Raw genomic sequence first — 56,456 nt, 5'->3', positions numbered from 1 at the left:
GTCTTCATCGTCACCGAGGAAGACCGCATGGCGCGTCAGATCGCGGAGAAGCGCGAAGCCGTCGAGCGCAACGCCCAGCTGGCCAAGGCCCGCAAGCGCATCTCGCTCGAGGACTTCACCCGTGCTCTCGAAGAGGGCAAGGTCGAGTCGCTCAACCTCATCATCAAGGGTGACGTCTCCGGTGCCGTCGAGGCGCTGGAGGAGTCCCTCCTCAAGATCGAGGTCGACGATTCGGTGCAGCTGCGCATCATCCACCGCGGTGTCGGTGCGATCACCGAGTCCGACGTGAACCTGGCGACGATCGACAACGCGATCATCGTGGGCTTCAACGTCCGCCCCGACACGAAGGCGCGCGAGCGTGCTCAGCGTGAGGGCGTGGACATCCGCTTCTACTCCGTCATCTACAACGCGATCGACGAGATCGAGAGCTCGCTCAAGGGCATGCTCAAGCCGGAGTACGAAGAGGTCCAGTCGGGTGTCGCCGAGATCCGCGAGGTGTTCCGCTCCTCGAAGTTCGGCAACATCGCCGGTGTCATCGTGCGGTCCGGGACGATCACGCGCAACGCGAAGGCCCGTGTCATCCGAGACGGCGTCGTCATCGCCGATGGCCTCGCCATCGAGTCGCTGCGCCGGTTCAAGGACGACGTCACCGAGGTGCGGACGGACTACGAGGCCGGTATCGGCCTCGGCAAGTACAACGACATTCAGATCGGCGACGAGATCGAGACGACCGAGATGGTGGAGAAGCCGCGCGGCTGATCCGCACGGCTCCGGCGGCTGCCTCCTCCTCCCGTGACGGGGGAGGGGGCAGCCGCCTCCGCGGCTCGCTGGGAACCGCGATGCACAGAGGTGGGAGAAGGAACAATGGCTGGTGAACGACAGGCCCGACTCGCGGATCGCATCCGCGTGATCCTCGCCGAGCGCTTGGAGAAGGGGCTGCGCGACCCGCGTCTCGGCTTCGTGACCATCACCGACGTCCGCGTGAGCGGCGACCTGCAGCACGCTTCCGTGTTCTACACGGTGCTCGGTACGGAAGAGGAGCGCCTCGCCAGCGGCGCCGCGCTCACGTCCGCGACCGGAATGCTGCGCAGCGAGGTCGGTCGACAGCTCAGCACGCGACTCGTCCCCACGCTCGAGTTCATCCCGGACGCCCTCCCGGAGAACGCGGATCACATCACCGCCCTGCTCCGTGAGGCGCAGGAGCGGGACGCGGAGGTCGCCAAGCTGGCCTCTTCCGCGACCCACGCCGGTGAGGCCGATCCCTACCGTGCGGACGACGACGAGGACTGATCCCGTCTGATACCCTCAGGTCCGCGGCGGGACAACCGGTGGATCTGGGGGGATCGACATCGAGTCTCGGAACGCGCCTGCGGGGTCGTCCGTCGCGCCCGGCGACGTCGAGGCGCTGCTGGACGAGCTTCGGGCTCGGGAGCTCGCGTGCGCCCCGCACGTGGCCGCGCGGCTCGTCGCCGCGCTTCCGGAGGATCAGGCTGCCGTCATGGCGGTGGCGGCCCGCCTCACACCGGAGCAGCGGCGAGGTCTCGGCCGGCTGCCGTGGCCGCTGCCGTCCGCCGCCGATGCCGTCCCTCTCGGCATGCTGTCGACCCCGGACCGGCTGCTGCTGCTCACCGTGGCGTTGGCGTTCGAGGATGACCTCTATCCGGTTCTCGCGGTGGACGGGCGCGGCGTGGAGGAGGTGCGGGCGAGCGGCGCCGCACCGCACCTGGTGATCCACGCGGGACGCGTCCGGTTCGCCGACCCCCGGATGGAGACGGGAGTGCACGCGGCCGCCTCTGCGGCTGAGGTCGCGCACACGCACGCGCGCCTGGCCGCGGTCGCCGTCGGGCGGCGAGATCGGGTGGCTGCGGCCTGGCATCGCGCGCGTGGGGGCGCCGTCCGCGATCAACGGTCCGCAGCGGTGCTGACGGCAGGTGCCCGCGCCGCTGCCGCAGAGAGACGCCAGGAACGCGTACTGCTGCTCGCCGCCGAGGCCGCGAAGCACGCGGCCGGCGACATCGGCGAGGAAGCGCGAGTGCTCGCCGGGTGCGCGGCGCTCGCATGCGGTCATGCGGCGGATGCCGAGGAATGGTTGGGAAGCCTCGTCTGCGGCGCCGCCGAGCACCGTCGGGGGCGAGCGCTCGGACCGTTCCTCGTCGCCCGCACGTTCCGGTACGGAGCGGTGCCGGCCGTCGATCCGCAGCGGCTCGCTCCGCTGCGTACGGCGGACGGCGACTCCTGGGCGCGGTCCGCGGCGCTCCTGGCGTTCCTGTGCGCGGAGCGCGGCGACCGCAGGGCGGGGCGCCGCTGGCTCGCCGAGGTCCGTGACGGGGCCTCGCGCGTCGGCGGGGACGGCCTCCTGCGGGACGCGGTCGAGACGCTGTGCGGCCTCCTCGCCGGGGAGGTCGTCACGGGTGACGTGCCAGGAACCGGCGGGCTGCTGGGCGCCGTGTCGGGGGCTCTGCATGCCGCGTGCGGCGGCGACATCGACGAGGGCCTGCGGCTGCTGCAGACCGCGGATCTCCCCGGGGTGGGGGAGCGCGATCCGATGATCCCCGGTTTCGAGCACAGCCCACTGGGCCGGGCCTACCGGGCCGTCACCGAGGTGCTGCTTCTGGTCTGGCGGGGAGACATCGGTCGCGCCCGGCTGCTGCTGCGGCGGGCAGCGGTCGAGCTCCCCGTCGCGATCCCGTTCGCGGGACTCGGCGTGGTGCTGGCGCGGCGGCTCGATCTCGCGGTCCTCGGCGCTTTCAGCCCGATCGCCAGGGCTCTCACCGCCGTGCTCCCTCCGGCCGCAGACATGGACGTACTGGTGGACCGCGCTGTCGAGGCGTTCCTGAACGGCTCCTTCGAGGCGGCCGCCGGTGCGATCGGGCTGTGGCGGGATCGCGGGGAGCCGCAGGCGCGCTTCGCGGTGCCGGGGGTGGAGGAGGTCGTGCTCGTCCCCGAGGCCGGACGGGCGTCACCGGCGGTGCGCCCACCGGAGACGGAGTTCGCCGACGCCCTGCGTCACGCCGTCGCGCCGTCCGGCGACGGTGCCTGGCGCACGGAGCAGGAGGCCCTGCGAGAGGCGGCACGACGGCTTCGGTCGCCCTTCGCCCGCGGCCGTGTCGAGACGCTGCTCGGGGTCAGGTCCGGGCTGCACGGGGATCCGATCGCGGCCCGCAGTCACCTTGCGCAGGCCGAGAGACTGTTCGAGGCCGCCGGGGCGAGCGCGTGGGGGCGTGCCGTCCGCCGGCGTCTGCAGCGGCTGGAGAGCGACCCGCACGTCACGGGCGGCGCGCATCTCCCCGTGTGCCGGAGCGCCTGGGCGCAGCGGCTGACGTCGCGGGAGTTGGAGGTCGCGATGCTCGCCGTCGAAGGCACGGGGAACCGCGCGATCGCGGAGCGCCTGTCGGTGCGATCCGGACGGTCGAGGTGCATCTCGGACGCGTGTTCGCGAAGCTGCACGTGCGCAATCGTGTCGAGCTGACCGTGTTGGCGCACCGGACCGAGCAGTACTTCTGAGCAGCGCTCACCGCGGCAGCGAGAGGCCCTCCCCGTCCGCTTCCGCGAGTCCGTCGGCGATCAGGGAATCGATCGCCCGATCCCGCTGACGCAGGTCGGGCCATGCCGGAAGGACCGCCGCGAGGGGAACCGGCTCGGGGGCCGCGTCGCGCAGGAGCCGGAGCACGGCGCCGCGGGCCTGCCGGTCCGACCCCTCGAACGTGGCCTGTCGCCGTCGCTCGTCTCCGGTATCGGGTCGGCCGGCTGCGAGCCACGCGCAGGTGTCAGCCAGCGGGCAGCGCTCACACCGGGGCGCGCGCGACGTGCAGATCGTCGCGCCGAGTTCCATCGCCGCGGCGTTGAGGACGCTCGCCTCAGTCACCCCCTCGGGAAGCAGGGAGGACATGAGAGCGAGGTCGCGGCGGGATGGTGGCCCCGGTTGTGCCCGTCCATCGACGGCTCGTGCCAGGACGCGCCGTGTATTGGTGTCGACGACGGGATGACGGTCGCCGTACGCGAAGACCGCCACGGCACGGGCGGTGTAGTCGCCGATGCCGGAGAGGGCGAGGAGGGCGTCGACGTCGCGCGGCACGACGCCTCCGTGCCGCTCGACCACCTCGATGGCGGCGCGGTGCAGCCACAGGGCCCGCCGCGGATAGCCGAGGTTCGCCCACTGGTGCACGACCTCCGCCGTGGACGCTGTCGCCATCGCGCGGGGCGTGGGCCACCGTGTCAGCCACGCGTCGAGATGCGGGATCACCCGGGTCACGGGTGTCTGCTGCAGCATGAACTCACTCACCAGGACGCCCCAGGCGCCGAACGTGGCATGGAAGTCCGGCCGGCGCCATGGGAGGTCGCGCGCCGCCTCGGCGTACCAGCCGAGCAGGGGCGTCAACGTCGCAGGGGACGGTGCGGGCGCGGCCATCCCTCCAGCCTAGGCGAGCGGTCGCCGCTCTCGGCCTCGGTAGGCTGGAGGGATGGCGACCCCCGGTATCCTCCTCGTCGACAAGCCCGGCGGGCTGACCAGTCACGACGTGGTCGCCCGCACCCGACGGGCCTTCGGGACCCGCAAGGTCGGCCACGCCGGGACTCTCGACCCGATGGCCACGGGGCTGCTCGTCATCGGCATCGAGGGTGCGACCCGCCTCCTCACGTACATCGTGGGCGCCGACAAGACCTACGAGGCGACCATCCGGCTCGGTGCCGCCACATCCACGGACGACGCGGAGGGCGGGATCCTCCACACTGCGGACCCCGCCGCCCTCGTCGCGGTCGAGGACGCGGCGATCGATGCCGGGGTGGCCGCGCTGACGGGCGCGATCTCCCAGGTCCCTAGCGCGGTGTCGGCGATCAAGGTCGACGGTCGTCGCGCGTACGACCGGGTCCGTGCGGGGGAGAAGGTCGTCCTCGAGCCGCGGGAGGTCGTCGTCTCCCGGTTCGATGTCCTCGCCCGTCGCCGCGACGACCACGCCCTCGACCTCGATGTCGTGGTGGACTGCTCGTCCGGCACCTACATCCGCTCGCTCGCCCGCGATCTGGGCGCTGCCCTCGGCGTCGGCGGTCACCTGACGGCGCTCCGCCGCACCCGCGTCGGCCCGTTCGACGTGCGCGACGCGGTGTCGATCGACGCGCTCGACACCGCTCCCGTGCTCACCCCCGGCGAGGCCGCCGCTCGCGTCCTCCCCGTCCTCCCCGTCACGGCGGACGAGGCTCGCGATCTGCGCCACGGCAAGCGTCTGGCGGGGCAGGCGGTGCGTCTGGACGGTCCGCTCGCCGCGGCCATCGAGGACGACGGCGCGCTGGTGGGGATCGTCGAGAAGCGCGGCGCCGATGTGAAGAGCGCCATGAACATGCCGGAGGTCTCCCGATGATCCTGTGGTTCACGATCGTGGAGATCGTCGTCGCCGTCGCCGCCGGGCTCTTCTGCCTCGGTGCCGGGTTCGCCGGTCGGCGCCCCAGCGACTTCTCGGTGGGCGCACTCGCGCTCGTCGAGGTGCTGCTGCTCGTGCAGGTCGTGGTCGCCATCGTCGCGCCCCTCGCGGGGAATCCGCCGACCGGGGACCTGCTGGAGTTCTGGGTGTATCTCGTCTCGGCAGCTCTGCTCCCGATCGGTGCGGTGCTCTGGGCCCTCATGGAGCGCAGCCGGTGGAGCACTGTCGTTCTCGGCGTGGCCGCCCTCGCGATCGCGATCATGCTGTGGCGCATGCAGGTCATCTGGACGATCCAGGTCGCCTGAGCGCGGGCCGGGAGCGGACGCCGGGCGGCTCACCCGGCTCTAGGATGGAATGCGCTATGAGCTCCACCGCCCCCTCCACCCGGATGACCGGTATCGGTCGTGTCCTGGTGATCGTCTACGCCGTGATGGCGCTGGCGGCCACCGGGCGCAGCTTCGTGCAGATCGTCCGTCGATTCGACGAGGCCCCGCTGGCCTACACGCTGTCTGCCCTGGCCGCGGTCGTGTACGTCCTGGCGACGCTCGCGCTCGTCTTCGCGCGGCGTCGGGGCTGGTACACCGTCGCCTGGGTCGCGATCGTCTTCGAGCTCACCGGTGTCCTGGTCGTCGGCGTGCTCAGCCTCGTCCTCCCCGAGCTCTTCCAGCACGAGACCGTGTGGTCGCTGTTCGGGCGCGGCTACCTCTTCATCCCTCTCGTCCTCCCGGTCTTCGGGATCTGGTGGCTCCGCACGCACCGGCCCGTCGAGGCCACGCGTCCGGTCGAGGTCGCCGCGTGATCGTGTTCCGGAATCCGGACGAGGTCCCGGACGGCTACGGCCCCAGCGCCGTCGCCATCGGGAAGTTCGACGGCGTGCACGAGGGGCACCGGGCGGTCATCCGCCGTCTGGAGGAGGCCGCCGCAGCCTCGGGGAGCCGTGCCGTCGCGGTGACGTTCGACCGCAACCCGCTCGCCGTGATCCGTCCGGACCGGTGCCCCGAGAACGTCGTGACCGTCGACCGCAAGCTGGAACTCCTCAGCGAGCTCGGACTCGACGCGACGCTCGTGCTCACGTTCGACGAGACGCTCGCCGCCCGCAGCGCCGAGGACTTCGTCGTCGACATCCTCGTCGGCGCGCTGCACGTGTCCACCGTGCTCGTCGGTGCCGACTTCCGCTTCGGGCACCGGGGTGCAGGAACGCCCGAGCTGCTGCGCGCACTCGGCCCCCGCTACGGCTTCACGGTCGAGGTCGTGGACGACGTCTACCTTCCGGGTTCCAGCCGACGGGTCTCGTCGAGCTGGATCCGCGAGCTGTTGATGGCGGGGGATGTCGCCGAGGCCACTCGCGCGCTCGGACGGTATCCCGACGTGCGCGGCGTCGTGGTCCACGGTCTGAAGCGCGGACGCGAGCTCGGCTTCCCGACCGCGAACCTCTCCACGATCGTCGACGCGTTCGTGCCCGCCGACGGCGTCTACGCCGGATGGCTCGTCGACCACGACACGGGGATCCGGCATCCGTCGGCGATCTCGGTGGGAACGAACCCCACCTTCGACGACGTGCTCGTGCGTCAGGTCGAGGCCCATGTGCTGGGGGAGACCGGTCTCGACCTCTACGGTCATGACGTGACGGTCGAGTTCGTCGAGCGGCTGCGCGGCATGGTCGCGTTCGAGGGCATCGAGAAGCTGATGACGCAGATGGCCGCCGACGTCGCGCAGGCCGCGGCCATCCTCGACGAACCCGTGTAACACGGCGGCACCCTGCTTCCGCGGCCGGGGGCCGGGATGGCATAGAATGGCATCAGGCTCCCACCGGTCCCGCACGTATCGCGTGCTCCGGCGGGAACACCGATCCACAGTCCGCACGGTCCTGGCTCACGCCACACGCGGACGACGAGAACGGCTCACGGCTCCCTGAGGGAGCCGGAGCCCTTCAGGCTCAGGAGGAGCATGCCGACCACGGCAACCGCCGCCCCGCGGCGCAAGAAGACGTCCCGTCGCGATGACGAGGCACCCCTCATCCCGATCCTCGCGCGCAAGGTGCGCGAGATCGAGGCGAAGTCCCAGCGCGGCAAGCTGGGCCCCACGAACCGCACGAAGTTCCAGGTGATCGCGTTCCTGGTGCGCGAGGAGCGCGCCAGGGTCAAGGCCGACACCGAGATCACCGATGCGGCCCGCGCCGAGCTGCTCAAGCGGCTCGACGGCGTCGCGACGATCCTCGCGAAGACGGCCGCTCGGGACACCTCGCTCATCCAGCTGCTCGAGGCCGACCAGGCCACCTCGCCGGTCGCCAAGCGGATGCGTCGCGACTGGCTGCTCGAGTCCGGTGCCGAGCTTCCCCCTGAGGAGCTCATCATCGCCGACCCCGCGCCCGTACAGGTGTCGGTGGTGCCCGCGGCCATCGCGGAGCGTCAGGTCACCCCGCCGTCGGTCGAGGCCCGCCAGCTCGCCAACCCGTTCCTGGCGCCCGACCTGACGCCGCGTCCGGCCAGCACGCCGCGCCGCCGTCTCGACGGCTGGGAGCTCATGGGGCCGCTGTACAAGGCATTCGAGACGGGTGCGGGCGGTGCCGCGGCGTCGATGGAGCTTCCCCCGGCCCCCGAGTTCGATCACCTCTCGCCCAAGGGCCGCGAGATCATGGTGCACCAGTCGCGCTTCCTCGAGGCCGTCCGCGCCGGGCACCGCAGCTTCCTGCTCGCCGACGAGCCGGGCCTCGGCAAGACGGCGCAGTCGGTGCTTGCGGCCTCCGTCGCCGGCGCCTATCCGCTGCTCGTCGTCGTGCCCAACGTCGTGAAGATGAACTGGGCGCGCGAGGTCGAGCGGTGGACGCCGCAGCGTCGTGCCACGGTCATCCAGGGCGACGGCGATGACATCGACGCCTTCGCCGACGTGTTCATCGTGAACTACGAGATCCTCGACCGTCACATGTCGTGGCTGGCGTCGATCGGCCTGCGCGGCATGGTCGTCGACGAGGCGCACTTCATCAAGAACCTCTCGTCGCAGCGCTCGCAGAACGTGCTCTCGCTCGCCGCGCAGGTGCGCGAGCGCACGCCGGGGCACGATCCGCTCATGCTCGCGCTCACCGGTACCCCGCTCATCAACGACGTCGAGGACTTCGACGCCATCTGGCGTTTCCTCGGCTGGACGAACGGCGAGAAGCCCGGACCGGAGCTCATGGAGAAGCTCGACGCGACGGGACTGACGCCTGCCGACAAGGCCTTCTACCCGGAAGCCCGCGACGCGGTGATCTCGATGGGCATCGTGCGACGGAAGAAGAAGGACGTCGCCGCCGATCTGCCCGACAAGCTGATCGCCGATCTGCCCGTGCAGCTCGACGACGAGTTCGGCCGCAGTATCCGCCAGGCCGAGCGCGAGCTGGGGGAGCGGCTGGCCGCCCGTTACCGTCGCATCATCGAGGCACGCGGCGACCGCGGCCTCGCCCCGGGCGAGATCGACGACGACATCGTCCGTCTCGTCGCGCAGAACGAGCTCGAGGAGTCGAAGGCTGCCGGCACCGGGGGAGACAACGTCTTCACGATGGTGCGCCGCATCGGTCAGGCGAAGGCGCTTCTGGCGGCGGACTACGCCGCGCAGCTGCAGCGTTCGGTCGGCAAGGTCGTGTTCTTCGCGAAGCACATCGACGTCATGGACCAGGCGGAGGCGCACTTCGCTTCGGCCGGCATCCGCGCGGTGTCCATCCGCGGTGACCAGACGAACACAGCCCGGCAGCAGGCCATCGACGACTTCAACGGCGACCCCGAGGTCGGTATCGCGGTGTGCTCGCTCACGGCGGCCGGCGTCGGCCTCAACCTGCAGGCGGCGTCGAACGTCGTGCTCGCGGAGCTGTCGTGGACCGCGGCCGAGCAGACGCAGGCCATCGACCGCGTGCACCGCATCGGACAGGACGAGCCCGTCACGGCGTGGCGGATCATCGCCGCCCACACGATCGACACGAAGATCGCGGAGCTCATCGACCAGAAGCAGGGGCTCGCGGCCCGCGCGCTGGACGGCGAGGCGACGGAGGAGACCGCCAGCGAGTCGGTGCAGCTGGCCGCGCTGATGCATCTTCTGCGCGAGGCTCTCGGCGGCCGCTGAGCGAGCGTCAAGAACAAGAGTTCTTAACGCTGCTGCAGGCGGAAGTTCCTGTCGCGGCGCGAACTTCGTCGACATCGGTCGCTGTGGCCGTGAAGATCGCGGGTTTTCGACGCGCTCGAATGGCCACGCGAGGGGGCGGCGCGCTAGTGTCGATCGCAGGCACTGTCGCCTCACCCCCATCCCTCGACCTCCGAAGGCAGCAGCATGAAAATCGGCATCCTGACGAGCGGCGGCGACTGCCCCGGACTCAACGCGGTCATCCGCGGCATCGTGCTCAAGGGCACCACGACCTACGACCTCGAGTTCGTCGGCATCCGCGACGGATGGCGCGGCGTCGTCGAGGGTGACTTCATGCCCCTGACCCGCCACGAGGTGAAGGGCCTGTCCAAGGTGGGTGGCACGATCCTCGGCACCAGCCGCACCAACCCGTACGAGGGGGAGCGCGGCGGTGCGGAGAACATCGCGAAGACGCTCTACGGCCACAAGATCGACGGCATCGTCGCGATCGGCGGCGAAGGCACCCTCGCGGCGGCGGACCGTCTCGCCAAGGACGGCATCAAGGTGCTCGGCGTTCCGAAGACGATCGACAACGACCTCCGGGCCACGGATTACTCCTTCGGCTTCGACACCGCCGTGAACATCGCCACGGACGCCATGGACCGGCTCCGCACCACGGGTGACTCCCACCAGCGCTGCATGGTCGCCGAGGTCATGGGTCGTCACGTCGGCTGGATCGCGCTGCATGCCGGGATGGCCGCCGGGGCCCACGTCATCTGCATCCCCGAGGTGCCGATGTCGCTGGACGAGATCACCGCTCTCGTCACGAGCGCCCACGATCGCGGTCGTGCACCGCTCGTCGTCGTCTCCGAGGGCTTCAAGCTCGCCGGCATGGACGAGGCCTACAGCGACAAGGGTCTGGACGCGTTCAACCGACCGCGGCTCGGCGGCATCGGCGACCTGCTCGCCCCTGAGATCGAGCGGATCACGGGCATCGAGACCCGCGCCACGATCCTCGGCCACATCCAGCGCGGCGGCTCGCCGTCGGCCTTCGACCGCGTCCTCGCGACCCGCCTCGGCCTGCACGCCGCAGACGCCATCGTTGACGGCGCCTGGGGGCAGATGGTCGCGATGCAGGGCACCGACATCGTCCGCGTCCCGTTCGCCGATGCTCTCGGCGAGCTGAACACGGTGCCGCGGTACCGCTACGACGAGGCCGCCGCCCTCTTCGGCTGACCACCGCCCGGCTTCAGGCTCTCGCGCCGCTCCAGGCGTCTTGCTGTCTTTCTCGCCTGAACTCCCGTGAGGGCCTGTGCTTGTGTTCGGTCCGCTATCCGCGACCCGTCGCTCGATGGTCTGCGCGATGGAGCCCCTGCGCGAGCGCGGCCAGGACGGTGTCCTCGACATGACGGTCATCGACCATGACCTGGTGATAGTCGAAGCGGAGGACCGTGTAGCCGCGGAGTGCGAGCCTTGCGTCAGCAGCGAGGTCGCGTCGCCGGTCGCCCGCGGCGCTGTGGTGGCGGAAGCCGTCGATCTGGATGGCGAGACGTTCGCCGATGACACCGTCGAGCGGATGGCCGTCGACCCACACCTGCTGTCGCACGTCGATGCCGACCGCGCGCATCCGTTCGACGAAGACCGTCTCGGGACCGGAGTCCGACCGGCCGCGGACGGTTCGAGCGAGGCGGTTCGCGGCATCGCACCGCCACCGGACTCGCACGAGGGTGTCCAGGTCCACGGCCCCGTGGCGGAGCGCGGATTCCCAGATCGCGCGGGCCTCGATCAACGGCCGGCATCGCGCGACCTGGAACAGGACGCCTAGGACAGGATCGACCGCCGCCCGCGGATGCACCGGAACGGGCCCCTGTGCGCAGTGCACCTGGACGCCGACGCGATCGAATCGAGAGGCGGTGCGGGGGAGGGCGACGTGCACCTCCGCGGCCCCGACATCCCACCATCCGGCGAGGGCCGCCGCGCTCACGCAGGTGACCCTCCCGCCCACGGATCTCCACCCGTGTGCGTGTCACCCCTCCACCCTGCGGGCTTCCGCTGCCGCGCTTCACCACGCCACCGCCGATGGGGAGGTGCTTCCCGGAACTCTCCGCCTGTGCAGGAGCAGTGCTCGGTCGTGAGCACAGGCCATCACGCGAGCTCAGGCCAGGACAGGCATGGGCGCCTGATGCCCCGCGCGTGCCTGACTCCGCGCCGATGCCTGTGCCGGCGTCGCGCCCCGTGAGCACAGGCGTGCGCGCGAGTTCGGGCCAGGTCAGCGCGCAGGCGCCTGATGCCGCGCGAGCGCCTGATGCCGCGGGTCAGGCGAGGTGGAGGGTGTCGAGGAGCCAGGCGAGCTCGAACGCCCGCTCGCGCCAGGAGTTGTACCGTCCGCTCACCCCGCCGTGCCCCGCGACCATCTCGCACTTCAGCAGCACGTCCTTCGCGCCGGCCTCCCGCAGCCGGGCGACCCACTTGGCCGGCTCCACGTAGAGCACGCGGGTGTCGTTCAGCGAGGTCACCGCGAGGATCCGTGGATACTCCACGCCGTCGCGCACGTTCTCGTACGGCGTGTACGACTTCATGTACGCGTAGACCTCGGGGTCGTGCAGCGGGTCGCCCCATTCGTCCCACTCGATCACGGTGAGGGGAAGCGACGGGTCGAGGATCGTCGTCAGCGCGTCGACGAACGGCACACCCGCGAGGATGCCGGCGAAGAGCTCCGGGGCGAGGTTGGCGACCGCGCCCATCAGCAGGCCCCCGGCACTGCCGCCCTCGGCGACGAGCTGGGCCGGGGTGGTCGTCCCCTCGTCGACGAGGTGCCGGGCGCAGGCGACGAAGTCCGTGAAGGTGTTCCGCTTGTGCAGGAGCTTGCCCTCTTCGTACCACTGCCGACCCATCTCGCCGCCTCCGCGCACATGCGCCACGGCGAACACGACTCCGCGGTCCAGCTCCGAGAGCCGTGCGACCGAGAAGCCCGGGTCGATGGAGTGCTCGTACGAGCCGTAGCCGTAGAGGTGGACGGGACGCGTGGTCGCACCGGGCTCGCCGAAGGAGCGCTTCCACACGAGGGAGATCGGCACGCGGGTGCCGTCCTCCGCGGTGGCCCACTCCCGACGCTGTCCGTAGTCGGCGGGGTCGTAGCCGCCGAGCACCGTCACCTGCTTGCGCAACACGAGTTCCCGCGTCGCGAGGTCGAGCTCGTACACCGTGCCCGGCGTGACGAACGACGTGTACCCGAGTCGCAGGAAGGGGGAGTGCCACTCGGGGTTGCCGCTGACCCCCGCGGAGTAGAGGGGCTCGTCGAACCGCAGCTCCTCCACCGTGTCGGTCGCGTAGTCCAGGAGGCCCACGCGCTCGAGGCCCTCGCTGCGATACTCCACCGTGGCGAAGTCGCGGAAGGCTTCCACTCCGAGCAGTCGCCGTCCTGGCTGATGGGCGACGACGACGCGGCGCTCGCCCTGCGGGTCGTCCGCCGCTACGGAGACGAGTTCGAAGTCCAGGGCGTCGTCGTTGTGCAGGATGAGGAGCCGGTCCTCACCGTCCACCACCGCGTGCTCGAGCGAGTACTCCACGCCTTCGCGCCGCGGCCACACCGTGCGCGGCTCCGCCGTGATGTCGCCGGCGAGGTCGACGAGGTACTCCTCGCTCGTGATGCTGGAGCCCACACCGATCACGAGGTAGCGCCGGCTCCGCGTGATCCCGGCGCCGAGCCAGAACTTCTCGTCGGGCTCGTGGAAGAGCGTGATGTCGTCCGACACCGGGGTCCCGAGCCGGTGCAGCCACAGGGTGTCGGGGCGCCACGCATCGTCGCGGGTCGTGTAGAGGATGCCGGTGCCGTCCGGGGTGAAGAACGCGCCGCCGGTGTTCGGGATCTCGTCGTCCAGCGTGACGCCCGTCTGCAGGTCCCGCACGCGGACCGTGTAGAGCTCGTCGCCCTCGAAGTCCGTCGACCACAGCAGCTTCGTCGCATCATCGGAGGTGTCGAACGCGCCGAGCGAGAAGAACTCGTGCCCTTCGGCCTCGACGTTGCCGTCCAGCAGCACCACCTCGCCGGGCACGGGCACCCCCGGCTCGAGACGCGGCGGCGTCCAATCGCCTTCGACGGCGGCGGCGCGACAGTGGATGCCGTACTGCGCGCCTTCCTCGGTGCGGCTGTAGTACCACCAGTCTCCACGCCGTGTCGGCACCGAGAGGTCGGTCTCCTGAACCCGTCCCTTGATCTCCTGGAACAGCGTCTCGCGGAGCGCGGCGAGGTGCGCGGTCTCGGCCTCGGTGTGCGCGTTCTCCGCCTCCAGGTGTGCGATGACCTCGGGGGAGTCCTTGGCGCGCAGCCACTCGTACGGGTCGTCGACCGTGTCGCCGTGATGCGTGCGGAGGGTGGAACGGCGGGCGGCGATCGGGGCGTCAGTCACCGTCCCACGCTATCCCAGGTCGAGTTGACCGGCACGGGGGACGGTGGCAGGATTTACCGGGGCCGGTAAACGGAAGTCAAACCCACGGTGAACTCTTCGTTCGTCACGTCGATCCCGTCGACATCTCCCTCTTCCTCAAGACCGAAAGCGAACGGTGGAAACCGCAGCCCTCATCGTCGTGCTCGTCATCGCGCTGGCACTCTTCTTCGATTTCACGAACGGGTTTCACGACACCGCGAACGCGATGGCCACGCCCATCGCGACCGGAGCGCTCAAGCCCAAGACCGCGGTCCTCCTGGCCGCTCTCCTCAACCTCGTCGGCGCCTTCCTGTCGACCGAGGTGTCCAAGACCATCTCCGGCGGCATCATCCAGGAGGATGCGATCATCGCCGCGGGAGCGGAGCTGTTCCTCTCGTTGATCTTCGCCGGACTCATCGGCGCCATCACCTGGAACATGCTGACGTGGCTGCTCGGCCTGCCGTCGAGCTCGTCCCACGCGCTCTTCGGCGGGCTGATCGGCGCGACGCTCGTCGGCGCCGGTCTCGGCGGCATCGACTTCGGCGCCGTGCTGTCGAAGATCGTCCTCCCCGCCCTCATCGCCCCCATCACGGCCGGCATCATCGCGTACGTCGCGACGAAGATCGCCTACTCGGTCACGCGTCGCTACGACGGCAAGCCGGACGGACGGGACGGATTCCGCTGGGGTCAGATCTTCACGTCCTCCCTCGTCGCCCTCGCACACGGCACCAACGACGCACAGAAGACGATGGGCGTCATCACGCTCGCCATGATCACCGTCGGCTGGCAGTCCGGTGCGCACCACGAGCCCGAGCTCTGGGTCATCATCGCCTGTGCGTTCACGATCGCCCTCGGCACGTACCTCGGCGGCTGGCGCATCATCCGCACGCTGGGCAAGGGCCTGACCGACGTCAAGCCGGCTCAGGGCTTCGCGGCGGAGAGCTCGACGGCCGCGACGATCCTCGCCTCCAGCGCCCTCGGATTCGCGCTCTCCACCACCCAGGTGGCCTCGGGCTCGGTCATCGGATCCGGCCTCGGTCGTCGCGGTTCGACGGTCCGCTGGCGGACGGCAGGACGCATCGGCGTCGGCTGGCTGCTGACGCTGCCCGCGGCCGGAGGCGTCGGCGCCCTGGCGGCACTGCTCGTCGTGTGGCTCGGCCCGTGGGGCGTGGCCATCGACGCCGTCCTCGCGGTGGCGATCATCCTCGGGCTGTACATGCGCTCTCGGCGCAACGCCGTCACGCCGGCCAACGCCATGAGCGACGTCGCCGAGTCCCACCTTGCCGTCGAGGTTCCCGACACCCCGCCGCCCACGCGTCGCCAGCAGCGCATCGCCCAGGCGAAGGCGGAGGCGAAGGCCCGTGCCGAGGCCAAGGAGAAGGCGAAGGCCGAGGCGAAGGACAAGGCGAAGAAGAAGGCCAAGGCCAAGGCGGACGCGAAGGCCGCGAAGACCGGCAGCGCCTCGTCGTCCGACGCGTCGCAGAACGGGGACTCGGCATGAACGTCACGATCGACTGGATCGCCTTCCTGCAGGTGTTCGCCGCCGCGCTCATCGGCGCCGCCGCCATCGTCACCTTCTACGCCCTGGGCCTGCGTCTGCTCGTGCGCAGCGGGCGGGCGCCCGTCGTGAGCCCCGCGGAGTTCACCGACGCCATCACGGTGATCTCGGAGAAGGAGCTCAAGCGGGCCGCCAAGCAGGCGGCGAAGGCAGCGAAGAAGAGTCCGCTCACCGAAGGGCAGAAGACCCTCGCGCTCGTGGGCGCCTACGGCTGCTTCGTGCTCTGCGCCGCCGCGGTCATCGCCGGCATCCTCCTGATCGTCATCGGCCACTGAGTCCGCGGTGCGTCGGGCGCGTCGGTGACCGGCCGTAGGCTGAGGACATGTCCGCAGCGAAGGGAACACCACCGGTCTTCGGTCGGTACGCCCCCGCCTCCCACGTCCTGATCCATGTGAGCGATCCGCACTTCCTCGCCGGAGGTGCGGCGCTGGGGGGACGGTACGACGTCGAGCGCACGTTCGCGCGGACGCTCGAGGCGATCCGCGCCGTGCATCCCGCTCCCGCCGCGATCGTCGTCACCGGGGACCTCGCAGACCTCGGCGAGCCGGATGCGTACCGCCGGCTGCGTGCGGCGATCGAGCCGGTCGCCGCCGAACTCGGCGCTCCCGTGGTCTGGGTCGCGGGCAACCATGACGAGCGCCCGGTGCTGCGCGAGGTCCTCCTCGATGCCGAGCCCACGGAAGAGCCGGTCACCGGGGTGTGGGATCTTGACGGGCTGCGTCTGGTGGCCCTCGACACGAGCGTTCCCGGGTGGCATCACGGCGACCTCGACCCGGCGCAGCTCGCGTGGCTCGCCGAGGTCCTCGCCGAGCCGGCGCCGCACGGCACGCTCCTGGCGATGCACCACCCGCCGCTGCCCAGCCATCTGCCGCTGTTCGACATCCTCGAGCTGCGGCATCAGGACGAGCTGGCCGCCGTCATCCGGGGCACCGACGTCCGCGGCATCCTCGCCGGTCACCTGCACTACTCCTCGCACGGGCTGTTCGCCGGCGTCCCGGTGAGCGTGGCGTCCGCCACCTGCTACACGATGAACGTCGCGCGCCCCGCGTCTGAGGTAAACGGCATGGACGCCGCCCAGGCGTTCCAGCTCGTGCACGTGCGGCCGGAGACCATCACGCACACCGTCGTCCCGGTGGTCGATGCGCCGACCGGCGACTACTTCTCCGAGGAGTGGGTCGCCCGCATGGCGGCGCTGACGCCGGACGGACGCCTGGAGGCGTTCTCCAGAAAACCCCCGCAGGGACCGGCGTAGACTGAACGCATCCCCCAACCTTTCCGTTCGCCACGACCCACGAGGATGTGACATGGCTTCTGCCGCGCCCGCCAATACCCGTACCGAGACCGATTCGCTGGGGAGCATGGAGATTCCCGCCGAGACGTACTGGGGGATCCACACCGCCCGCGCCGACGCGAACTTCCCGATCACGAAGCGCCCCATCTCGGTGTACCCCGAACTGGTGATCGCGCTCGCGATGGTGAAGCAGGCCAGCGCGAGGGCCAACAAGGAGATCGGGGTCCTCGACGCCGAGCGCGCCGACCTCATCGACCGCGCGGCGCAGCGCGTCATCGACGGCGAGTTCCACGATCAGTTCACCGTCGGCGTCATCCAGGGCGGTGCCGGCACCTCGACGAACATGAACGCGAACGAGGTCATCACCAACATCGCGCTCGAGATGGCCGGACGCGAGAAGGGCGACTACGCCTTCCTCTCTCCGATCGACCACACGAACCGCAGCCAGTCGACCAACGACGTCTACCCGACGGCGGTCAAGATCGGCCTGTCGCTGACGCTGCGCTCGCTTCTCGACGAACTGGACGCCCTGCGCGTGGCGTTCCTCGGCAAGGCGGGGGAGTTCCACGACATCCTCAAGGTCGGCCGGACCCAGCTCCAGGACGCGGTGCCCATGACGCTCGGCCAGGAGTTCCATGGCTTCGCCACGACCCTGGGCGAAGATCACAGCCGCCTCACCGAGAACGCCTCGCTCATGTTCGAGATCAACATGGGCGCGACCGCCATCGGCACCGGCATCACCACCCACCCCGACTACGCGCCGGCCGTGCTGAAGCACCTGCGCGAGATCACGGGGCTCGATCTCGAGACGGCCACCGACCTCGTCGAGTCCACGAGCGACACGGGCGCCTTCATGTCGTTCTCGTCGTCGCTCAAGCGCAACGCCATCAAGCTCTCGAAGATCTGCAACGACCTGCGGCTGCTGTCGTCCGGTCCGCAGGCGGGCCTCGGCGAGATCAACCTGCCCGCACGGCAGGCCGGTTCCAGCATCATGCCCGGCAAGGTCAACCCGGTGATCCCGGAGGTCGTGAACCAGGTGGCCTTCGCGGTCGTCGGCTCCGACATGACGGTGACCATGGCCGTCGAGGGCGGGCAGCTCCAGCTCAACGCCTTCGAGCCCGTCATCGCGCATTCGATCTTCCAGTCGATCACCTGGATGCGTCAGGCGATGTGGACGCTGCGCGTGAACTGCGTCGAGGGCATCACCGCCAACCGCGACCGGCTGGGCGCGATGGTCGGCGCGTCGGTCGGCGTCATCACGGCGCTCACGCCCTTCATCGGCTACGCGGCGGCCGCGGCTCTGGCCAAGACGGCTCTGCTGACCAACCGCAACGTCGCCGACCTGGTGGTCGAGGCCGGGCTCATGTCCCGCGACGAGGTGACCAAGCAGCTCTCTCCTGCCCGCCTGTCGGGCCTGGAGGCGGTCACCGCGGCCATCCCGATCGTCACCCCGGACGACCTCATCCAGATCTGAGCGTCGACCGGATACGGGAAGGGGACGGGAGCTCGCAGCTCCCGTCCCCTTCGTCGCGTCCGAGTCAGTCGAGGATGCGGCAGTGCGTCGTGAGCTCGCCGATCCCGTCGATGCCGACCGTGACGGTCGAGCGGTCGCGGAGGAAGATCTGCGGGTCGCGGGAGTAGCCGGCGCCACCCGGGCTGCCCGTCGAGATCAGGGTGCCGGGCAGCAGCGTGAGCGACTGGGAGAGGTGCGCGATGAGCTTCGCCACCGAACGCACCATCTGGTCGGTGCTGGCGTCCTGCACGGTGTGCCCGTCGACGACGGTCCAGATGTGGAGGTCCTGCGGGTCGGCGATCTCGTCGGCGGTCACCGCGAACGGGCCGGTGGGGGTGAAGCCGTCGAACGACTTGCAACGGGACCACTGCGCCTCGGAGAACTGGATGTTCCGGGCGGTGATGTCGTTGACCACGGTGTAACCCCAGACGTGCGCGAGGGCGTCCGCCTCCGGGACGTCCTTCGCGGGGGTGCCGATGAGCACGCCCAGCTCGGCCTCGTAGTCGACGGCCTCGCTGAGGCTCCGCGGCCAGGAGGTGGTCTGATCGTGACCGGTGAGCGAGTTGGGCCACAGGGTGAACACGGTCGGCGCGGCGTCGGTCTTGAGGCCGAGCTCGCTGGAGTGGGCGGCATAGTTGAGCCCGACGGCAAGCACCGCCGGCGGCGCGATGACCGCGGAGGCGAAACCCCAGCCGGTCAGCGGGTGGCGCGGGGTCGTGCCGTCGCGGAGGGCGGCGCGGAGCTCGTCGAGTCCGGCGTCCCCTCGCTCGATCAGCTGCTGCAGGGTGGCAGGCGCGTCGGACAGGAGATCGGAGACGAGGATGGCGTCCGAGCCCTCCACCGCGGCGAGAACCGCACGGGAGGAGTCTGGACGGCGCAGGTGAGCGAACCGCATGGTTCTACGCTACCGGGTGCCTGCGGCCGGCCGGGTGGAGGAAGCCCCCAGAGCCCGGCGCGGATGCTTGTGCCCCATAAGCTTTGACCATGACCTTCGGAGGACCGTCCGACCCCCAGCAACCCGCGCGATACACGCCCCCGGCGGGGACACCGCCACAGCCCTCGGCGTACTCCGCCGCGCAGTACGCGCAATCGCCCTACCTGCCGCCGTCCTACGGACAGCAGCCGGGCTATGCGTCGGCTCTCGCGCAACCCACGCCCTACACACCGCCGGCGCCGGTCGCGCCGTCGCCCGCGGAGTCGCTGCCGGCTCTCCCGGTGCCGAACAAGAAGGGCCGCACGATCTCGCTGTGGCTCTTCGGCTTCCTCGGCTTCCTCCTGCTCGCACTCATCGGCTACTTCGGCTGGGCCCTGGGCCCGACCGCCTCGGTGATCGGGCTCGTCCTGGCTCTGATCCCGCTCACGATCGTCTTCCTCGGGGTGCGCATGATCGACCGTTGGGAGCCCGAGCCCAAGCGCCTCGTCGCGTTCGCCATCGCCTGGGGTGCGGTCGCCGCCGTCGGCCTCACGCTCCTCGTCGACATCGGGCTCACGATGCTGCTGGGCATCCGGTCCGAGGAGTTCTCGGCGGTGGTCCAGGCCCCCATCGTCGAGGAGTTCTGGAAGGGCCTCGGGGTCTTCCTCATCTTCCTGCTCGCGCGGCGGTCCTTCGACGGGCCGGTCGACGGCGTCGTCTACGGGGCGCTCGTCGGTGCGGGCTTCGCGTTCACCGAGAACATCCAGTACTTCGCCATCAGCCTCATCGAGGGCGGCGGAGAGCAGCTCGGCGTCACGTTCATCGTGCGGGCGGTGCTGTCGCCGTTCGCGCACGCGATGTTCACCTCGCTGACCGGATTCGCGATCGGCCTCGTGGCCCGCCGGCACGCCTCCGCCGGAGCGGCCGCCGGGGCCGGCCTGCTCGGCATGGTCGGGGCGATCCTCCTGCACGCGCTGTGGAACGGATCGGCCACATTCGCGGACTTCTTCGGCCTCTACTTCACCCTGCAGGTGCCGCTGTTCATCGGCTTCATCCTCGGGATCATCGCCTTGCGCAGGGAGGAGGCGCGGCTCACCCGGGCCCGCCTTGCCGAGTATGCGGCCGCCGGCTGGTTCACGCCGGAGGAGGTCACGATGCTGGCCACGCCGGCCGGGCGCAAGGTGGGGCTCGCCTGGGCCGCGCAGCTGCGCGGCGACCGCCGGCCTCTGATGCGCGAGTTCATCAAGGATGCGACGGCTCTGGCCGCGGTCCGCCAGCGGGCGATCACCGGACGAGACCCGCTCGCCGTCGAGGACGAGCGCGCCCTGTTGATCCGGACCAGGGCAGCACGCGCCGCGCTGCTGGCCTACTGAGCGGCGCCCCCGCAGACAGACTCAGCGCCCGGTGCTGCGGCGATGCCTGCATGTCTCCCGGGCGCTGAGTTGATCTGCCACCAGGGTGCACCCGCGTCCCGCGAACTGTCAAGAGCCCCGAGGGACTTCGGAGCGGAGTCCCTCGGCGAGGTGTTCGCTGTGAGCAGGTGCCGTCGCGTTGACCGGCCGCGCGACGGTCGGGTTGGATGGAGCCATGACTGATCGCACAAAGCCCGAGTTCGACGCCCCGACCGGCCCTGCCCCCGCAGAACTGGTCATCCGCGACATCATCGAGGGTGACGGCGCCGAGGCCAAGCCCGGCGACACCGTGACCGTCCACTACGCCGGTGTGGAGTTCGAGTCCGGCGAGGAGTTCGACTCGTCGTGGGGTCGCGGGGAGACCATCCAGTTCCCGCTCCGCGGCCTGATCCAGGGCTGGCAGGACGGCATCCCCGGAATGAAGGTCGGTGGCCGCCGCGAGCTGATCATCCCGCCGCACCTCGCGTACGGCCCGGCCGGGGGAGGACACTTCCTCTCCGGCAAGACACTGATCTTCATCATCGATCTCGTCGCCGTCGGCTGATTCCGACCGACAGAAGCGCCCCGCATCCTCGCGATACGGGGCGCTTCTCGCGTGTCGGGACATTTCTGCGCTCCGGGCGGGAATACATGCGAGTGAATGTATGTTGTCGGAAGGGTGCCGCGGACGATCGCGGTGCCATCCCTTCGCCGCCGCCGCGGCCGACGTCTCCTGAGGAGCAATCATGAGCAGCATCGACATCCCCGGTTACCGCCCCGGCACCTGGGTCCTCGACCCGTCCCACAGCGAGGTGACGTTCAGCGTCCGCCACATGATGATCTCGAAGGTGCGCGGCACCTTCGGTGTGAAAAGCGCGACGCTCGTGGCTCCGGAGAACCCCCTCGAAGCCAAGGTCGAGGCCTCCGTCGACGTGACCTCCGTCGACACCAAGGACGAGGGTCGCGACCAGCACCTCCGCTCCGCCGACTTCTTCGACACCGAGAACTTCCCGACCATGGAGTTCGTCTCGACCGGCGCCCGCGTCGAGGGCGGCGACTTCCTCGTCGACGGCGACCTCACCATCCGCGGCATCACGAAGCCGGTCACCTTCGAGCTCGACTTCGGCGGCTTCGGCAGCGACCCGTGGGGCAACTACAAGGCCGGCGCCTCCGCCAAGACCATCATCAACCGCGAGGACTTCGGCCTCACCTGGAACGCCGCGCTGGAGACCGGCGGCGTGCTCGTCGGCAAGGACGTCACGATCACTCTCGACCTCCAGGGTGCGCTGCAGCAGGACTGACGCGCAGACCCTGTGAACCCCGGGCCCGTCAGGGCTCGGGGTTCTCTGCGTCGTAGTCGCGGAAACGAGGATGCCGCCGGGCGAGGACCGCGACGAGGGCGATCACGATGATCCCGCCGAGCAGCGGCGGGAACCACAGTGACGTCAGCGTCGCGAGCGTCCCGGCGTAGAGGGCGCCGACACGGGGACCGCCGGTCACCACCACGACGAACAGGCCCTGCAGGCGTCCGCGCATGGCGTCCGGCACCGCCGCCTGCATCATGGTGTTGCGGTAGATCGAGCTGACGTTGTCCGACGCGCCGGAGAGGGCCAGCGCCACGCAGGCGGCGACGATCAGTGCGACGTGCGGCCGGTCCTCTCCGGCAGGCGTCGCGGAGAACGCGCCGATCAGGAGGACGACGCCGAACAGGGCGATCGCGGCGCCGTAGGCCTCGATCGCACGGGCGATCCCACGACCGTGCCACCGGTACTGCACCACGCGGCCGGAGAACAGGCTCGAGGAGAAGGTGCCGACCGCGACCGCGGCCGTGAGGATGCCGGTGGTGAAGGCCCCGCCGCCGAGGATGACCGTGCCGAGTGCCGGGAAGAGCACGAGCGGCTGTCCGAACGTCATCGCGATGATGTCCATCACGTACTGCATGCGGATGTTGCCCGCCCGGCGGAGGAAGCGCCAGCCGTCGACGAGCGAGGCGAGGCCGGGGCGCACGATATCGCCTTCGGGTCGCAGGGCAGGGAGCGTCCACAGGCCGAGGAACATCGACAGCATGAGCACGACGTCGATCGTGTACGTCCAGCCGTATCCGGTGAGCGCCACGAGGAGCCCGGCGAGGGCCGGACCCGCCATGACCGTGAGCCCGAACGCGACGCCGTTGAGCGCGGACGCGGCCGCGAGCATGCTGCGGGGGATGAGCCGGGGGACGATCGCGGTCCGCGTGGCCATGCCGACGGAGTTCGCCGCCGAGTTCACGATGCTCAGCGCGTACAGCCACCAGATCGTCTCCGTGCCGGTCCAGGTGAGCGCCGCGAGCAGCCCCGTGGAGGCGAAGGTCACGGTGGCGGCGATGAGCGCGACCCGCCGCCGGTCGAACGCATCGGCGAGCATCCCGCCGTAGAGGCCGGCGAGGATCATCGGGAGGAGGCCCGCGACGGCGATCATCGAGACGGCGAACGTGCTCGCGGTCAGCTCGAACACATGCAGCATCACGGTCACGATGGTGAGCTGACCGCCGATGCCGGCGAGGGTCGAGCCGATCCACATCCGGGCGAAGGCCGGGCTCGCCTTCAGCGGGGTCAGGTCGATCAGATGGCCGCGTCGGGAGCTCACAGGGCGGTCTTCTTCTGCACATCCCGAGCCTAGTTGACCCCACGCGCCTCGTCCTGGGCGCCGTGTCCCGCCGTGGTCGTCCGGGCTGGTAGACTCGTCAGGTTGCCGTTCGATCGGCCGCGGATAAAGAGAGCTCACGCATCAGGCGTCGGGCGCCGCGCAACAAGCAGAGAGGGGATCGAATCTATGGCACTGGAAGCAGACGTCAAGAAGGCGATCATCGAAGAGTACGCGACGCACCCCGGTGACACCGGATCCCCCGAGGTGCAGGCCGCGATGCTGACGCAGCGCATCAAGGACCTCACCGAGCACCTGAAGGAGCACAAGCACGACCACCACTCGCGTCGTGGTCTGTTCCTGCTCGTGGGTCAGCGCCGTCGTCTGCTCGGCTACCTCCAGAGCGTCGACATCGAGCGTTACCGCTCGCTGATCGCACGCCTTGGTCTTCGCCGATAAGGCACCACGGACCCAGCGTTCAATCGCGCAGAACATTCTTGAGAAGGCCGCCCCACGGTGTGGGGCGGCCTTCGTCATGTCCTGACGTCGCGGATCCCGTCAAGCGGTGGCACCCACGAGATCAGGGTGGTGGATGGCCGCCACGTCGGGGTGTGCGCGCAGTCGGGACTTCATGGCGTTCTCGCCGTAGGTCGCGTGGATCGGATTGCTCGGGTCCTCGGTGACTCCGGTCGCCTCGGCGGCGAGGTCGGCAGGGAGCTCGAGCAACGGGAGCTGCTGATCGAGCGCCGGGTTGAAGAAGAACGGGATCGAGATGCGCTCCTCCGGCGCCCGCGGCGAGATCACCCGGTGGTTCGTCGCCTTGAGGTAGCCGCCGGTGGCGTACTCGAGCAGCTCGCCGATGTTGACGACGAAGGCGCCCGGCACCGGGGGAGCCGACACCCACTCGCCGTCACGCTCGACCTGGAGTCCGCCCTTGCCCGGCTCCACCCAGAGCAGCGTCAGCACGCCGGAATCCTTGTGCGCACCGACGCCCTGCTGCGGTTCCGGCTCGTTCGTTCCCGGGTATCGCACGATCTTGATCAGGGTGGACGGATCGCGGAACGGCTCGTCGAAGTAGTTCTCCTCCGCACCGAGGGTGAGGGCCCAGGCCCGCAGGAGCTTGCGGGCGATCTCCGTGAGAGTGTCGTGCCACTCCGTGACGACCTCCTTGAGCTCCGGCTGCGCGGCGGGCCAGAGGTTCGGTCCGGTGAGGCGGTTGAAGGCGGGGCCCCCTTCGACCGGCTCGCGTTCGGGGCCGATGTCGATCTGCTCGCGCCAGTCGACCTTGCCCTGCGTCCGCTCCCCGCCGACCCGGGTGTAGCCGCGGAAGTGCGGGCTGTTGACGTTCTCGATCGCGAGCTTGTCCTCCTCCGGCAGAGCGAAGAAGTCGAGGGCGGCCTGATGCAGCCGCGCTTCCAGTTCGGGTGAGATACCGGTGCCGGTCAGGTAGAAGAAGCCGACATCGTGCGTGGCCGCGCGGAGGTCGTCGCGGAAACGCGCCGCGGCCTCGGGGCCGTCGTCGAGCTGGGACAGGTCGAGGATGGGGAGCGAGAGTTCAGCCATGGACCGAGGCTATGTCGCGGATGAGGCCCGAGGATGCTCTGTTGCATTCCATTACTTCGGTGGCCGGTGTCGGGCGGGCGCCGATCACGGTGCTAGAGTCTCGTCGGTAAGGGATGCCTTACCTCAGTCGCCTGCCAGAGAGTGTCTCCCGTGCTCGCCACCTTCCTCATCGGACTCCGCGAGGGTCTCGAAGCCGCGCTCGTCGTCGGCATCCTCGTCGCTTACCTCCGCCGTCTCGGTCGCCGTGACGCGCTGCCGAAGATGTGGGCCGGGGTCGGCCTTGCGGTCGCCCTCGCTCTGGGCATCGGCGCGATCCTCACCTTCGGGGCCTACGAACTCACGTTCCAGGCGCAGGAGCTGATCGGCGGCGGGCTGTCCCTCGTCGCGGTGGCGATGGTGACGTGGATGATCTTCTGGATGCAGCGTGCCGGCCGCACCATGAAGGCGACCCTCGAGGGCGGCATCGACCGCGCGCTGACGGTGGGCGGTCTCTGGGCGCTCATCGCGATCGGCTTCGTCTCCGTCGCCCGGGAGGGGATCGAGACCACACTGCTGCTGTGGTCGATGGTGCAGTCCTTCGGTGATGCCCCCTCGGCCCTCCTCGGCGCGCTCCTGGGACTCTCCGTGGCCGTCCTGCTCGGCTGGCTCATCTCCCGCGGGGCGCTGCGCCTGGACCTGCGGCGGTTCTTCGCCTGGACGGGTGGCTTCCTCGTGATCGTCGCGGCCGGTGTCCTCGCCTACGCTCTGATGGATCTGCAGGAGGCGGGAGCACTTCCCGGCCCCTTCACCGCCGCCGCTCCGCTCGACCCGGCCACCGGCGCCGTCGCCGTGGGCGCGGCCGGCTTCCCGTTCGGCTGGGCGTTCGACGTGTCGGCGGCGATCACTCCCGGCGGCGCGCTGGCCTCCGTCCTGCAGGCCACGGTCGGCTTCATGCCCGCCATGACCTGGCTGCAGGTGCTCGCCTGGGGTCTCTACATCCTCGTCGTGGGCGGGCTCTACCTCCGCGGCCTCCGCTCGGCACGCCCCTCGACGCGCGGCGCCTCCGCCGCCACCCCGACGTCGTCCCTCACACAGCAAGGAGCAGCATGATCACCTCGCACCGAGTCCTCGCCGCGGCAGCCGCCGCGGGCACCGCCGTCCTCCTCCTCAGCGGCTGCGTCGCGAAGAGCGATGCCCAGGCGACGGCGGCGTTCGACGTCTCATCCACCGCCACGGACTGCGCCGTCTCCGCGTCCACCGCGAAGAGCGGGACGCTGACGTTCGATGTGAAGAACGACACCGACGAGGTCTCCGAGTTCTACCTGCTGGCCGAGGACGGTCTGCGGATTGTCGGCGAGGTCGAGAACATCGCCCCGGCTGCGTCCCGCACCCTCACGGTGGTCGCCCAGCCGGGCGAGTACTTCACGCTCTGCAAGCCGGGCATGGTCGGCGACGGTGTCGGCCGGGCCTCGTTCACGGTGACCGGAGACCGCGTGGCGGTGGACGGCCCCGACGCCGAGCAGAAGCAGAAGGCCGTCGATCTCTACGGGGCGTTCGTGAAGGATCAGGTCGGGCAGCTCGTGCCGGCCGTGGAAGACCTCGTGGCCGCCTACGAGTCCGGCGACGACGAGACCGCCCGCACGCTCTTCCCGCAGACGAGGGCGTTCTACGAGCGCATCGAGCCCGTCGCCGAGGCGCTCGGGGACCTCGACCCGCGGATCGACTATCGAGAGGTCGATGCGGTGGCCGAGGGCCTGGACTGGACCGGCTTCCACCGCATCGAGAAGGACCTCTGGGTGCCGGCGAAGGACGCGCTGAACGCCGACGGAGAGACCCCGGCATGGCAGGACTGGGCGCCGTCCACGCCCGCGGAGCGCGCCGATTACGGCGACCTGCTCCTGGCCGACGTGCAGGAGCTGTACGACTACGTGCACTCGGACGACTTCACCACCGCACTGGACGACCAGGGGATCGGCGGCATCTCCAACGGCGCGATCGCCCTGCTCGACGAGGTGGCCACCGGCAAGATCTCCGGCGAGGAGGACTGGTGGTCCGGCACGGATCTCTTCGACTTCGCCGCGAACGTCGAGGGCTCCAAGATGGCCTTCTCGCTGGTGCAGGACTTCGCCGCGGCGCAGGGAGACGACGGCGAGGCCCTCGTCTCCGAGATCGAGACCGGATACACCGCCCTCGAGGAGTCCCTCGCCGCGCACGGCTCGCTCGCAGAGGGCTTCGTGGGGTACGGCGAGCTGACCGAAGCGGACAAGCGGGAGTTCACCGATCTCATCAACGCCCTGGCGGAGCCGCTCTCGCAGCTCACCGGCACGGTGCTCGACTGACGACGGTGCACGGGTAGGCATGGACGTGAACGAGTCGGAACCGGAGGCCCACGCGGCATCGGCGGGGGTGCCTACTGCGCCCTCCGGCGGCGGTCTCAGCCGCCGCGGGCTGCTCGGGCTGGCCGTCGGCGGCGGGGTCGCGGGCCTGGCCGTCGGCCTCGGGGCCGGGACGGCCGGCGGCGTGGCGCTCGGACGCGCACGAGCCGCGGAAGACGCCGAGTCGCGGTACGAGTTCTTCGGCGCGCACCAGGCGGGCATCACGACGCCCGTGCAGGACCACCTGCACTTCGCGAGCTTCGACATGATGCCCCGCACCGACCGGGACGACCTCCTCTCCCTGTTGCAGGACTGGTCGTACGCCGCGGCGCGGATGACGCAGGGCCTGGAGGTGAGTGCGAGCGGCGCGGTGAACGGTCCCGCCGAAGCGCCCCCGGATGACACGGGGGAGGCGCTGGGGCTCCCCGCCGCGGGTCTGACCCTCACGTTCGGGTTCGGTCCTGGACTGTTCGAGAACGAGGACGGCGATCGCTACGGTCTCGCCGCCCAGCGGTCACCCGGTCTCGAGCGGCTTCCGGCCTTCCTCGGGGACGACCTCGATCCCGAGGCGTCGCACGGCGACCTGTGCATCCAGGCCTGTGCCGACGACCCCCAGGTCGCGGTCCACGCGATCCGCAACCTCAGCCGCATCGCGTTCGGGCGGGCGCGCCTGCGCTGGTCGCAGCTCGGATTCGGCAAGACCTCTCGTACCACGGCCGGCCAGGCGACGCCGCGCAACCTCTTCGGCTTCAAGGACGGCACGGCCAACATCCTCGCCGACGACGCCACGGCGCTCGCGGACCACGTCTGGGTCTCGACCGACGACGAGCCGTCCTGGATGGCCGGCGGTTCGTACCTCGTCGCGCGGAAGATCGCCATGCTCATCGAGACCTGGGACCGGGTGCGGCTGGCCGAGCAGGACACGATCATCGGACGGGACAAAGGTGTGGGGGCGCCGCTCTCCGGCGGTGACGAGTTCACGGCCCCGGACTTCCGCGGCACGAAGATCGATGCGAACAGTCACGTCCGGCTCGCCCACCCGGAGCAGAACGACGGCATCCGCATCCTGCGCCGCGGGTACAACTACGTCGACGGCAACAACGCCCTCGGGCGACTCGACGCCGGGCTGTTCTTCCTGTCCTACCAGCGTGATCCCGCCCAGTTCATCAGCCTGCAGCGCCGACTGTCGACCGACCGTCTCAACGAGTACATCCGTCACGTGGGCTCAGGCATCTGGGCGATCCCGCCGGGCGCGCGACCGGGTTCGTACGTGGGGGCGGAGCTGTTCGCCTGAGCAGGACTCAGCCGGCGGCGACGTCTTCGAGGGCGGCGACGGCGTCCGCAGCGAACGCATCCGCTCCGGCGTGATCGTGAGCGGTCGCCGTCACCACCGCGTCGCCGAGGAACAGCAGCAGCTGGCCGTGGGCCCCGTGCAGCCGCCACGCCCGCCCCGGACCCTGCCAGCCCGCGAGCGCATAGCGGTCGTAGCCCGGGTTGACGCCCGCGACGACGCCGTCCTCGTGCATGGCGTCGATCCACTCCGGGGCGACCAGTCGACGACCCTGCCAGGAGCCGCGATCGCGGATGAGCAGCCCCAGGCGCGCGACCTCCTCGGTGCGGAGCGGCAGGCCGCCACCCGCCTCGATGCGTCCGTTCGGGCATCGCGACCAGACCACGTCCTCGATGCCGAGCGGGGCGAAGAGGCGCGTCGAGAGGTAGTCGCCGATGTCGCCCACGCGGGTCGCGAGGGCGGTCATCGCGGTATAGGTGCTCGCGTTGGAGTACTGGAACACACGCCCGCGCGAGGGCCGTCGCAGGAACTCGCGGGCCAGATCCGGCCAGTCCGTCATCAGTGTCTCGGACCACGGAAGGTCGATGCCGCTCGACATCGACAGCAGGTGACGCAGGGTGACCTGAGCGACACCGTCGCCGAGCTCGTGGTCCGGGAGGAGGGTGGCGACGGTGTCGTCCAGGCGGATCAGTCCGTCGTCGGCGGCGAGGGCCGTGGCCAGCACGCAGACGCCCTTCGCGATCGAGTGCACGTCCTCCCGGACGTCGGGTGCCCAGCGGTGACCTGCGGTGTCCTCGCCGATGCGCACGTGGAGCCCGTGCGCGGCGAAACCCTGGGACTCGGCGATGGCGACGAGCCGATCCCTGACCTCGGACGCGGGGTGGGCGGCTGTCATCGCGGACGCCGGGATCCGGTCGGATCGTTGCGGCGGCCTTCGCGCGACGCGAGCTCGGGATCGGCGAACAGCCACCGCGGCCGCGGCTCCACGAGCGGACGGAACACCCGCCGCACGGGCGTGGTCGCGAGCAGCAGTGCGAGGACCACCGAGAGTGCCGTGACCGCAGGGAGCCAGAACCAGGTCGGCTCGAGGTCGCGCAGCACGCCGCTCTCCCGGAACGGGTAGAGCACGAACGAGTGCAGCAGATAGACGTACATCGTGTACTGGCCGAAGGTGGTCCACCAGTAGGACCCGCGGGGGATGAGGACGAAGAATGCGGCGCAGAGGACGACGGCGAGGAGCAGGAGCGCGAAACGGATGCCGCCCGCCCACCACTGGTCCCCGACGAGGTCGGAGTAGGAGGCCTCGTAGAACAGCCAATGCCGCAGATCGGTGGCCTGCCAGACGGGGAGCCAGTTCCACGCCGCCCACCCGGCGGTGCCGAGGACGGCGACGGCGGTGATCCGGACCCACCACGGTCGGAAGTCGAGGAGGCGCAGGCGGTCGACGATGTTCCGCTCCCTGAGCCACCAGCCGAGGGCGAAGAAGGGCAGCAGGCCGAGGGTGCGCGAGAGCGAGAAGGTGCTGTCGACGTTCGGGAGATAGCCCGCGCCGACGGAGATGACCACCGTCCACAGCAACGGCCAGCGCAGCAGGGCGAGGTAGGGGAGGACGAGGCGGAAGATCCCGAGCGCGAGCAGGAACCAGAGCGTCCAGCTGGGCTGAGTGGGGTTCGGGGTGGTCTCTCCCTCCACGAGCCACTTGGTGAGCGTCCAGAGGGCCTCGAAGATGACGTAGGGGAGGATGATGTCGGTGATGACGCGGGCCATCTGCGTCCGGGTGGGGGAGCCCGATTTGGAGAAGTAGCCCGAGATGATCGCGAACGCCGGCATGTGGAAGGCGTACAGCGCCAGGTAGAGGGCGAAGGCGATGTCCGAGTCGTAGATGAGGCGCTGGATCGCGTGCCCCAGGACCACGAGGACGATGCAGGCGTAACGCGCGTTGTCCCAGAAGGGCACGCGTCGGCGTTTGCGGTCGACCGGCCCTGTGCTGGACCCCGTCGTCCCGACTCCGGTGGTGCTCATTCTCCGAGGCTACCGGCCGGGAATAAAGTTGCCCTGCACGCGTTGACCCAATTACATTCAAATGAATAGAACCGGATGTCGAGCATCCGATTCGGAGAACACGGAGCAATCATGAGCGAGCAGTCAGGCGCGCAGGCGATGCAGTTCGGCATCATGTCGGTCAGCGACATCACCCGCGACCCCACCACGGGAGTCACCCCCAGCGAGCAGGAGCGGATCAAGGCGACGCTGGCCATCGCGACGCATGCCGAGGAGGTCGGACTCGACGTCTTCGCGATCGGCGAGCACCACAACCCGCCGTTCTGGTCGTCCAGTCCCACCACGTTCCTCGCCGCGCTCGCCGCACAGACCGAGCGGCTCATCGTCTCGACCTCGACGACGCTGATCACGACGAACGACCCGGTGCGCATCGCGGAGGAGTACGCGATGCTGCAGCACGTCTCGGACGGCCGCATGGACCTCATGCTCGGTCGCGGCAACACCGGACCGGTGTACCCCTGGTTCGGCCAGGACATCCGCCAGGGGCTTCCGCTGGCGATCGAGAACTACGCGCTCCTGCACAAGCTGTGGCGCGAGGACGTCGTGGACTGGGAGGGCAAGTTCCGCACCCCGCTGCAGGGCTTCACCTCGACACCGCGTCCCCTCGACGGCATCGCGCCGTTCGTGTGGCACGGCTCCATCCGCACACCGGAGATCGCCGAGCAGGCCGCCTACTACGGTGACGGGTTCTTCGCGAACAACATCTTCTGGCCGAAGGAGCACTACCAGCGCCTCATCGAGCTGTACCGTCAGCGCTTCGAGCACTACGGTCACGGCACGCGGGAGCAGGCGATCGTCGGTCTCGGCGGCCAGGTGTTCATGGCGGCGAAGTCGCAGGACGCGGTGAACCAGTTCCGCCCGTACTTCGACAACGCCCCGGTCTACGGTCACGGTCCCAGCATGGAGGACTTCACCGAGATGACCCCGCTGACGGTGGGATCGCCGCAGCAGGTGATCGACCGGTACGCGGCGATGCGCGAGCACTACGGCGACTACCAGCGTCAGCTGTTCCTCATCGACCACGCCGGCCTGCCTCTGAAGACGGTGCTCGAGCAGCTGGACATCCTCGGTTCCGAGGTCGTGCCGGTGCTCCGCAAGGAGCTGGCGAAGGACCGCCCGTCCACGGTGCCCGACGCGCCGACCCACGCCGCGCGCGTGCAGGCGACCTACGGAGACGGACCCACCCGGCAGGCGCGTCCCGGCGCGAACCGCGGCGACAACCTCACCGGGGACTCGCCCTACCAGGACACGCCGGCTCCCGCGGGAGCCGCGTTCGGACTCGGCCGGAAGGAGGCCTGACATGACCACGCGTCGCATCGCCGTCGTCTCGGCGGGTCTCTCCAACCCGTCGTCCACCCGGATGCTCGCCGACCGACTGGCGGCGGAGACCGTGAAGGCGCTCGCGGAGCGCGACATCGAGGCCACGGTCGACGTGATCGAGCTGCGCGACCACGCGCACGACATCACGAACAACATGCTGACCGGCTTCGCGCCGCCTGCACTCGAGACGGCGATCAACACCGTCGTCTCGGCCGACGCGCTGATCGCGGTGACGCCGATCTTCTCCACGAGCTACTCCGGGTTGTTCAAGTCGTTCATCGATGTGCTCGACCCGGACGCGCTCACGGGGAAGCCCGTGCTGATCGGGGCGAACGCGGGGACACCGCGGCACTCGCTCGCGATCGACTACGCGATCCGTCCGCTGTTCGCCTACCTGCACGCCGAGGCCGTCTCCACAGGGGTCTTCGCGGCGTCGAGCGACTGGGGCGGCGCCGGAGACGATGTCGCACCGTTGGCGAAGCGCGTCGAGAAGGGGGCGAGGGAACTCGCCGAGGCGGTCGCGCGCCGGGAGGCGGCCACCGTCGTCGACCCTTTCGATCCCGCGACCTACCTGGGTGAGGGGCGCTCGTTCGGCCACATGCTCGGCGGTCTCGCCGGAGAGTGACAGGGAGCCTCTCGAGAGCGACATGCCCCGCGCCTTTCGGCGCGGGGCATGTCCGTGTCTGCGGAGAGGGATGCGGGAGCCGTGGACCGGCTCCCGCATCCGCACGGTCAACCGCTCTTGCGTCGGAACTCGCGCCGCGTCTGCGGGGCGTTGGCGGCGTGCACGGCGGAATCGCCGTCGAGGTGGGCCTCGCCCTGCCGGTGGTGCGCGTTCTTCTTCTCGAGCGCTTCCTTGAACTTGCGCTTCATGTCCTCCGAGGAGGAGCCGGCGCCTTCTTCGGTGCTCATGCTCCCGAGCCTAGGGCACAGGAGGAGCAGCGGCGAGTGTCACCGCTCCCGCCCTCGCGTGAGCCGGTCGACCCCGAGCCCGATACCGACGGCCAGGGCGACCGACACCGGGACCGCGACGAGGGGGCCGCCGGGCAGCACCGCGGCGACGAGCGCGCCGATGGCGGCCTGGTATGCCGCCCACCCGGTCGCGGCGAGCGTCACGAGAGCCAGATAGCGGGGCGGGTGGATCCGGGAGGCGCCCGCCACGAGGTTCACGGCGAGCCGGGCGAACGGGACGAAACGAGCGGTGAACAGCACCGTGGCCGTGCCGCGGTCCAGCCGGTCGCGTGCCCAGCCGAGGGCCCGCCGCATGCGGCGGCCTCTCATCCAGCCCCAGCGCTCGGTGCCGACGACGCACCCGATCAGATAGCAGCAGGCGTCACCGAGCGCTGCCGCCCCCGCCGCGCAGAGCACCACCGCCCAGAGCGCCGGCGTTCCGGTCGTCATCGCGACCGCGCCGAGGGCTGTCACGGCGATCTCCCCGGGGACGACGACGAAGAACGCGTCCCCGAGCACGAGCAGGCTCATCGCGGCCAGGCTCCAGGGACCGGCGAGGACGTCAGCGAGCAGGTCTGTCGACACCCCGCCACCCTGCCCCGAGACGGTGAACGGGAACCAACGCGCGGATAGCCGGTGACCCGTGATCCAGCATCCGGTGAACATCCGGTGCTCGACGCCGGTTTCTCGCAGCGGGGGCGAGGTGCACCGTCATCCTGAGGGGGTGAGAGTCGCGATCGTCACCGAGTCCTTCCTTCCGCACATGAACGGCGTGACCGGATCCGTGATGCAGATCCTCCGCCATCTGGAGCGCCGAGGGCACGAGGCCTGTGTGCTCGCTCCCGCCGCCACGGGCATCCCGGAGCGGTTGCACGGTGCCCCCGTCACGGCGATCCGCAGCGTGCCGCTCCCCGGATACCGGGATGTCCGCGTCGGCGCGGCGACGACCCGTCGGATCGGAACGGAGCTCGGCCGCTTCCGCCCCGATGTCGTCCACCTCGCGTCGCCGTTCGCCCTCGGGTGGCGCGGGCTGCTCGCCGCAGAACGCGGCGGCATCGGGACGGTCGCGGCCTACCAGACCGATGTGGCCGCATACACGGAGAGGTATCGCGTCGCCGCGACCACCGGCATGGCCCACGCCCACATCGCACGGCTCCACCGGCGAGCGACCCTCACGCTCACGCCGTCCTCCGAATCCGCGCACCAGCTCGGTCGCCTCGGCGTCGACCGACTCCGATCCTGGGGGAGAGGGGTGGACGCGGAGCGCTTCCACCCCTCCCGGCGCAGCGACGCGCTCCGAGCGGAATGGGGAGCGAGGATCGTCATCGGCTACGTCGGACGCCTCGCCGCCGAGAAGCAGGTGGAGGATCTCGCCGCGCTGCACGGCATCCCCGGCGCCCGTCTGGTCATCGTCGGCGACGGGCCACGGCGGGACCGGCTGCAGGAACAGCTTCCCGACGCTCTGTTCCTCGGGAGGCTCGACGGGGATGCGCTCGCCACCGCGCTGGCCTCCTTCGACGTGTTCGTGCATCCGGGAGAGAGCGAGACGTTCGGCCAGACGCTGCAGGAGGCCCACGCGAGCGGGGTGCCCGTGGTCGCCACCGGTCGCGGAGGGCCGCTCGATCTGGTGAGGGCCGGCGTGGACGGCTGGCTCTACCGCCCCGGGGACCTCGCCGACCTCCGCCGACGCGTGACCGCTCTCGCCGGGGACGAGCAGACCCGCCGAGCGTTCGGTGAAGCGGGCCGGAGCGCTGTGCAGGGACGAAGCTGGGAACACCTCGGGGATCAGCTCCTGGAGCACTTCGAGGAGGCGCGGGCGCTGCACGCCGTGGACAGCCGTCTGCGCGCTCGCCGCCTCGTCCGACCGGAACCGGCCGCGCCCGCCCCGTCGCGACGGTGGCGGCGGGTGGTCGCGCTCGGCGACTCCTTGACCGAGGGACTGTGCGACCCCGGGCCGGACGGTGCACTCCGCGGGTGGGCGGACCGGCTCGCCCTGCTCCTCGCCGCGCGGGGCGGCCTCCATTACGCCAACCTCGCGGTCCGCTCGAAGCGCGTGGCCGACGTGTGCGGCCCGCAACTGGAGCGCGCACTGGAGCTCCGACCCGATCTGGTCACCGTGCTGGTGGGCGCCAACGATCTCGTGAAGCACCGTGCCGCCGTGCCGGCGCTCGCCGCGAGTCTGGAGGCCGCCGTGCGGCGAGTGCGCGCGACCGGCGCCGACGTGGTCCTGGTCACCCCGTTCCTCCCGGACCGACGCGCGGCGGCGCTGTACACCCGGCGCTTCTCCGCCTTCGCCACGGCCCTCGCGGGGATCGCGGCGCGGACCGGTGCGATCCTCATCGACACGGATCTGCATCCGGTGCTGGCGGAGCGGCAGCACTGGGGTGAGGACCTGGTGCACCTCAGCAGTCGCGGACACCGCTTCCTCGCCTATCGGGTCGCCGAGGTGCTCGGAGTGCCGCACGCGGACGCGCTCGGACTGCTGGATGCGGCCCTGCACGAGAACGAGCCGATCGGCCGCGCGGCCTGGTGGCGGCGGCACGCGCTGCCGTGGGTGTGGCGGCGACTCCACGGCCGTGCCGCGGGAGACGGCCGTCGGGCGAAGCACGACGACTACGTCTACGTGGGGCGCTCCTCCGTCGAGCGTGACGCCAGTGTGGTCTGAGGGACGGCAGCCCTCAGCGTCGCCCCATCCCGCGGTACGTCCAGCCGGCGGCTCGCCAGGCGGCAGCGTCCAGACAGTTCCGTCCGTCGATCACGATCCGGCCCCGCACGAGCCCGCCGGCGTGCTGCGGACTGAGCTCGCGGCGGTACTCGTCCCACTCCGTGACGACGACGACGGCGTCCGCGTCCCGCAGGGCCTCATCCCTGGACGACGTGTATCCGAGCTGCGGATGCCGCGCACGGGCGTTCTCGATCGCCGCCGGGTCCGTCACCACGACATCCGCGCCGAGTCCGCGCAGCCGCACGGCCACCTCCAGCGCGGGAGAATCGCGGACGTCGTCGCTGAAGGGTTTGAAGGCCGCGCCGAGCACGGCGATCCTCCGCCCGAAGACCAGGCCGTCCAGGGCATCGACGACCAGACGCACGGCGCGATCACGCCGGCGGAGATTGATGGCGTCCACCTCGTGCAGGAAGGCGACGGCCTCGCCGCGGCCGAGCTCCTCGGCGCGGACGGCGAACGCGCGGATGTCCTTCGGGAGGCAGCCGCCTCCGAACCCGATCCCGGAGCCGAGATAGCGGCGGCCGATGCGTGAGTCATGGCCGAGGGCTTCGGCGAGGAGGGTGACGTCGGCACCGGCCGCTTCGGCGACCTCGGCCATGGCGTTGATGAAGGAGATCTTCGTCGCGAGGAAGGCGTTGGCGGCACCCTTGACGAGCTCCGCGGTGGCGAGGTCCGTGACCAGGAACGGGGAGCCCGCATCGATCGCCGCGGCAAATACGCGGCGGAGCAGGTCGACGGCGGCGGCACCCTCGGGGGTGTCATCCGCCCCCACCACCAGGCGGTCGGGGGTGAGCGTGTCGTGGACGGCCCAGCCTTCCCGGAGGAACTCGGGGTTCCAGGCGAGCGTCGCCCCGGTCTGCTCGATCCGACGGGCGAGGCGCGCGGCCGTGCCCACGGGGACCGTCGACTTCCCGGCCACCACCGCGCCCGGCCGCAGGTGGGGGAGCAGCCCGTCGATCGCCGCGTCGATGTAGCGGAGGTCGGCCGCGGGACCGGAGGCGGACTGCGGGGTGCCGACGGCGAGGAAGTGCACATCCGCTCCGGAAGCGGCCGCCGCATCCGAGGCGAAGCGCAACCGCCCGGATCGCAGCCCCGCGTCGAGGAGCTCGTCGAGGCCCGGCTCGAAGAAGGGCGCGGCGCCTGCGGCGAGGTCGGCCACCTTGCGCTCGTCCACGTCGATGCCCACGACGTCGTGACCGAGCGAGGCCATCGCCGCAGCGTGCACCGCTCCCAGATACCCGCAACCGATCACCGACATCCGCATGCGTCCAGCACAGCGGACCCGTCCCTCGCCCCGGCGGACGCGCGGTGAACGTCGGGTGACGGTGCGGTGTCGCGACCGAACCGCGTGGGGAACCCTCGGGACTGAGGGCGCACGCTGGTAGTGTGGTCGAGGGTGACCCCGGTCATCCGACAATTTCATATCGACTCATGGAGCGATCGGCGGAGAAGCTGGTCCCCTGTGGTGGGTTCCTCGGCACACGTCGGGTGGCTTTCTACTGGTGGCCAGCGCAGGCGAGATTCGCGGGAGTGCCCGCGCGCCCGAACCCTTCCGTTCCGCTCCTTTGAACATGCTCGCGCGTCACACGGATTCGCGAGTCTAAACAAAGAAGGAGAGACCTCTTGGAAGGTCCTGAAATCACCGCCACCGAGGCCGTTCTCGACAACGGCCGCTTCGGCACCCGCACCATCCGCTTCGAGACCGGCCGCCTCGCGCAGCAGGCTCAGGGCGCCGTCGCCGCCTACCTGGACGGCGAGACCATGCTGCTCTCGGCCACGAGCGCGGGCAAGCACCCGCGTGAGGGCTTCGACTTCTTCCCGCTGACGGTCGACGTCGAGGAGCGCTCCTACGCCGCCGGCAAGATCCCCGGCTCGTTCTTCCGTCGTGAGGGTCGCCCCTCGACCGAGGCGATCCTGGTCTGCCGTCTGATCGACCGTCCGCTGCGTCCGTCGTTCGTCGACGGTCTGCGCAACGAGGTCCAGATCGTCATCACGGTCCTCTCGATCGCCCCGGGCGAGTTCTACGACGCCCTCGCGATCAACGCCGCCTCCGCGTCGACGCAGATCTCGGGTCTGCCGTTCTCGGGCCCCGTCGCCGGTGTGCGCCTCGCGTTCATCCCCGGTCACGGCCAGCACGAGGACCAGTGGGTCGCGTTCCCGACCGCCGAGCAGGTGTCCGAGGCCGTGTTCGACCTGATCGTCGCCGGTCGCGTGGTCACCAAGGCCGACGGCTCCGAAGACGTCGCGATCATGATGGTCGAGGCCGAGGCGACCGAGGGCAGCTGGAACCTGATCAAGGCCGGCGCCACCAAGCCCGACGAGACCATCGTGGCCCAGGGCCTCGAGGCCTCGAAGCCGTTCATCGCCCAGCTCGTCAAGGCGCAGGCCGAGCTCGCCGCCACCGCGTCGAAGGAGCCGGGCGTCTACCCGGTCTTCCCCGCGTACAGCGACGAGGTCTATGACTTCGTGTCCGAGCGTGCCTTCGCCGAGCTGAGCGACGTGTACCAGATCGCCGACAAGACCGAGCGTCAGAACGCCGACGACGCGATCAAGGATCGCGTCAAGGCCGAGCTCATCGAGGCCACCGAGGCGGGCTCGCTCCCGGCTGCGGCACCGCTGGAGTTCTCCGCGGCGTACAAGTCCGTCACGAAGAAGATCGTCCGCGGTCGCATCCTCACCGAGGGCACCCGCATCGACGGCCGCGGCCTGGCGGACATCCGTCCGCTCGACGCCGAGGTGCAGGTCATCCCGCGCGTGCACGGCTCCGCGATCTTCCAGCGCGGCGAGACCCAGATCCTGGGCGTCACCACGCTGAACATGCTCAAGATGGAGCAGCAGATCGACTCGCTGTCGCCCACGACGAGCAAGCGCTACATGCACCACTACAACTTCCCGCCCTACTCGACCGGTGAGACCGGCCGCGTGGGTTCGCCGAAGCGTCGCGAGATCGGGCACGGCTTCCTCGCCGAGCGCGCGCTCGTGCCGGTGCTGCCGAGCCGCGAGGAGTTCCCGTACGCGATCCGTCAGGTGTCCGAGGCGCTCAGCTCCAACGGCTCCACGTCGATGGGTTCGGTGTGCGCCTCGACCCTGTCGCTGCTGAACGCGGGTGTGCCGCTGCGCGCTCCCGTCGCCGGCATCGCGATGGGTCTGGTCTCCGACGAGGTGAACGGCGAGACCCGGTACGCGGCGCTGACCGACATCCTGGGTGCCGAGGACGCGCTGGGTGACATGGACTTCAAGGTCGCCGGTACCAGCGAGTTCGTCACCGCCATCCAGCTCGACACGAAGCTCGACGGCATCCCGTCGTCGGTGCTCGCGGGCGCGCTGACCCAGGCCAAGGATGCTCGTCTGACCATCCTCAACGTCCTCAACGCCGCGATCGACGCGCCCGACGAGATGGCGCCCACTGCGCCACGCGTCATCAGCGTCCAGATCCCGGTCGACAAGATCGGTGAGCTGATCGGCCCGAAGGGCAAGACGATCAACGCGATCCAGGACGAGACCGGTGCGCAGATCTCCATCGAGGAGGACGGCACCGTCTACATCGGCGCGACCGATGGCCCCTCGGCCGAGGCCGCCCGCGCCCAGGTCAACGCGATCGCCAACCCGACCAACCCGGAGGTCGGCGAGCAGTTCCTCGGCACCGTCGTGAAGATCGCCACCTTCGGCGCCTTCATCTCGCTGCTGCCGGGCAAGGACGGCCTGCTGCACGTCACCGAGGTGCGCAAGCTCGCCGGTGGCAAGCGTGTGGAGAACGTCGAGGACGTGCTCTCCGTCGGCCAGAAGATCCTCGTCAAGATCACGAAGATCGACGACCGCGGCAAGCTGTCGCTCGAGCCCGTGCTCGACGACGCACCCGCCGCGGACGAGGCTCCGGCCGAGGACGCCGCCGCCGAGTAGGACACGGTCGACACGGAACCCGGGTCCCTCCGTCGGGAGGGGCTCGGGTTCCGTCGTCTGATCCGTGATCGAAACGTTATGGGAAGTTTGCGCGCCGTTCCCCGGATTGGCCGGGACGCTCGCGCACGTCGCATACCCTCGAAGTACGCACCGGGGGGTGCCGGAGAAGCAGTGATGTCGATCGGTCCAGCCGATCGCAGCGGGGGTGAGAGTATGCGGTTGTTCGGCGTAGGCGCAGGTCCCGACGCGGAACGCGTCGCGCTCGAGCACGAGGATCATCCCTCCGCCCCGATCCCCATCGTCGGCCCCGGTGTGGGGGAGTCCATCCGCACCGCCATCGGCGAGACCGGATACGAGACGTTCCCGTTGATGCTCGGCGCCGCGGAGTTCGGCTGGAACGTCGACCTCGAGACGAGCCACGGCATCCTCGATCGCTACGTGGAGTTCGGCGGCAACGCCATCCATACGGCGGACGGATTCTCCGGCGGTCGGAGCGAGCACATCCTCGGGCAGTGGCTGCGGTCGCGCGACCAACGGGAGCGCGTCGTCCTCAGCGTCCGCATCGGAGCGCATGCCGACAACCCCGGTCTGGGGTCGGTCAACCTCGTCCGCGCCGTCGAGGGGTCGCTCACCCGGCTCGGCGTCGAGCGCATCGACGTGTTGTACCTGGACGCCACGCTGGATGCGACCACCAACCTCGAGGACACGCTGGCCACGGTCGAGTGGCTCGTCGAGGCTGGGAAGATCGGCGCGCTCGGCGCGTACGGCTTCACCCCGGAGCGGCTGGTGGAGGCCCGCATCCTCGCGTCCGCAGGGTACCCGCGGATCACCGTGATCGACACGCCTTACAACCTCGTGCGGCGGCAGCCGTTCGAAGGTGATCTGCGGCTCGTGGCCGGCGCGCAGAACCTCGCGGTCACGCCGTCCCATGCCCTGGAGCACGGGTTCCTGTCCGGGCGCCACCGCACCAAGGCGCTCGCGTCACGAGGCGTCCGCGGAGAGCAGTTGCGAGGGAATCTCAACCGCCGCGGTACGAAGGTGCTGCGCGCGCTGGATCAGGTGGCCGCCGAACTGGCAGTGCCGGTGGCCGCTGTGTCCATCGCCTGGCTGCTCGCGCAGCGCACGGTCGCCGCGCCGATCGTGAACACGTTCGCGACCGACCATGTCGACGAGCTCATGCAGGGCGCCGGTGTGACGCTGTCCCGGGCGCAGGTGGCCGACCTCACCCGCGCGGGCGCCTGAGCTTCCGCTGCCCGTGACATAGGGTGGAAGAGGAAGACCGGCGGATGCTGGCGATGAGGCGAGCGAGCGAGTTGTGACGCACTACATATATCTGGTCAGACACGGTGAACATCAGGATGCCGAGCACGGTCTCGCCGACGGACCCCTTTCGCCGCGCGGCCAGCGGCAGGCGGAGCTGATCGCGGATCGGCTGTCCGGGCTCCCGCTCGACGCCGTGTGGCATTCGCCGCTGCTCCGCGCAGCCGAGACGGCGAGATCGATCGCCGGTCGCCTCCCGTCCGTGGACCCCGCACCGTCCGCTCTGCTGTTCGACTGCGTCCCCACGGGGATGACAGAGGAGACCCCGGCGGTGTTCGAACCCTTCTTCGGCTCGGTGACCGAAGCCGAGATCGAGGCCGGTCGCGCCCAGATGTCCGACGCCGTCAACGAGTTCCTCGTGCGTAAGACCGGAGACGTGCACGAGGTGCTCATCACACACAACTTCGTGATCTCGTGGTTCGTGCGCGAGGTGCTCGCCGCACCCGACTGGCGGTGGATGACGCTGAACCAGTCGCACTGCGGACTGACGGTGATCGCCCAGAAGCAGGGTCGGCCGTGGACCCTGCTCACGCACAACGACACCGGCCACCTCCCGATGGAGTTGCGGACGGGGATTCCCGACGCGCTGTTGGTGTGATCACCGTATCCGCGCGCCGCGGCCTCCGCTCGACGCCCGGAAAATAGACTGGACGCATGACCACGAAGGTAGCCCTCGTCGGCGGGACCGGAAAGCTCGGAACGATCATCGGCGCGGTGATCGGCGAGCTGGAAGGCTTCGAGGTGAGCCGGGTGCTGACCTCGGCGAGTGACCTTTCGGAGCTCGCGGGAGCGGACCTCGTGATCGACGCGTCCACTCCGCAGATCAGCATCGATGTGGTCCGCACCGCCGTCGAGCACGGCCTCAACATCCTCGTCGCCACCTCCGGCTGGTCGGCCGAGCGGATCGCGCTCGTGCGGCCGCTGGTCGAGGCCGCTGACACCGGAGCGGTCTTCATCCCCAACTTCTCCCTCGGCTCCGTGCTCGGTTCGGCCCTCGCCGCGGCCGCCGCCCCGTACTTCGGCTCTGCGGAGATCGTCGAGGCGCATCGGGAGACCAAGGTCGACTCCCCGAGCGGTACCGCCGTCCGCACGGCGGAGTTGATCGCCGCCGCGAGGGCGTCCCAGGGCCCCGTCAGCGCCCCGCATGCGGATCAGCGCGCGCGGGGGCAGCAGGTCGGCAGCGTGCCCATCCACTCCCTCCGGCGGCCCGGGGTGATCGCGAAGCAGGAGGTGATCCTGTCCGGGCCGGGGGAGTCGCTCACGTTCACGCATGACACCACCGACGCGGCGCTGGCCTACGCGCCGGGGATCCGGCTGGCTGTGCCGTATGCGGCCAGCGCGTCCGGAGTCGTGGTCGGTCTGGAGAACATGCTCGACATCGGCATCCGCTCGTGATGTCGCGGATCGGCGTCGCACTGATGGCGGCGGCCCTCCTGCTGTACCTCGCGGTCGCGGGCTGGCTCGCGGTCATGTTCCTGGCCGTCGGGACGCCGGTCTCCATCGGGATGGGCGTCACCCTCCTCGTGCTCGCCCCCGTCGGCGGATGGGCCCTGGTTCGCGAGATGCTCTTCGGTTTCGGAGCGGATCGTCTGGGGCGTCTGCTCGACGCCGAGGGCGGAATGCCGCCGGTCGAGACCGAGCTCACGCCCAGTGGCCGCATCGCCAGGAAGGACGCGGACGCGCTCGTCGCGCGCTACACGGCGGAAGCGGAGGCGGCGCCCACGGATTGGCGTGCGCGCTACCGGCTCGGCGTCGTGCAGGATGCCGCGGGGCGCAGGAAGGACGCCAGGGCGAGCATCCGGCAGGCGATCAGCCTGTCCCGCGCCTGACGTCCGCGGAGCTCAGGCGAGCGTCGCCTCGAGGGTGATCTCGATGCCTGCGAGAGCCTGGGACACCGGGCACCCGGTCTTGGCGCCCTCGGCGATCTCCTGGAACTTCTCCGGAGTCAGACCCGGAACCGTGGCGTTGACGTTGAGGTGGCTGCCGGTGATGCCGACGCCTGGCTTGAAAGTGACCGAGGCGCTGGTGTCGACGCGCTCCGGCGGGGTGCCGTTCTCGGCGAGGGCGTGCGAGAGCGCCATGCTGAAGCAGGAGGCGTGGGCCGCGGCGATGAGCTCTTCCGGCGTCGTGGTGGTGTCGCTGCCCTCGCTGCGGGACTTCCAGTCGATCGGGAACGTCCCCAGATGCGAGGAGGAGAAGGCGACCGTGCCGGAACCCTCCGTGAGCGATCCGGTCCAGGTGGCGGCGGCTTCACTGGTGACGGGCATGGTTCCTCCGGTTCTGACGCCACCGGGGGAGCGGCGTCGCTTGGTCGCCAGCCTACCGAGCGAGACGGCCGCCGGGAACCGGGATCACGCGGTGCGGCGCGTTCTCCCGGTCAGTCCGACGCGCTGCAGCAGCAGGTAGAGCTGGCAGCCGAGGCAGAATGCGAACACGGCGTTGAGGAAAGCGGCGAGGAACGCCGCGGCGGTGGCGATCGGAAGGGCCCACGGCACGCCGGCGAGGTGGAGCAGGAGGCCGAGCCCCACCACGACGAGGCCCACGCCTTGGGCGAACCGCGGGGGACGAGGATCCTCCAGTTCGACGGGCGGCGCCAGGCGCGGACGGACGAGGCGGCGGTAGAGCACGCCCCACGGTGCGGTGGCCGGCGAGACCACTCCCCAGAGGAACAGCAGCGCGATCAGCGTCGCAAGGAGGAAGCCCGGGTCGAGCACGCGCGCGACGGGCTCTACTGAGGGCAGTGCCCACGCGCCCCCCGGTACGAAGACGGAGCCGCTCTGCGGCTGGACGGCGAACCAGCCGGCGCGCTCTGCGCCGGCGGGAGTCGTGGAGATGCCGATGAGTGCGAGGAACGTCGCAACGGCGAGGAGGAATGCGGTGATCGCGGCGGCGAAACGGGGGCCTCGCGGGTCGATCCCAGCGGATGTCGTCATCGGGTTCTCCAGACTGCGCTTCAGACGAGGGTGGCGACGGCTGTGGCCAGGGCATCCCGGGCGGGCACGCCCCCGAATCGGGCTCGGACGACACCCGAGGCGTCGACGAGGAACGTGGTGGGGGTCTGCAACACCCGGTACCGGGCGGAGAGGTCGGGTCGGTGCGTGAGGTCGACCTCGATGTGTGCGAGCCCTGTCGTCTCGGCAGCGTACGCGCCGAGCAGCCGGCGCACCTGCGGACACCGGGTGCACATCTCGGTGCTGAACTGCACGAGGGTCGCGCTCGCGCCGAAGGCTGCGCCCGCCGCATCCGCCGGCTCGAACCTCAGGTCGCCGCCGTTGCGTCGACGACCCTCACGCCGACGAAGCGCGAGACCGACGAGGGTGGCGAGTGCGAGAAGCGCGGCCACGGCGGCGAGGGCGAGTGCGGGGGACACACGTCGAGCGTACGGCCGGAGGACCAGGGGCGCCGCGATGTGTCCATCCGTGACGAGAGCATCGCGCCGATGACACCGCCTTCGGGGCGACCGAGGCGGGTATCCTGACAACCATGAGCGCCGCTGTCCCGACTCCGTACGAAGACCTGCTCCGCGACGTGCTCGAGACGGGCACGCACAAGAGCGATCGCACAGGGACCGGGACCACGAGCGTGTTCGGGCGGCAGATCCGCTTCGATCTCGCGGAGGGCTTCCCGCTCATCACCACGAAGCGCGTCCACTTCAAGTCCATCGCGTATGAGCTGCTCTGGTTCCTGCGCGGCGATTCCAATGTCCGCTGGCTGCAGGAGAACGGCGTCTCGATTTGGGACGAGTGGGCGGACGAGGACGGCGACCTCGGCCCGGTGTACGGCGTCCAGTGGCGGTCCTGGCCGACTCCCGACGGCGGCAGCATCGATCAGCTGGCCGAGGTCATCGAGCAGATCCGGCGGTCACCGGACTCGCGGCGCCTTCTCGTGTCCGCCTGGAACCCCGCGGACATCCCGGACATGGCCCTCGCACCGTGCCACGCGCTGTTCCAGTTCTACGTCGCCGACGGCAAGCTCTCCTGTCAGCTCTACCAGCGCAGCGCGGACATGTTCCTCGGCGTGCCCTTCAACATCGCCTCCTACGCGTTGCTGACGATGATGATCGCGCAGCAGGTGGGGCTGGAGCCGGGCGACTTCGTCTGGACCGGCGGGGACTGCCACGTCTACGACAACCACGTCGAGCAGGTGCGCGAGCAGCTCACGCGAGAGGCCTACCCGTACCCGACCCTGCGGTTCGCGCGGAAGCCGGACTCGATCTTCGACTACCGGTTCGAGGACTTCGTCGTCGAGGACTACCAGCACCACGCACCGATCCGGGCGGCGGTGGCGGTATGACCTGGGTGGGACTCATCTGGGCCGAGGCCGCCGGAGGCGTGATCGGTGCTGAGGGCGGTATGCCCTGGTATGTGCCGGAGGACCTGGCGCACTTCAAGGCGACCACGCAGGGCGCACCTGTCGTCATGGGACGGAAGACCTGGGATTCGCTGCCGGAACGGTTCCGGCCGCTCCCCGGGCGCGACAACATCGTCGTGACCCGCCAGCAGGACTGGGCGGCCGACGGCGCCCGCCGTGCGGCGACGGTGTCCGAGGCCGTCCGCGGCCAGGAGAAGGTGTGGATCATCGGCGGGGCGGAGATCTTCCGTCAGGTGATCGCCGACGCTGACCGGCTCGAGGTCACCGAGCTCGACCTCGAGGTCGCCGGCGACACGTTCGCTCCGCCCAAGACCGGGTGGCGCGTGGTCGACGAGGGGGACTGGCTGACGTCCCGTACCGGCGTCCGGTATCGCTTCGTGAGGTACGAGCGCTGATGCCCACCGCACTGATCACCGGAGCCAGCGCCGGGCTGGGAGCCGAGTTCGCCCGTCAGCTGGCTCGTCGGCGCGCCGATCTCGTGCTCGTGGCCCGCTCGGAGGAGTCGCTGTCGGCTCTTGCGACGGAGCTGCGCGGCGAGTGGGGAGTGGCCGTCGAGGTGCTTCCGGCCGACCTGTCCGAGGAGGACGGCGTCGAACGCGTCGCGGCTCGGCTCCGTGACCGGGACGACCCGATCGACCTGCTCGTGAACAACGCCGGCTTCGGGCTGCCGCTGCAGTTCGCCGACAATGACATCGAGGACGAGGTGCGGCATCTGCGCCTGCACGTTGAGGCCTCCATGCGCCTCATGCACGCGGCCCTGCAGACCATGCGGGGGCGGGGAGGCCGGATCATCAACGTCGCCTCGGTCGCCGGTTTCATCTCCCGATCGACGTACTCCGCGTGCAAGGCCTGGCTCATCGACTTCAGCCGCTGGGCGAACACGGCCTACGGTCCGGACGGTGTGAGCGTCACCGCGCTCTGCCCCGGCTTCACGCACACGTCGTTCCACGAGCGGATGGGTCTCGCGGTCGGCGAGGAGGGCGTGCCGTCGTTCCTGTGGCTCGATGCCCGAGACGTCGTGCGCGAAGGCCTCCGGGACGCCGCGCGCGGGAAGTCCGTGTCCATCCCCTCGCTGCGTTACAAGGCCGTCGTCGCCGTGACGAAGGTGCTGCCTCGGTCCCTCACCGCGGCGGTCGCCCGTCGTGGTCGGGTCTGACGGTTCCCGTCACCGTCCGCGGCAGCGGCATCCGACCCGATACGCTGGACGCATGACGCACTCGGGCAACCCTTTCGGACAGGTTCTCGTCGCGCTCGTCACTCCGATGACGGCCGACGGCGAAGTCGACTGGCCCGCCGTCGAGAAGCACATCGATGACGTGATCACCGCAGGCGCGGACGGCATCGTCGTGACGGGAACGACCGGCGAGACCTCGACCCTGACGGACCCCGAGAAGCTCAAGCTCGTCGAGGTCGGGAAGTCCGTCTCCGCCGGCCGGGCGAAGATCATCACGGGCGGCGGATCGAACGAGACCGCGCACGCCATCGAGCTGTACAAGGCCAGCGAGAAGGCCGGCGCCGACGGCATCATGATCGTCACGCCGTACTACAACAAGCCGACGCAGGCCGGCATCCTCACCCACTTCCGGCTCGTCGCCGACGCGACCGATCTGCCGGTCATCCTGTACGACATCCCCGGGCGCACCGGTGTGCCGATCAAGTACGAGACGATCCTCCGGCTCGCCAAGCACCCGAACATCCTCGCGGTGAAAGACGCCAAGGGCGACTTCTCCGAGGTGAGCCGCGTGCTCAATCAGACCGACCTCATGTACTTCTCCGGTGATGACGCGAATGTGCTGCCGCACCTGTCGATCGGCGCGACCGGCCTCATCGGCGTGACCGCGAACGTGGCGTCCGCGCCCTACCGCACGATCATCGACGCCGTGAACCGCGGCGACCTCGCCACGGCGACTGCGGAGCACAAGCGCCTGGAGCCGCTGGTCCGCGCTGTCATGACGCACGTCCCCGGCACCGTCGCCGCGAAGTACATCCTGCACGGGCTGGGTCGCATCTCCAGCCCGCGCGTCCGCCTTCCCCTCGTCGGCCCGGAAGAGTGGGAGGCCGCCCTCATCGAGGACGAGCTCGACCTCGTCAGCGGCGTGCCGGGGGCGGACTTCTCGAACTTCCGGCCCGACCGCAACGCGGCCGCGGGCGGCGCCCTGCCGAAGGTGCACGGCACGACGCGCTGAGCCGCGTCACCATGAACGAACGGACGCGTGGAGTGTCCGACTGAGGAGACAGCATGTCCATTCCCCTGGCCGAACCGTCCGCTCTCGACGAAGGGACGCTCCGGGTCATCCCGATCGGCGGTCTGGGGGAGATCGGTCGCAACATGACCATGTTCGAGTACGACGGGAAGATCCTGATCGTCGACTGCGGCGTGCTCTTCCCGGAGGAGCACCAGCCGGGGGTCGACCTGATCCTCCCGGACTTCGAGCCGATCCGTGATCGCCTCGATGACATCGTCGGCGTGGTGCTCACACACGGTCACGAGGACCACATCGGTGCCGTGCCCTACCTCCTGCGTCTGAAGAGTGACATCCCCCTGATCGGCTCCGGGCTCACGCTCGCGCTGGTCGAGGCGAAGCTCAAGGAGCACCGCATCAAGGCTTTCACCCTCACCGTGAAGGAGGGCCAGGAGGAGCGGGTCGGTCCGTTCGACCTGGAGTTCGTCGCGGTCAACCACTCCATCCCGGACGCCTTGGCCGTGGCCATCCGCACCCCTGCCGGCATGGTCCTCGCCACCGGCGACTTCAAGATGGACCAGCTGCCGCTGGACGGCCGGATCACCGACCTGCGCGCGTTCGCCCGCCTCGGGGAAGAGGGCGTCGACCTGTTCCTCGTCGACTCGACCAACGCCGACGTTCCCGGTTTCACCCCGACGGAACGCTCCATCGGCCCCGTGCTCGACCAGGTCATCGCGAAGGCGCCGCGTCGCGTCATCGTCGCGAGCTTCTCCAGCCACGTCCATCGCGTGCAGCAGGTGATCGATGCCGCACACGCCAACGGGCGCCGCGTCGCGTTCCTCGGACGCAGCATGGTGCGGAACATGACGATCGCCGAGCAGCTCGGCTATCTGAAGGTGCCGTCAGGCGTGCTGATCGACTTCAAGAAGGCACGCGACCTCCCGGACGAGCAGATCGTCTACATGTCGACAGGGTCGCAGGGCGAGCCGATGGCCGTGCTGAGCCGGATGGCGAACATGGACCACGCGATCGAGATCAGCGAGGGCGACACCGTCATCCTCGCCTCCAGCCTCATCCCGGGCAACGAGAACGCGGTCTACCGTGTCATCGACGGCTTGACCAAGCTCGGCGCCAACGTCGTGCACAAGGCGAACGCGAAGGTGCATGTCTCCGGACACGCCGCCGCGGGTGAGCTCATCTACTGCTACAACATCCTCAAGCCGAAGAACGTCCTGCCGGTCCACGGCGAGTACCGGCACCTCATCGCCAATGCCAAGCTTGCACAGGACACCGGGGTGCCGGAGGACAACACGATCATCGCCTCGAACGGCACCGTGATCGACCTCAAGGGCGGCATCGCGAAGGTCGCGGGCCAACTCGACCTCGGCTTCGTCTACGTCGACGGCTCGACCGTCGGCGAGATCACCGATGCCGACCTCAAGGACCGCCGCATCCTCGGAGAAGAGGGCTTCATCTCGGTCATCGTCGTCGTGGACGCCACGACCGGACGCATCATCTCGGGTCCCGAGATCCACGCCCGAGGTGTGGCGGAGGACGACGCGGTCTTCGACGACGTCGCGCCGAAGATCGTCGCCGCGCTCAAGGAGGCGTCGGGCAACGGGGTGCGTGACACGCATGCGCTGTCCCAGGTCGTCCGCCGGACGATCGGTCGTTGGGTGAACCAGAAGCTGCGCCGCCGTCCGATGATCGTGCCTCTCGTCATCGAGGCCTGACCCTCCGATACGGCGTGCTGTCGCGCGCCGTATCGGCGAATTCCGCGTGGTGACGCGGAGATGTCGGTCGCGGGTCGTACCGTGGAGGCATGGCCAGGAGCAGCACCAAGACCGAGCGCGCCTCGACGAGCGCGCCGTCGCGCCCCAAGCGGCAGGCGGCTCCCAAGGCGCAGCCCGCCCCCAAGAAGTACATCGATGAGGCGGACAAGCCGTCTGTCGCCGCGCGCGCCTGGACCGGGCTCGCGCACGGCGTCGGCGGACTCTTCCGCGCATTCGGACCGGAGACGCTGCAGAAGGACGACCGGAGGGACGGATTCCCGTTGCTCCTGGTCATCCTGGCGGCCCTCGGTGCCGTCAACGAGTGGTTCTTCATCGGCAACGAGGTCGCGTCGAACATCAGTGCCTACTCCGTGGGCCTCTTCGTGGGCCGCGTGGCGTTCATCATGCCCGTGCTTCTGCTGCTCTTGGCGGGCTGGCTGTTCCGGCACCCGTCGTCGGTGCACGACAACGGCCGCATCGGGATCGGCTTCGGCATGTTCGTCCTCGCCCTCGCGGGGATCTTCCACGTCGCCGGTCCCCGTCCCCACCCCAACCAGGGCATGCCCGCGCTGAGCGAGTCCGGCGGTCTGCTCGGCTGGCTTGTGGGGCAGCCGCTCACGTACCTCACCGACATCCCCGCCTACATCGTCCTCGGGCTCCTCGCCGCCCTCAGCATCCTGATCCTCACGAAGACACCGCCGAACCGCATCGGTGCGCGGCTCGGAGACCTCTACGCCTGGATGTTCGACGCCGAGCGCCCGGAGAAGCCGGCGAAGGACGCCTCGGCCACGGTCGACGAGGCCGACAAGGTCGACGACCCGGACGTGCTGCCCTGGTGGCGGCGCAACAAGACCGGCCGCGAGGAAGATCCTGACGAGGGCACGCTCGCGTCCGACGACATCACGGCGCTCCTGTCCACCACGGAGGCCACCCCGGCGTACGACCAGGCGGTGACGGTGGCGAACCCGTACGATGCCGCGACCGAGGTGCTGAGCGACGTCCGCTCCGTCACCGACACGCTCGCGGAGCAGCAGACGACCGCGCTGCTGGACGATGAGTCCGACACCGGCGAGATGCCGGAGCTCCCCGGGCTCGACGGGTTCGGCACTGAGGGACCCGGCGACCGCGGTCCGCAGGCGCCGGTGGCCCCGTACATCCTCCCGTCGCCGGGAGTGCTGTCCGAGGGTCCGCCCTCGGTCGCGCGGTCCGAGGCGAACGACCGCATCGTCGAGCAGATCACCAGCGTCCTGGACCAGTTCAAGGTCGATGCCAAGGTCACCGGCTTCTCCCGCGGCCCGACGGTCACGCAGTACGAGGTGGAGGTCGGCCACGGCGTCAAGGTCGAGAAGATCCTGCAGCTGAGCAACAACTTCGCCTATGCCGTCGCCTCCAACGACGTGCGCATCCTCTCGCCGATCCCCGGCAAGAGTGCGATCGGCATCGAGATCCCGAACACCGACCGCGAGACGGTCGCCCTCGGCGACGTGCTGCGCTCGGGTGCAGCGCAGAAGAGCACGCACCCGCTCACGATCGGCGTCGGCAAGGACGTGGGCGGCAACTTCGTCGTCGCCAACCTCGCGAAGATGCCGCACCTCCTGGTGGCGGGCTCGACGGGGTCCGGTAAGTCGAGCTTCGTGAACTCGATGATCACGAGCCTCCTCATGCGGGCCCGCCCCTCCGACGTGCGCATGGTCCTCATCGACCCGAAGCGCGTGGAGCTCACCAGCTACGCGGGTGTCCCGCACCTGATCACCCCCATCATCACGAACCCGAAGAAGGCCGCAGAGGCGCTGCAGTGGGTCGTGAAGGAGATGGACATGCGGTACGACGACCTCGCGTCGTTCGGCTTCCGCCACATCGACGACTTCAACCGCGCCGTGCGAGCGGGGGAGGTGGAGGTGCCCCCGGGCAGCGAGCGCGTGCTCAAGCCGTACCCGTACCTCCTCGTCGTGGTCGACGAGCTCGCGGACCTCATGATGGTCGCGCCGCGGGACGTCGAGGACTCGATCGTCCGCATCACGCAGCTCGCCCGTGCCTCCGGCATCCACCTGGTGCTCGCCACGCAGCGCCCGAGCGTCGACGTGGTCACCGGCCTCATCAAGGCGAACGTGCCGTCCCGTCTCGCGTTCGCGGTGACGAGCGTCACCGACAGCCGCGTGATCCTCGACAGCCCCGGCGCCGACAAGCTCATCGGACAGGGTGATGCGCTCTTCTCGCCCATGGGCTCGTCGAAGCCGTTCCGACTGCAGGGTGCGTGGGTCGACGAGAAGGAGATCGACGCGGTCGTCAAGCACGTCACGCGTCAGGCGCGTCCCGAGTACCGTGCAGACGTCCAGGAGGCGATGGAGCCGGCGAAGAAGAAGGAGGTCGACGAGGACATCGGCGACGACCTCGAGCTCCTGCTCGCGGCGGCCGAGCTCATCGTCTCCTCGCAGTTCGGATCGACGTCGATGCTGCAGCGCAAGCTGCGGGTCGGGTTCGCCAAGGCCGGACGCCTGATGGATCTCCTCGAGTCGCGAGAGGTCGTCGGCCCCTCGGAGGGGTCGAAGGCCCGGGATGTGCTCGCGACCCCCGAGCAGCTGCCGCAGGTCATGGCGAAGCTCCGTGGCGAGGACGTGCCGTCGGCTCCCGCGGCACCGGCTGCGCCCGCCGCCGCGGCGCCACCGGCCGGACGCGATCCGCTCGAGGCGCAGTACGACGGCCTGCCGGTCGTCGAAGCGGAGGGCGACGAAGACGCCTGGGGCCTGACGGGACGCGACTGATGGCGATTCCCCGACAGCTCCCCAATGCCATCACCGTGGCGCGCATCCCGCTCGCCGTGGTGTTCTTCGTCCTCCTGCTCGTCGGCGGGACATACGGTCTCACCGACCTCATCGTGCGCTGGATCGCGGCCATCCTCTTCATCGTGGCCATCTCCACCGACTGGGTCGACGGCTATCTCGCCCGCCGGTACGACATCGTCAGCGACTTCGGCAAGCTCTGGGACCCGATCGCGGACAAGCTCCTCACCGGCGCGGGATTCGTCGGGTTGGCGATCCTGGGCGAGGTCTCCTGGTGGATCGTCGTGATCATCCTCGTCCGCGAGTGGGGGATCACCATCCATCGGCTGGTCGTCGCGAGCGAGCACGTTGTCGCGGCCGCCTGGATGGGCAAGATCAAGACGGCGTTCCAGGGCGTCGCCCTCGGCTGGGCTCTCCTGCCGCTGCACGTGTTCATCGGGCTCGGCCCGTGGACCGTCGTGACGACCGTCCTCATGGTCATCGTGCTCGTGCTCACCGTCGTCAGCGGGATCGACTACATCGTCGCGCAGGTGCGCGGCGCGCGTCAGAGCCGATGAGCGGCACGACGCCGGCCGAGGCTCTGGACGCTCTGCGGGGGCGGGGCTGGACGCTCGGCGTCGCGGAGTCCCTCACCGGCGGGGCGGTGTCTGCGGCGCTCGTCGCGGTCTCCGGCGCCTCGGCGGTGCTTCTCGGCGGCGTCGTCGCCTACGCGACCCCGGTCAAGCACACCCTGCTCGCGGTCGATGCCGAGCTTCTGGAACGATACGGGCCGGTGCACCCGGAGGTCGCGCGGCAGATGGCGGCCGGTGTGCGTGAGGCTGTCGCTGTCGACGGGCGCCCGGCCGACGTCGGAGTGTCCACCACCGGGATCGCGGGGCCGGAGTCCCCGGACGGCCAGCCTGTGGGTACCGTCCACATCGGAGTGGTGACGCCGACCTTGAGCCGCTCCGAACAGTTCCGCTTCGGAGGCGACCGCGACGCGGTGCGGGCGCAGACGGTCGCGGCCGTCCTCGACGTGATGGCCGCCGCACTGCGGGAATAGGGACGTGCAGCGTCATGTTGATACGGATGTGCTCACATTCAAACCACAGAGTGCAAGGGTAGATTCTGTGCAAGCCAGGAGGACTAGACTGGCCGTCTCTTCGAGGGAGATCTCGATTCACGAACTGCGGAGGAGGTTCCGATGATTCTTGTACGACAGGAGATCGGCGACGTGCTGAGGGACTTCCGTCTGCAGAAGGGGCGGACGCTCCGCCAGGTCGCGAGCAAGGCTTCGGTCGCTCTCGGTTACCTCAGTGAGGTCGAGCGCGGTCAGAAGGAGGCCTCGAGCGAGATCCTCGCCTCGGTGGCGGAGGCGCTCGACGTCCCCATCTCCACGATCATGCGCGAGGTCGGGGATCGCATCTCGGTCCTCGAGGGTATCCAGGTCTTCCCGGACGTCGTTCCGGACGACCTGGTCGCGTCCGTGGAACCCGAGCTCTCGCTCCGCTGAGTCTCGGAGATCCCCTCTATGCGACGCAGTGAGTTCCTGCGCGCCGTCGATGCCGAGTTCCACGCCCGAGCATCGTCTCTGGTGAACGACCTCGTGCTGTCCGGGATGGCCGGGCGCACCGCGCTCGAAGCGCTCGACGCCGGGGTGCCGCCGCGGGACATCTGGTTGGCGCTCTGCGCGGACATGGACGTCCCGGAGTCGCGCCGTCACGGCGTCGGGCGCCTGGAGCCGCGAGGGCGATGACGGTCACGTCCCGGTGTGCGGATGTCCGACACGCCGATCCCGGCGTGGTGTCGAAAATCTGTTCGAAGCGGGCGTAGTCTTCTGCACAAGTGGTCAGACGGATCTGATCCCCACGATCCCCGGCTCCTGCGACCGAATGTCGGAGGCCCGCCGTACCGTGAGGGCCAGGCTGAAAAGCCATACGCCTTGTCGGAGAGTTCCTTCCAGCCGGAAGAGCCGCGACAGCCTACAGGCGGCAGCACACGCGCAGAAGGAGCACACCATGCCATCACCCGCCGACCGCGAGAAGTCCCTCGAGACAGCCCTCGCTCAGATCGACCGCCAGTTCGGAAAGGGCTCGGTCATGCGGCTGGGCAGCGATGAGCGCGCCCCTGTGGCCGTCATCCCCACCGGCTCCATCGCCCTCGACGTCGCTCTCGGCGTGGGAGGTCTGCCGCGTGGACGCATCGTCGAGATCTACGGCCCGGAGTCCTCGGGTAAGACGACGCTGACGCTGCACGCCATCGCGAACGCCCAGCGGGCCGGCGGCATCGCGGCGTTCATCGACGCAGAGCACGCCCTCGACCCCGACTACGCCGCGAAGCTCGGCGTCGACATCGACGCCCTTCTCGTCTCGCAGCCCGACACGGGTGAGCAGGCGCTGGAGATCGCCGACATGCTGGTGCGCTCCGGAGCCATCGACCTCATCGTCATCGACTCGGTGGCAGCGCTCGTGCCCCGTGCCGAGATCGAGGGCGAGATGGGCGACTCGCACGTGGGTCTGCAGGCGCGACTCATGTCGCAGGCCCTTCGTAAGCTCACCGGTGGGCTGAACCAGACCAACACCACCATGATCTTCATCAACCAGCTGCGCGAGAAGATCGGCGTCTTCTTCGGTTCTCCCGAGACCACCGCCGGTGGTAAGGCGCTGAAGTTCTACGCGTCGGTCCGCATGGACATCCGTCGTATCGAGACGCTGAAGGACGGAACCGACGCCGTCGGAAACCGCACCAGGGTCAAGGTCGTGAAGAACAAGATGGCCCCGCCCTTCAAGCAGGCGGAGTTCGACATCCTCTACGGCGTCGGCATCTCCCGCGAGGGCAGCCTGATCGACTTCGGCGTCGAGCACGGCATCGTCAAGAAGTCCGGGTCGTGGTACACCTACGACGGCGATCAGCTGGGCCAGGGCAAGGAGAACGCGCGGACGTTCCTGCTCAACAACGCGGACATCGCGTTGGCGATCGAGAGCCAGATCAAGCAGAAGCTCGGTATCGGCGGCCCGGCCGCGGCTCCGGGTGCTGATGAGCTGGCCGAGCGTCGCCCGGCCTGATGAGTGATCAGCGTGGGGGCGATTCCGAGCGGATCGCCCCCATCATCCCTCTCTTCGGCGGCCCCGCGCGTGCCGAGCGCCCGGCGGATGGCGGTGCGAGCGGCGCGTCGCCCGGGCGGCACGGCCGGTCGGCGCCGTCTACGGACGCTGCGGGACTCTGGCGGTCGACCTGGGACGATCCCGCGACAGCGGGGAAGCGGACTGCTGACGACGACGGTTCTCCCAGCGCAGGTCATCCCGCACGCGGGACCGCGGGTGCGAAGAACACCAGGCTGCGTGCAGTGGGTGACACGTCCCGGTCGGACGGTGGGGGAGAGGCCGGCGAGAGCGCGCCCTCCGCGGAGGAGGTCCGCACCACGGCGGAGGAGTCGTTGGTGCGGAAGCTCCGTACGCGATCGCTGTCCGTCTCCGAAGCGCGGCTGGTGCTGAAGGGCCATGGGCTCGCCGCAGACGCGATCGAAGACGTCATCGACGACTTCATGCGGCGAGGCTATCTCGACGATGTGGTACTCGCCGAGCTCCTCGTCACGGCCGGGGTCGAGCGCAAGGGCCAGGGCCGGGTCGCGCTGTCCCGGGCGCTGGCACAGCGGGGCATCCCTCGCGAGGTCATCGATGCCGCTCTCGACGAGCTCCCGGACGATGACGCGGAGCGGGCGCTGGAGTTCGCACGGACCAAAGCGCGCTCGATGAGCCGCCTCGATCCCGACGCGGCACTACGGCGATTGGTCGGGCAGCTGTCGCGCCGCGGATACGCCGGTTCCGTCGCCATGAACGCCGCGAAGACGGCGCTGCGGGAGGCGTCTTTCGGTAGCGGCGTCTCCGGCGTCCGGTTCGTGGATTCCGACTGACAACCGCACGCGGTCGCCTCTCGGTGACGCTCGTACAATGGGAACATCATGACTATCCCCCGCAGCGAACCGACGATCATCAGCGCGTCGTCAGCGGCCGTCGACGATGACGGGCGCCAGCGATCGTACGAAGTGCGCACGTTCGGTTGTCAGATGAACGTGCACGACTCCGAGCGCCTGTCAGGGTCTCTGGAGAGTGCCGGCTACATCCGTGCCGACGCCGGAACCGAGGCCGATGTGGTGATCATCAACACCTGCGCCGTGCGGGACAACGCTGCCGGCAAGCTCTACGGAACGCTCGGCCATCTAGCTGCCGTGAAGCGGCGCAAGGCCGGTATGCAGATCGCGGTCGGCGGCTGCCTCGCGCAGATGGACAAGCAGGCCGTGCTCGACAAGGCACCCTGGGTCGACGTGGTCTTCGGTACCCACAACATGGGCTCCTTGCCCGGTCTGCTCGAGCGCGCCCGTCACAACGGCGACGCGGAGTTCGAGATCCTCGAATCCCTCGAGGTGTTCCCCTCGACGCTCCCCACCAAGCGCGACTCGGCGCACAGCGGCTGGGTGTCGATCTCCGTCGGCTGCAACAACACCTGCACGTTCTGCATCGTCCCCAGTCTCCGCGGCAAGGAGAAGGACCGTCGACCGGGCGACATCCTCAACGAGATCCGTCTTCTCGTCGAGGACGGCGCCATCGAGGTCACACTCCTCGGGCAGAACGTCAACTCCTACGGGGTGGAGTTCGGGGACCGTCAGGC

55 protein-coding genes (2 of these 55 running past the window's edge) are annotated in these 56,456 nt (G+C 69.8%); 41 read left to right on the top strand and 14 right to left on the bottom strand.

The features are described 5' to 3' along the window. From infB to AB0P08_RS17045, 3 genes are all read left to right on the top strand, one after another. On the top strand, positions 1–759 hold the 3' end of the coding sequence (infB, locus tag AB0P08_RS09270) for a translation initiation factor IF-2 (protein ID WP_187663846.1). The gene continues 1,971 nt to the left of window position 1, outside the view; only the last 759 of its 2,730 coding nucleotides appear in the window; its start codon lies off the left edge, out of view; it ends in the stop codon at positions 757–759. Positions 760–864: 105 nt separating this feature from the next. After that, positions 865–1,290 (top strand): 30S ribosome-binding factor RbfA, encoded by a 426-nt coding sequence (gene rbfA, locus AB0P08_RS09265; protein WP_187663847.1) that lies wholly within the window; start codon positions 865–867, stop codon positions 1,288–1,290. A 160-nt stretch (positions 1,291–1,450) separates the two neighbouring features. Next, positions 1,451–3,469, top strand: a complete 2,019-nt coding sequence (locus AB0P08_RS17045; protein ID WP_522727306.1) for a hypothetical protein — start codon at positions 1,451–1,453, stop codon at positions 3,467–3,469. A 42-nt stretch (positions 3,470–3,511) separates the two neighbouring features. Here the strand turns inward: AB0P08_RS17045 and AB0P08_RS09255 are convergent, their stop codons facing one another. Next, positions 3,512–4,408 carry an iron-sulfur binding domain-containing protein gene (locus tag AB0P08_RS09255; protein WP_363589507.1) on the bottom strand — a complete coding sequence of 299 codons (897 nt, stop codon included), beginning with the start codon at positions 4,406–4,408 and terminating at the stop codon, positions 3,512–3,514. Between the two features lie 52 nt (positions 4,409–4,460). Here AB0P08_RS09255 and truB point away from each other — a divergent pair, with 52 nt between their 5' ends. The 6 genes from truB to AB0P08_RS09225 all read left to right on the top strand — a co-directional run bounded on the left by truB (position 4,461) and on the right by AB0P08_RS09225 (position 10,739). Beyond that, positions 4,461–5,354, top strand: coding sequence for a tRNA pseudouridine(55) synthase TruB (gene truB, locus AB0P08_RS09250; RefSeq protein WP_363589505.1), 894 nt, complete (start codon positions 4,461–4,463; stop codon positions 5,352–5,354). Beyond that, complete coding sequence (locus tag AB0P08_RS09245; RefSeq protein ID WP_363589503.1) at positions 5,351–5,719, top strand: hypothetical protein; 369 nt, start codon at positions 5,351–5,353, stop codon at positions 5,717–5,719. Before truB ends, AB0P08_RS09245 begins: the two co-directional genes overlap by 4 nt. 56 nt (positions 5,720–5,775) lie before the next feature. Further along, the gene (locus tag AB0P08_RS09240; RefSeq protein WP_268776454.1) at positions 5,776–6,213 is read left to right on the top strand and encodes a hypothetical protein; all 438 of its coding nucleotides are present in this window, start codon (positions 5,776–5,778) and stop codon (positions 6,211–6,213) included. Next, a complete protein-coding gene (locus tag AB0P08_RS09235; RefSeq protein ID WP_268776453.1) occupies positions 6,210–7,160 on the top strand; it encodes a bifunctional riboflavin kinase/FAD synthetase in 951 nt (316 codons plus the stop codon). Before AB0P08_RS09240 ends, AB0P08_RS09235 begins: the two co-directional genes overlap by 4 nt. Positions 7,161–7,361: 201 nt before the next feature. Then, complete coding sequence (locus tag AB0P08_RS09230; protein WP_187663853.1) at positions 7,362–9,506, top strand: DEAD/DEAH box helicase; 2,145 nt, start codon at positions 7,362–7,364, stop codon at positions 9,504–9,506. Positions 9,507–9,710: 204 nt separating this feature from the next. Then, positions 9,711–10,739, top strand: coding sequence for a 6-phosphofructokinase (locus tag AB0P08_RS09225; protein ID WP_187663854.1), 1,029 nt, complete (start codon positions 9,711–9,713; stop codon positions 10,737–10,739). A gap of 94 nt (positions 10,740–10,833) precedes the next feature. Here AB0P08_RS09225 and AB0P08_RS09220 read toward each other — a convergent pair whose 3' ends face one another. Together AB0P08_RS09220 and AB0P08_RS09215 are read right to left on the bottom strand one after the other, a co-directional pair. Then, on the bottom strand, positions 10,834–11,487 hold the full coding sequence (locus AB0P08_RS09220; RefSeq protein ID WP_363589501.1) for an endonuclease domain-containing protein: 654 nt from the start codon (positions 11,485–11,487) through the stop codon (positions 10,834–10,836). 331 nt (positions 11,488–11,818) lie between these two features. Then, positions 11,819–13,912 (bottom strand): S9 family peptidase, encoded by a 2,094-nt coding sequence (locus AB0P08_RS09215; RefSeq protein ID WP_363589499.1) that lies wholly within the window; start codon positions 13,910–13,912, stop codon positions 11,819–11,821. 154 nt (positions 13,913–14,066) lie between these two features. On the opposite strand from AB0P08_RS09215, the gene AB0P08_RS09210 reads away from it, so the two are divergent. The 4 genes from AB0P08_RS09210 to AB0P08_RS09195 are packed head-to-tail and all read left to right on the top strand — an operon-like array spanning position 14,067 to position 18,253. Beyond that, on the top strand, positions 14,067–15,431 hold the full coding sequence (locus AB0P08_RS09210) for an inorganic phosphate transporter (protein WP_259953728.1): 1,365 nt from the start codon (positions 14,067–14,069) through the stop codon (positions 15,429–15,431). Next, entirely contained in the window at positions 15,428–15,763 is a 336-nt protein-coding gene (locus AB0P08_RS09205) for a peptidase (RefSeq protein WP_187663858.1), read from the top strand. The genes AB0P08_RS09210 and AB0P08_RS09205 overlap by 4 nt, the downstream gene beginning before the upstream one ends. Before the next feature lie 47 nt (positions 15,764–15,810). Then, on the top strand, positions 15,811–16,740 hold the full coding sequence (locus tag AB0P08_RS09200; RefSeq protein ID WP_363589497.1) for a phosphodiesterase: 930 nt from the start codon (positions 15,811–15,813) through the stop codon (positions 16,738–16,740). Between the two features lie 52 nt (positions 16,741–16,792). After that, a complete protein-coding gene (locus AB0P08_RS09195) occupies positions 16,793–18,253 on the top strand; it encodes an aspartate ammonia-lyase (RefSeq protein WP_363589495.1) in 1,461 nt (486 codons plus the stop codon). A 64-nt stretch (positions 18,254–18,317) separates the two neighbouring features. On the opposite strand, the gene AB0P08_RS09190 is transcribed toward AB0P08_RS09195, so the two are convergent. Beyond that, positions 18,318–19,187: a fumarylacetoacetate hydrolase family protein gene (locus AB0P08_RS09190; protein ID WP_363589493.1), complete on the bottom strand. Its 870-nt coding sequence runs from the start codon at positions 19,185–19,187 to the stop codon at positions 18,318–18,320. Between the two features lie 89 nt (positions 19,188–19,276). Here AB0P08_RS09190 and AB0P08_RS09185 point away from each other — a divergent pair, with 89 nt between their 5' ends. The 3 genes from AB0P08_RS09185 to AB0P08_RS09175 all read left to right on the top strand — a co-directional run bounded on the left by AB0P08_RS09185 (position 19,277) and on the right by AB0P08_RS09175 (position 21,897). Then, positions 19,277–20,578 (top strand): PrsW family intramembrane metalloprotease, encoded by a 1,302-nt coding sequence (locus AB0P08_RS09185; protein ID WP_363589491.1) that lies wholly within the window; start codon positions 19,277–19,279, stop codon positions 20,576–20,578. A gap of 214 nt (positions 20,579–20,792) precedes the next feature. Then, the gene (locus AB0P08_RS09180; RefSeq protein ID WP_025103196.1) at positions 20,793–21,161 is read left to right on the top strand and encodes an FKBP-type peptidyl-prolyl cis-trans isomerase; all 369 of its coding nucleotides are present in this window, start codon (positions 20,793–20,795) and stop codon (positions 21,159–21,161) included. Positions 21,162–21,342: 181 nt separating this feature from the next. Then, entirely contained in the window at positions 21,343–21,897 is a 555-nt protein-coding gene (locus AB0P08_RS09175) for a YceI family protein (protein ID WP_363589489.1), read from the top strand. Between the two features lie 28 nt (positions 21,898–21,925). Here the strand turns inward: AB0P08_RS09175 and AB0P08_RS09170 are convergent, their stop codons facing one another. Further along, complete coding sequence (locus tag AB0P08_RS09170; protein WP_363589487.1) at positions 21,926–23,221, bottom strand: MFS transporter; 1,296 nt, start codon at positions 23,219–23,221, stop codon at positions 21,926–21,928. Between the two features lie 186 nt (positions 23,222–23,407). On the opposite strand from AB0P08_RS09170, the gene rpsO reads away from it, so the two are divergent. Then, on the top strand, positions 23,408–23,677 hold the full coding sequence (gene rpsO, locus AB0P08_RS09165; protein ID WP_017203073.1) for a 30S ribosomal protein S15: 270 nt from the start codon (positions 23,408–23,410) through the stop codon (positions 23,675–23,677). A 99-nt stretch (positions 23,678–23,776) separates the two neighbouring features. Here rpsO and AB0P08_RS09160 read toward each other — a convergent pair whose 3' ends face one another. After that, complete coding sequence (locus AB0P08_RS09160) at positions 23,777–24,781, bottom strand: isopenicillin N synthase family dioxygenase (RefSeq protein ID WP_187663866.1); 1,005 nt, start codon at positions 24,779–24,781, stop codon at positions 23,777–23,779. A gap of 150 nt (positions 24,782–24,931) precedes the next feature. Here AB0P08_RS09160 and efeU point away from each other — a divergent pair, with 150 nt between their 5' ends. From efeU to efeB, 3 genes are read left to right on the top strand one after another with little or no spacing between them, the layout of a single operon-like run. Then, positions 24,932–25,870, top strand: a complete 939-nt coding sequence (efeU, locus tag AB0P08_RS09155; RefSeq protein WP_280566050.1) for an iron uptake transporter permease EfeU — start codon at positions 24,932–24,934, stop codon at positions 25,868–25,870. Beyond that, entirely contained in the window at positions 25,867–27,099 is a 1,233-nt protein-coding gene (efeO, locus tag AB0P08_RS09150; protein WP_363589485.1) for an iron uptake system protein EfeO, read from the top strand. The genes efeU and efeO overlap by 4 nt, the downstream gene beginning before the upstream one ends. A gap of 25 nt (positions 27,100–27,124) precedes the next feature. Beyond that, complete coding sequence (efeB, locus tag AB0P08_RS09145; protein ID WP_522727305.1) at positions 27,125–28,429, top strand: iron uptake transporter deferrochelatase/peroxidase subunit; 1,305 nt, start codon at positions 27,125–27,127, stop codon at positions 28,427–28,429. A gap of 7 nt (positions 28,430–28,436) precedes the next feature. On the opposite strand, the gene AB0P08_RS09140 is transcribed toward efeB, so the two are convergent. Beyond that, positions 28,437–29,321 carry a serine hydrolase domain-containing protein gene (locus AB0P08_RS09140; RefSeq protein WP_363589483.1) on the bottom strand — a complete coding sequence of 295 codons (885 nt, stop codon included), beginning with the start codon at positions 29,319–29,321 and terminating at the stop codon, positions 28,437–28,439. Beyond that, positions 29,318–30,448, bottom strand: coding sequence for an acyltransferase family protein (locus AB0P08_RS09135; protein ID WP_268776443.1), 1,131 nt, complete (start codon positions 30,446–30,448; stop codon positions 29,318–29,320). Before AB0P08_RS09135 ends, AB0P08_RS09140 begins: the two co-directional genes overlap by 4 nt. A gap of 111 nt (positions 30,449–30,559) precedes the next feature. On the opposite strand from AB0P08_RS09135, the gene AB0P08_RS09130 reads away from it, so the two are divergent. Together AB0P08_RS09130 and AB0P08_RS09125 are read left to right on the top strand one after the other, a co-directional pair. Next, positions 30,560–31,786 carry an LLM class flavin-dependent oxidoreductase gene (locus tag AB0P08_RS09130; protein WP_025103205.1) on the top strand — a complete coding sequence of 409 codons (1,227 nt, stop codon included), beginning with the start codon at positions 30,560–30,562 and terminating at the stop codon, positions 31,784–31,786. Position 31,787: 1 nt separating this feature from the next. Continuing rightward, the gene (locus AB0P08_RS09125; protein ID WP_268776441.1) at positions 31,788–32,432 is read left to right on the top strand and encodes an FMN reductase; all 645 of its coding nucleotides are present in this window, start codon (positions 31,788–31,790) and stop codon (positions 32,430–32,432) included. Positions 32,433–32,539: 107 nt separating this feature from the next. On the opposite strand, the gene AB0P08_RS09120 is transcribed toward AB0P08_RS09125, so the two are convergent. Next, positions 32,540–32,719 (bottom strand): DUF5302 domain-containing protein, encoded by a 180-nt coding sequence (locus AB0P08_RS09120; RefSeq protein ID WP_136052140.1) that lies wholly within the window; start codon positions 32,717–32,719, stop codon positions 32,540–32,542. 39 nt (positions 32,720–32,758) lie between these two features. Next, positions 32,759–33,343: a DedA family protein gene (locus AB0P08_RS09115; RefSeq protein WP_363589481.1), complete on the bottom strand. Its 585-nt coding sequence runs from the start codon at positions 33,341–33,343 to the stop codon at positions 32,759–32,761. A 139-nt stretch (positions 33,344–33,482) separates the two neighbouring features. On the opposite strand from AB0P08_RS09115, the gene AB0P08_RS09110 reads away from it, so the two are divergent. Next, positions 33,483–35,423, top strand: a complete 1,941-nt coding sequence (locus AB0P08_RS09110) for a GDSL-type esterase/lipase family protein (protein WP_363589479.1) — start codon at positions 33,483–33,485, stop codon at positions 35,421–35,423. Between the two features lie 13 nt (positions 35,424–35,436). On the opposite strand, the gene AB0P08_RS09105 is transcribed toward AB0P08_RS09110, so the two are convergent. Further along, complete coding sequence (locus AB0P08_RS09105; RefSeq protein WP_363589477.1) at positions 35,437–36,747, bottom strand: UDP-glucose dehydrogenase family protein; 1,311 nt, start codon at positions 36,745–36,747, stop codon at positions 35,437–35,439. 359 nt (positions 36,748–37,106) lie between these two features. On the opposite strand from AB0P08_RS09105, the gene AB0P08_RS09100 reads away from it, so the two are divergent. The 5 genes from AB0P08_RS09100 to AB0P08_RS09080 all read left to right on the top strand — a co-directional run bounded on the left by AB0P08_RS09100 (position 37,107) and on the right by AB0P08_RS09080 (position 42,532). Beyond that, positions 37,107–39,383 (top strand): polyribonucleotide nucleotidyltransferase, encoded by a 2,277-nt coding sequence (locus AB0P08_RS09100; protein ID WP_187663876.1) that lies wholly within the window; start codon positions 37,107–37,109, stop codon positions 39,381–39,383. Between the two features lie 213 nt (positions 39,384–39,596). After that, a complete protein-coding gene (locus tag AB0P08_RS09095; protein WP_187664141.1) occupies positions 39,597–40,625 on the top strand; it encodes an aldo/keto reductase in 1,029 nt (342 codons plus the stop codon). Positions 40,626–40,698: 73 nt separating this feature from the next. Next, positions 40,699–41,301 carry a histidine phosphatase family protein gene (locus tag AB0P08_RS09090; RefSeq protein WP_187663877.1) on the top strand — a complete coding sequence of 201 codons (603 nt, stop codon included), beginning with the start codon at positions 40,699–40,701 and terminating at the stop codon, positions 41,299–41,301. A gap of 56 nt (positions 41,302–41,357) precedes the next feature. Then, positions 41,358–42,098, top strand: a complete 741-nt coding sequence (dapB, locus tag AB0P08_RS09085; RefSeq protein WP_363589475.1) for a 4-hydroxy-tetrahydrodipicolinate reductase — start codon at positions 41,358–41,360, stop codon at positions 42,096–42,098. Then, the gene (locus AB0P08_RS09080) at positions 42,098–42,532 is read left to right on the top strand and encodes a tetratricopeptide repeat protein (RefSeq protein ID WP_187663879.1); all 435 of its coding nucleotides are present in this window, start codon (positions 42,098–42,100) and stop codon (positions 42,530–42,532) included. Before dapB ends, AB0P08_RS09080 begins: the two co-directional genes overlap by 1 nt. Before the next feature lie 12 nt (positions 42,533–42,544). On the opposite strand, the gene AB0P08_RS09075 is transcribed toward AB0P08_RS09080, so the two are convergent. The 3 genes from AB0P08_RS09075 to AB0P08_RS09065 form a co-directional block, all read right to left on the bottom strand. Beyond that, positions 42,545–42,970, bottom strand: a complete 426-nt coding sequence (locus AB0P08_RS09075) for an OsmC family peroxiredoxin (RefSeq protein ID WP_336500605.1) — start codon at positions 42,968–42,970, stop codon at positions 42,545–42,547. A gap of 84 nt (positions 42,971–43,054) precedes the next feature. Beyond that, complete coding sequence (locus AB0P08_RS09070) at positions 43,055–43,636, bottom strand: DUF4395 family protein (protein WP_187663881.1); 582 nt, start codon at positions 43,634–43,636, stop codon at positions 43,055–43,057. A gap of 20 nt (positions 43,637–43,656) precedes the next feature. Further along, a complete protein-coding gene (locus AB0P08_RS09065) occupies positions 43,657–44,073 on the bottom strand; it encodes a TlpA family protein disulfide reductase (protein WP_187663882.1) in 417 nt (138 codons plus the stop codon). Between the two features lie 113 nt (positions 44,074–44,186). Here AB0P08_RS09065 and AB0P08_RS09060 point away from each other — a divergent pair, with 113 nt between their 5' ends. The 13 genes from AB0P08_RS09060 to miaB form a co-directional block, all read left to right on the top strand. Next, on the top strand, positions 44,187–44,996 hold the full coding sequence (locus tag AB0P08_RS09060; protein ID WP_259953989.1) for a thymidylate synthase: 810 nt from the start codon (positions 44,187–44,189) through the stop codon (positions 44,994–44,996). Further along, positions 44,993–45,469: a dihydrofolate reductase gene (locus AB0P08_RS09055; protein WP_363589472.1), complete on the top strand. Its 477-nt coding sequence runs from the start codon at positions 44,993–44,995 to the stop codon at positions 45,467–45,469. Before AB0P08_RS09060 ends, AB0P08_RS09055 begins: the two co-directional genes overlap by 4 nt. After that, complete coding sequence (locus AB0P08_RS09050; protein ID WP_187663885.1) at positions 45,469–46,230, top strand: SDR family NAD(P)-dependent oxidoreductase; 762 nt, start codon at positions 45,469–45,471, stop codon at positions 46,228–46,230. The genes AB0P08_RS09055 and AB0P08_RS09050 overlap by 1 nt, the downstream gene beginning before the upstream one ends. A gap of 52 nt (positions 46,231–46,282) precedes the next feature. After that, positions 46,283–47,260, top strand: coding sequence for a 4-hydroxy-tetrahydrodipicolinate synthase (gene dapA, locus AB0P08_RS09045; RefSeq protein WP_187663886.1), 978 nt, complete (start codon positions 46,283–46,285; stop codon positions 47,258–47,260). 53 nt (positions 47,261–47,313) lie between these two features. Continuing rightward, the gene (locus tag AB0P08_RS09040; protein ID WP_259953985.1) at positions 47,314–48,990 is read left to right on the top strand and encodes a ribonuclease J; all 1,677 of its coding nucleotides are present in this window, start codon (positions 47,314–47,316) and stop codon (positions 48,988–48,990) included. A gap of 89 nt (positions 48,991–49,079) precedes the next feature. Continuing rightward, positions 49,080–51,791, top strand: coding sequence for an FtsK/SpoIIIE family DNA translocase (locus AB0P08_RS09035; RefSeq protein WP_363589470.1), 2,712 nt, complete (start codon positions 49,080–49,082; stop codon positions 51,789–51,791). After that, on the top strand, positions 51,791–52,366 hold the full coding sequence (gene pgsA / locus AB0P08_RS09030) for a CDP-diacylglycerol--glycerol-3-phosphate 3-phosphatidyltransferase (protein ID WP_363589468.1): 576 nt from the start codon (positions 51,791–51,793) through the stop codon (positions 52,364–52,366). The genes AB0P08_RS09035 and pgsA overlap by 1 nt, the downstream gene beginning before the upstream one ends. After that, complete coding sequence (locus tag AB0P08_RS09025; protein ID WP_363589467.1) at positions 52,363–52,851, top strand: CinA family protein; 489 nt, start codon at positions 52,363–52,365, stop codon at positions 52,849–52,851. The genes pgsA and AB0P08_RS09025 overlap by 4 nt, the downstream gene beginning before the upstream one ends. Positions 52,852–52,992: 141 nt before the next feature. Continuing rightward, on the top strand, positions 52,993–53,301 hold the full coding sequence (locus AB0P08_RS09020; protein WP_025103227.1) for a helix-turn-helix domain-containing protein: 309 nt from the start codon (positions 52,993–52,995) through the stop codon (positions 53,299–53,301). An 18-nt stretch (positions 53,302–53,319) separates the two neighbouring features. Then, entirely contained in the window at positions 53,320–53,544 is a 225-nt protein-coding gene (locus AB0P08_RS09015) for a DUF3046 domain-containing protein (RefSeq protein ID WP_363589465.1), read from the top strand. Between the two features lie 262 nt (positions 53,545–53,806). After that, a complete protein-coding gene (gene recA / locus AB0P08_RS09010) occupies positions 53,807–54,853 on the top strand; it encodes a recombinase RecA (RefSeq protein ID WP_187663892.1) in 1,047 nt (348 codons plus the stop codon). 281 nt (positions 54,854–55,134) lie between these two features. After that, the gene (locus AB0P08_RS09005; protein WP_363589463.1) at positions 55,135–55,701 is read left to right on the top strand and encodes a regulatory protein RecX; all 567 of its coding nucleotides are present in this window, start codon (positions 55,135–55,137) and stop codon (positions 55,699–55,701) included. Positions 55,702–55,749: 48 nt separating this feature from the next. Beyond that, a protein-coding gene (gene miaB / locus AB0P08_RS09000; RefSeq protein ID WP_363589461.1) for a tRNA (N6-isopentenyl adenosine(37)-C2)-methylthiotransferase MiaB crosses the window boundary here: on the top strand, positions 55,750–56,456 show its 5' end (the start). Its footprint extends 838 nt past the window's final position; only the first 707 of its 1,545 coding nucleotides appear in the window; its start codon is at positions 55,750–55,752; its stop codon lies off the right edge, out of view.

The sequence above is a fragment of the Microbacterium meiriae genome, from assembly GCF_040686935.1.
Classification (GTDB): Bacteria; Actinomycetota; Actinomycetes; order Actinomycetales; family Microbacteriaceae; genus Microbacterium; species Microbacterium meiriae.
Note: the sequence above shows the minus strand (reverse complement) of the source record. Positions and strands in the feature narration are given on the sequence as shown.

Coding starts and splice junctions, on each gene's coding strand:
- rbfA (WP_187663847.1), top strand. CDS start 865: ATGGCTGGTGAACGACAGGCCCGACTCGCGGATCGCATCCGCGTGATC.
- AB0P08_RS09255 (WP_363589507.1), bottom strand. CDS start 4,408: ATGGCCGCGCCCGCACCGTCCCCTGCGACGTTGACGCCCCTGCTCGGC.
- truB (WP_363589505.1), top strand. CDS start 4,461: ATGGCGACCCCCGGTATCCTCCTCGTCGACAAGCCCGGCGGGCTGACC.
- AB0P08_RS09245 (WP_363589503.1), top strand. CDS start 5,351: ATGATCCTGTGGTTCACGATCGTGGAGATCGTCGTCGCCGTCGCCGCC.
- AB0P08_RS09240 (WP_268776454.1), top strand. CDS start 5,776: ATGAGCTCCACCGCCCCCTCCACCCGGATGACCGGTATCGGTCGTGTC.
- AB0P08_RS09230 (WP_187663853.1), top strand. CDS start 7,362: ATGCCGACCACGGCAACCGCCGCCCCGCGGCGCAAGAAGACGTCCCGT.
- AB0P08_RS09225 (WP_187663854.1), top strand. CDS start 9,711: ATGAAAATCGGCATCCTGACGAGCGGCGGCGACTGCCCCGGACTCAAC.
- AB0P08_RS09205 (WP_187663858.1), top strand. CDS start 15,428: ATGAACGTCACGATCGACTGGATCGCCTTCCTGCAGGTGTTCGCCGCC.
- AB0P08_RS09200 (WP_363589497.1), top strand. CDS start 15,811: ATGTCCGCAGCGAAGGGAACACCACCGGTCTTCGGTCGGTACGCCCCC.
- AB0P08_RS09195 (WP_363589495.1), top strand. CDS start 16,793: ATGGCTTCTGCCGCGCCCGCCAATACCCGTACCGAGACCGATTCGCTG.
- AB0P08_RS09190 (WP_363589493.1), bottom strand. CDS start 19,187: ATGCGGTTCGCTCACCTGCGCCGTCCAGACTCCTCCCGTGCGGTTCTC.
- AB0P08_RS09185 (WP_363589491.1), top strand. CDS start 19,277: ATGACCTTCGGAGGACCGTCCGACCCCCAGCAACCCGCGCGATACACG.
- AB0P08_RS09180 (WP_025103196.1), top strand. CDS start 20,793: ATGACTGATCGCACAAAGCCCGAGTTCGACGCCCCGACCGGCCCTGCC.
- AB0P08_RS09175 (WP_363589489.1), top strand. CDS start 21,343: ATGAGCAGCATCGACATCCCCGGTTACCGCCCCGGCACCTGGGTCCTC.
- rpsO (WP_017203073.1), top strand. CDS start 23,408: ATGGCACTGGAAGCAGACGTCAAGAAGGCGATCATCGAAGAGTACGCG.
- AB0P08_RS09160 (WP_187663866.1), bottom strand. CDS start 24,781: ATGGCTGAACTCTCGCTCCCCATCCTCGACCTGTCCCAGCTCGACGAC.
- efeO (WP_363589485.1), top strand. CDS start 25,867: ATGATCACCTCGCACCGAGTCCTCGCCGCGGCAGCCGCCGCGGGCACC.
- AB0P08_RS09140 (WP_363589483.1), bottom strand. CDS start 29,321: ATGACAGCCGCCCACCCCGCGTCCGAGGTCAGGGATCGGCTCGTCGCC.
- AB0P08_RS09135 (WP_268776443.1), bottom strand. CDS start 30,448: ATGAGCACCACCGGAGTCGGGACGACGGGGTCCAGCACAGGGCCGGTC.
- AB0P08_RS09130 (WP_025103205.1), top strand. CDS start 30,560: ATGAGCGAGCAGTCAGGCGCGCAGGCGATGCAGTTCGGCATCATGTCG.
- AB0P08_RS09125 (WP_268776441.1), top strand. CDS start 31,788: ATGACCACGCGTCGCATCGCCGTCGTCTCGGCGGGTCTCTCCAACCCG.
- AB0P08_RS09120 (WP_136052140.1), bottom strand. CDS start 32,719: ATGAGCACCGAAGAAGGCGCCGGCTCCTCCTCGGAGGACATGAAGCGC.
- AB0P08_RS09105 (WP_363589477.1), bottom strand. CDS start 36,747: ATGCGGATGTCGGTGATCGGTTGCGGGTATCTGGGAGCGGTGCACGCT.
- AB0P08_RS09095 (WP_187664141.1), top strand. CDS start 39,597: ATGCGGTTGTTCGGCGTAGGCGCAGGTCCCGACGCGGAACGCGTCGCG.
- dapB (WP_363589475.1), top strand. CDS start 41,358: ATGACCACGAAGGTAGCCCTCGTCGGCGGGACCGGAAAGCTCGGAACG.
- AB0P08_RS09080 (WP_187663879.1), top strand. CDS start 42,098: ATGTCGCGGATCGGCGTCGCACTGATGGCGGCGGCCCTCCTGCTGTAC.
- AB0P08_RS09075 (WP_336500605.1), bottom strand. CDS start 42,970: ATGCCCGTCACCAGTGAAGCCGCCGCCACCTGGACCGGATCGCTCACG.
- AB0P08_RS09070 (WP_187663881.1), bottom strand. CDS start 43,636: ATGACGACATCCGCTGGGATCGACCCGCGAGGCCCCCGTTTCGCCGCC.
- AB0P08_RS09060 (WP_259953989.1), top strand. CDS start 44,187: ATGAGCGCCGCTGTCCCGACTCCGTACGAAGACCTGCTCCGCGACGTG.
- AB0P08_RS09055 (WP_363589472.1), top strand. CDS start 44,993: ATGACCTGGGTGGGACTCATCTGGGCCGAGGCCGCCGGAGGCGTGATC.
- AB0P08_RS09050 (WP_187663885.1), top strand. CDS start 45,469: ATGCCCACCGCACTGATCACCGGAGCCAGCGCCGGGCTGGGAGCCGAG.
- dapA (WP_187663886.1), top strand. CDS start 46,283: ATGACGCACTCGGGCAACCCTTTCGGACAGGTTCTCGTCGCGCTCGTC.
- AB0P08_RS09040 (WP_259953985.1), top strand. CDS start 47,314: ATGTCCATTCCCCTGGCCGAACCGTCCGCTCTCGACGAAGGGACGCTC.
- AB0P08_RS09035 (WP_363589470.1), top strand. CDS start 49,080: ATGGCCAGGAGCAGCACCAAGACCGAGCGCGCCTCGACGAGCGCGCCG.
- pgsA (WP_363589468.1), top strand. CDS start 51,791: ATGGCGATTCCCCGACAGCTCCCCAATGCCATCACCGTGGCGCGCATC.
- AB0P08_RS09025 (WP_363589467.1), top strand. CDS start 52,363: ATGAGCGGCACGACGCCGGCCGAGGCTCTGGACGCTCTGCGGGGGCGG.
- AB0P08_RS09020 (WP_025103227.1), top strand. CDS start 52,993: ATGATTCTTGTACGACAGGAGATCGGCGACGTGCTGAGGGACTTCCGT.
- AB0P08_RS09015 (WP_363589465.1), top strand. CDS start 53,320: ATGCGACGCAGTGAGTTCCTGCGCGCCGTCGATGCCGAGTTCCACGCC.
- recA (WP_187663892.1), top strand. CDS start 53,807: ATGCCATCACCCGCCGACCGCGAGAAGTCCCTCGAGACAGCCCTCGCT.